Here is a 55,354-nt window from a genome sequence, read left to right as displayed (position 1 = left end):
GCAGGGCGCGTGCATCGCGGGCGGACTGATGCTCGCGTGGTCGTGCGACTTCATCGTGGCTTCCGACGACGCGTTCTTCTCCGACCCGGTCGTGCGGATGGGCATCCCGGGCGTCGAGTACTTCGCGCATCCGTGGGTGATGAACCCGCGCGCGGCGAAGGAGTTCCTCTACACCGGCGACCGGTTCGGCGCGGACCGCGCGCAGGCACTCGGCATGGTCAACCACGTCGTGCCGCGCGCCGAGCTCGAAGAGGCGACGTTCGCGATCGCCGAGCGGATCGCGCAGATGCCGCAGCTGGGCCTGGCGCTCACGAAGAAGGCCGTCAACCAGGCGGAAGACCTGATGGGCATGCGGTCCGGAATGGACTCGGTGTTCGGCCTGCACCACGCCGCGCACGCGCACAACGCCGAGCTGGACACCGATTCGCTCGCCGGGCTCGACGCGCGGTCGATGGCGAAGGCCAACAAGAAGGCCGCGGGAGAGTCATGAGCCCGGAATTCACCGCCGCGGAGGAAGAGTTCCGCGCGGAGGCCCGTGCCTGGCTGAAGGAGAACAGCCCTGGCCCGCTGCCGTCGATGGACACCGAAGACGGCGCCCGCGCGCACCGCGAGTGGGAAGCGAAGCTCGCCGAGGGCCGGTGGTCGGTGGTCACCTGGCCCGCCGAATACGGCGGCCGCGACGCGACGCTGACCGAGTGGGTGCTGTTCGAGGAGGAGTACTACCTCAGCGGCGCGCCGACCCGGATCGCGCAGAACGGCATCTCGCTGCTGGCCCCGATCATCTTCGAGCACGGCACCGACGATCAGCGCCGGCGACACCTGCCGCTGACCGCCAACGGCACCCGGATCTGGGCACAAGCCTGGTCCGAGCCCGAGGCGGGCAGCGACCTCGCCGGGATCCGCAGCACCGCCGTCCGCGACGACGAGCGCGGCGGCTGGGTCCTGGGCGGGCAGAAGATCTGGAGTTCCCGCGCCCCGTTCGCCGACTGGGGTTTCGGCCTGTTCCGCTCCGACCCGGAAGCCGAACGGCACCGCGGCCTCACGTACTTCCTGTTCCCGCTCGACTCCGAGGGCGTCACCGTCCGGCCGATCGCGCAGCTCGACGGAGACAGCGGGTTCGCCGAGATCTTCTTCGACGACGTCTTCGTGCCTGATCAGGACGTCCTCGGCGGCGTCGGCGACGGCTGGCGCGTCGCGATGAGCACGGCAGGCAACGAACGCGGCCTGTCGCTGCGTTCGCCGGGCCGGTTCCTCGCGGCGGCGGACCGGCTGCTCGACCTCTGGGCCGAGCGCGGCTCCGAAGCCCCGCACCTGCGCGACCGCGTGGCCGACGCCTGGATCAAGGCCGAGTCCTACCGGCTCTACACCTGGGACACCGTCGACCACGTCCAGAACGGCGGCGACGTCGGCGCGGCGGGCAGCGTCAACAAGCTCTTCTGGACCGGACTCGACCTCGGCATCCAGGAAACGGCGCTCGACCTGCTCGGCCCGGACCAGGAGCTGCTCGGCCCCGGCGCGACGGCCGGCGGGCGCTGGATGGAGGACTACCTGTTCGCCCTCGGCGGCCCGATCTACGCCGGCACCAACGAAATCCAGCGCAACATCGTCGCGGAACGCCTGCTCGGCCTCCCCCGCGGCGAACGCAGGAAGGCACAAGCATGAAGTTCCGGCTGTCCGCCGAACAGCGCGCGTTCGCCGAAGCGCTGGACGCCCTGCTGGGCGCGGCCGACGTCCCCGGCGTCAACCGGTCCTGGGCGGCCAAGCGGCCGGAACCCGGGCTGAAGCTGTGGAAGCAGCTGGCCGAACTGGGCGTCACCGCGCTCGGCGTGGACGAGGAACACGGCGGCGTCGGCGGGACCGCGGTCGATCTGATCGTGGCCTTCGAGCGTCTCGGGTATCACGGCGTTCCGGGTCCGGTGATCGAGTCCATCGCCGCCGCGCCCGCGCTGCTCACGGACGCTTCGTTGCTGTCCTCGCTGGCTTCCGGGGACGCGATGGTGACCTTCGCGAGCGCGCCGCACACTCCCTACGCGCTGGATGCGGATGTCGCGACGGACGTCTTCGTGGTCGGAGATTCGCTGGCACGGGCGGAAATCGGCCGCCCGCTGCAGTCGGTCGATCCTTCCCGGCATCTGTTCGAGGCCACCGCCGGTGCCGACGCTCAGCCGCTCGCCCCGGAGAAGCGCGCAGAGGCGCTCGACCTCGCCAGCCTCGCCTGCGCGGCGGAGTTGCTGGGCTGCGGCGAGCGGATGCTGGAAGACACCGTCGCGTACCTCGGCCAGCGACGCCAGTTCGGCCGCGTGATCGGCGAGTACCAAGCGCTCAAGCACGCTGCCGCAGACGTCCGAGTGGCGCTCGATTTCGCCCGTCCCCTGCTGCTCGGCGCGGCCCGCGAGCCCAGCGCCCGGGCGATCTCGGCGGCGAAGGTCGCGACGTCGGACGCGGCCCAGCTCGCCGCGCGCACCGGACTGCAGCTGCACGGCGCGATCGGCTACACGCTCGAATGCGACCTGAGCCTGTGGCTGTTGCGCGTCCGGGCGCTCGTGGGCTGCTGGGGCACGCCGTCCGTGCACCGCGCGCGGGTGCTGGAGAGCCTGATGAGGGGCCGCTGATGCACTTCGCGCTGACCGATGAGCAGCGGGAACTCGCCGCCGCCGTCCGCGGGCTGGTCCAGCGACGAGCCGCGAAGACCGATCTGCGAGCGGCGATCGACTCGCCGACCGGATACGACACCGAACTGTGGTCCGCGCTGTGCGAGCAGATCGGCGTCGCCGCGCTGGCCATTCCCGAGGAGTACGGCGGGGCCGGGTTCAGTCTGTTCGAAACGCACGTGGTGCTGGAGGAGCTGGGCGCGAGCCTGACGCCGTCACCGCTGCTGGGGTCTGGAGTGCTTGCCGCGCAAGCATTACTGGCCGCTGACGCACCGGCGCTGCTCCCCGAGATCGCTGCGGGCGAGGTCGTCGCGCTGGCTTGGGCGGATCGTGCCGGACGGCATCGAACCGACGGTTCGGACGTGGTCGCTACGGACGGAACCCTGAACGGCACCGCGACATTGGTGCTGGACGGTGCGCAGGCGGCACACCTGCTGGTGGTCGCGATGGCCGACGGACGCCCCGCGCTGTTCCAGACCTCCGCGACGGCTGAGGCGACACCAGCGGTCGATCAGACCCTCAGGTTCGCCCAGGTCGAATTCCGCGACACGCCAGCGACATTGCTCGCGGACGACTTCACCGAAGCGCTCCCCCGGCTGCACGCCATCGCCGCAATCGCTTGCACCGCCTTGCAAGTCGGCGGCGCACAGTCCTGTTTGGACCGAACCGTCGCGCACCTCAAGGAACGCGAGCAGTTCGGCCGTCCGCTCGGCTCGTTCCAAGCGTTGAAACACCGGGTCGCGGACATGCTGGTGCAGGTCGAAACCGCGCGCTCGATCTCGTGGGCGGCCGGGTTCGCGGCCAGCAACGGCAACGATCTCGTCCAGCACGCGGCGTACGCGAAATCCTGGTGCAGCGAGGCTTTCACCTCGGTCGCGGCCGAAACCGTCCAGCTGCACGGCGGAATCGCGATCACCTGGGAGCACGACGCGCAGCTGTACTTCAAACGAGCGCACGCGCTGGCGCACCTCTTCGGCGACGCCCGCGAACACCGGGCACGGCTTCGGAGCGACGCATGATCCACCACGTCGGAATCACCGTGCACGACCTCGCCGCGTCGACCGAGTTCTACCGCGATCTGCTCGGCGGCAGCGTCGAAGGACCGTTCGAGCGCAGCGGCCCGCGGATCGACGAGGTCACCGGATATCCGGGAGTGATCGTGCGCCAGAGCTTCGTGTCGGCCGGCGACGGCGACACGGTGGTCGAGCTGCTGCAGTACGAAAACGGGTCGCCGACGCGGATCGACCCGGACCACGGGCAAGCGGGCGCGGCGCACGTCGCGATCACCGTCGACGACCTGGACGCGACGCTGGAGCGGCTGCGCGGACGCGGCGTCGCGGCGGTGTCCGAGCCGATCGTCACAAGCCATCCGATGGCGGGCTGCCGCGCGGTGTACGTGCTCGATCCGGACCGGGTCCGCGTCGAACTGGTGCAACTGCCCGCCTGAGCAAGGAAAAACAGCGTTTATCAGAGGCTGGAGGAACGAATGGGCGGCAAGTCCATGACCCTGGACGGCGTCACCGAGTACGTCCGATCCGGGATGACCGTCGGGATCGGCGGCTGGGGGTCGCGGCGCAAGCCGATGGCGATGGTGCGCGAACTGCTGCGCAGCGACGTCGAGGACCTCACGCTGGTCACCTTCGGCGGGCCCGAGGTCGGGCTGCTGTGCGCGGCGGGCAAGGTGCGCCGGGTGATCTACGGGTTCGTCACGCTCGACACGATCCCGCTCGACCCGCATTTCCGCGCCGCGCGCGAGGGCGGCCGGGTCGAGATCACGGAGTACGACGAGGGCATGTTCGTCGCCTCGCTCCGGGCCGGTGCGAACCGGCTGTCGTTCCTGCCGACGCGCTCCGGGCTCGAGAGCGACGTGCTGCTGATGAACCCGGAGCTGAAGACCGTCGCGTCGCCGTATGACGACGACGTCTACATCGCAGTGCCCGCGGTGCGCCCGGACGTCTCGTTGCTGCACCTCAACCGCAGCGACACCCTCGGCAACGGCCAGTTCCTCGGCCCGGACCCGTACTTCGACGACCTGTTCGCGATGGCGTCGGACAAAACGCTGCTGAGCGTCGAGAAGATCGTGGACACCGAGGACCTCACCGCGACCGAGCGGTCGACGTCGCTGCTGATCAGCCGGATGTTCGTGAACGGCGTGATCGAGGCCCCGAACGGTGCGCACTTCACTTCGTGCGACCCGGATTACGGCCGCGACGAGGCGTTCCAGCGGCATTACGCGCAGTCCGCGCAGGACGAGGTCTCTTGGAAGCAGTTCCGCGAGACCTTCCTGACCGGCGACGAGGCCAGCTACCACGAAGCAGTGCGCGCCTTCCACCGCGCGACCGAGAAGGAGTCCGCATGAGTGCCCCCGCAACCCGCGCCGAGGTCTGCATCGCCGCGTGCTCCGACGCGTGGCGCGGCTCCGGCGAGGTGCTGGCCCACGCGGTCGGCACGGTCCCGGCGATCAGCGCGCGGCTGGCGCGGCTCACCCACTCCCCCGAACTGGTGCTGTCCGACGGCGAATGCCACTTCATGGCCGACCCGCCGCCGCTGGGCAAAACCGCCGCGGCCGGCGGCACCGTCGAGGCCTGGGCGCCGTTCGGCCGGATCTTCGACATCCTCAACACCGGACGGCGGCATTCGATGATGGGCGCGAGCCAGATCGACCGGTTCGGCAACCAGAACATCTCGCTGATCGGCGACTGGCGGAAGCCGAAACGCCAGCTCATCGGCATGCGCGGCGCGCCGGGCAACACGGTCAACCACCGCACCGACTACTGGGTCAGCCGGCATTCGAGCCGGGTGTTCGTGGACCGGGTCGACATCGTGTCCGGTGTCGGCAACGACCGTGCCCGCGCGCACGCCTCGACGGCGCTGCGGTTCCACGACCTCGGCGTGGTGGTGACCGACCTGGCGGTGCTCGACTACGACGAGGACGGACGGCTGAAGGTGCGTTCGCTGCACCCGGGCGTCACCGAGGACGAGGTCCGCGAGAACACCGGCTTCGAGCTGGACTTCAGCGGGGCCGGAGTGTCCCGGGAGCCCGACGAGCACGAGCTGGACTTGATCCGCACCGTGCTCGACCCGAAGGGCGCCCGGGACCGGGAGGTCAAGGTGTCCCGGCCCTGAACCGCTCAGCCGGCGAGCAACCCGCCGTACAGCATCGCGAGGTACTGCTCCGCCACGACGTCGTGGCGGAGCTTTCCGCGCGGGTTGTACCAGCGGACCGACGACCACACGGTGTCCCGGATGAACCGGTACACCAGGCTCACCTCGAGGTCGTCGCGGAATTCGCCGGTCTCGCGGCCCGCCTGGAGCACGCTGAGCCACAGTTTTTCGATCTTCAGCGACGTCTTCCCGACGAATTCGAAATCGGCGAGGCTGCCGACGACGGCCGATTCGTTCTGGTAGAGCGCCACCGCGAACGGCCGGTCGTGAATGGTCGCGAAGGCGGTGTACACCAGCGCGTCGAACTGCTCGCGCGGCGTGCCGTCCTTCCCGGCGATCTCGGTGAACGCGGCCAGCAGGTCGTCCATGAACTCCTTGAGGATTTCGCGGAGCATGTCCTCTTTGGACGCGAAATGGTGGTACAGGCTCCCGGAAAGGATGCCCGCCTCGTCGGCGATGTCGCGGACGGTGGTCTGGGAGTAGCCCCGGGTCGCGAACAGCTGCGCGGCGATGCCCAGCAGCTCTCCGCGCCGGGTGCCGCCGTTTTTCGCCGGAGCCCGGCCGGTTCGCGGAGTCATCGCATGGATCCCTTCCTGCCCGCTGCTTTCCCCTATGCTACCGAACAAGCACTTGTTCAGTGAGGAGACCCGCGTGTCGACACCTCGCACGATTCCCGCGCTGCTCGACGAAGCCGCCCGCCGCCACGGCGACGCACCCGCTGTGGTCGACGGTACGACACAGCTGTCCTGGACCGGATTGCGGGAGCGGGTACGCACCGTTTCCCGCGCGCTGGCCGCAGTCGGCGTCCGATCCGGCGACCGGGTCGCGGTGTGGTCGCCGAACCGCGTCGAGTTCGTTCTGACGTTCCTGGGCGCGCAGTGCCTCGGCGCGGCGCTGGTGCCGATCAACACGCGGTACCGCGGCGAGGAGGCGCGGGTGGTGCTGGAGCGGTCCGGCGCTTCGGTGCTGGTGCTGTGCAACGGGTTTCTCGGCAATGACTATCTCGGGATGCTGACCGAGGCCGCTGCCGGTTCGGGTTCCTCGGGTGCGGTACCCGGACTTCCGCGGCTGCACACCGTGATCGATCTCGGATCGGACGGCGTTGCTTTGCCGTGGAACGAATTCCTCGTTGGCGCGGAGTCCGTTTCGGCCGTCGACGAATCGTCGGTGACGCCTTCCACGGTGGCAGACATTCTGTACACCTCGGGCACGACGGGGGTGCCGAAGGGCGTGATGAGCACGCACGCCCAGACGATCGGCGTCGCGGACGTCTGGGCGAAGGGCGCGTCGCTCACCCCGGCGGACAATTACGCGATCGTGAATCCGTTCTTTCACTCCTTCGGCTACAAAGCCGGGGTGGTCGCGGCGATCACCGCGGGCACGACCGTCTACCCGGTGCTGACGTTCGACCCGGTCGCGTTGATGGAACTGGTCCAGCGAGTGGGCATCTCGGTGCTGCCCGGTGCGCCGACCATCTTCACCACGCTGATCAACCACCCGCGGCGTGGCGAATTCGACCTGTCGTCGCTGCGCTTCGCGATCGCCGGCGCGGCTTCGGTGCCGGAGAACCTGTTCTCGGACATGCTGGAAATCCTCGGCTTCGAGCAGGTCGCACAGGCGTACGGGCTCACTGAGTGCGTCGTGGCGACCCAATCGCGGCCGAACGAGGACCCGCTGCACGTCGCGCACACGACCGGTCCCGCGGTGCCCGGGCTGGAGATCCGTGCGGTCGACGGCGACGGCAAGGACGTGCCGGTCGACGCCGACGGCGAAATCCTCATCCGGGGCGAGTTCGTGATGCTCGGCTACTTCGACGACCCGGACGCGACCGCGGCGGCGATCGACGCCGACGGCTGGCTGCACACCGGCGACGTCGGGCAACTGGACGAGCACGGCTGCGTCAAGATCACCGGACGGCTCAAGGACATGTTCACCGTCGGCGGGTTCAACGTGTACCCAGCCGAGGTGGAGAACGTGCTGAGCACGCACCCGGACGTCGTCGAGGCCGCGGTGATCGGCGTGGACGATGACCGGATGGGCTCGGTGGGCCGCGCTTACGTGACGCTGTGGTCGGGGGTCGAGCTGGACTCGGCGGCGCTGCGGGAGTACTGCCGGGAGCGGCTGGCGAACTTCAAGGTGCCGAGGGAGTTCGTGGCGATCAAGGAACTGCCGAGGAATGCCAGCGGGAAGATCGTGAAGCGGGAGCTGTCCTGACGTCGTGAGTGGCTATGCCGGTTAGAACCGGCGTAGCCACTCACCAGCCACTACGCAAGCCGCGCCGGGCTCGCCGATGCGCCCCCGCCCGTAGTAGCGCGGAAAGTCCGGCCAAGCTCAGGCCCCCGGCCCACGTAATGCCGGAAGACGTAGAACAACGGCTCCCACGCCGCGACGCGAATATGCCGGAGATCCGGTTCCGCCAGCGCCGGATGGACGTGCACCCGGAGCACCTCTGCCTCGACAATCCCGACAGCGGGATCCCCGGGATGGCGCACGGCAGTCACCCGGCATTCGACCTGGAGCGGGCATTCCGCGACCCGGTCGACCGCGACGAGTTCAGCCGGGACCGGAGTGAGTCGGGCGGCACCGAATTTGTCCCGTTCGGTCCGGAACTGGCCCGCCTTGTGCTCCGGCACGACGGGAGCGCCGGTCAGCCCGGCCAGGCGTTCGACGGCGGGCCACAGGTCGGCGCTCGGATAGTTCAGCACGCAGTCCGGCCGCTCGCGCAGGTTGGCGAAGGTGTGGCCGGTGCTGCCGAAGCCGAGCACGGCGGTGCGGCCGAGCACCCACGCCGACGACATCGGGGCCAGGTTGGTCGTCCCGTCGGCGTTCGCGCTGGACAGCAGCACGACGGGGGTGCCGGGGTAAAGCACCGGCGGGTCGATCACGACGGAATCCATGACCGCATCCTGGCGGCGGGACGGTTCGGTGCGCGCCGAACCGTCCCGCGTCCGGCGGTCAGGCGAGCCGCTCCAGCACCATCGCCATGCCCTGTCCGCCCGCCGCGCACATCGTCTCCAGGCCGAAGGTCGCGTCCTTCTCCTGGAGGCCGTGCAGCAGCGTCGTCGCCATCCGCGCGCCGGTCGAACCGAACGGGTGGCCCAGCGCGATCGCCCCGCCGTGCACGTTGACGCGGTCGAGGTCCAGGCCCAACTGGTCGACGCACGGCAGCACCTGCGCGGCGAAGGCCTCGTTCATCTCGACCAGGTCGATGTCCTTAACAGACAGTCCGGCCCGGCCTAGTGCCTGCTGGCTCGCCTCGACCGGGCCGAGACCCATGATCTCCGGGCTCAACGCGGACACCCCGGTGGCGACGATCCGCGCCAGCGGCTGGATGCCCAGCTCGCGCGCCCGGACGTCGCTCATCACGACGAGCGCGGCCGCACCGTCGTTGAGCGGACAGCAGTTGGCCGCGGTAACCGTCCCATCCGGACGGAACACCGGCTTGAGCTGAGATACCTTCTCCAGCGTCACGCCCGCCCGCGGACCGTCGTCAGCGGACACCACAGTGCCGTCCGGCAAGGTCACCGGCGTGATGTCCTTCTGCCAGAACTCCCCCGCCGCTTCGGCGAGATTCTGGCTGCGCACGGCGAACGCGTCCTGGTCCTTTCGCGACACTCCACAATAGTCAGCGACGTTCTCCGCGGTCTCGCCCATCGCGATGTAGACGTCCGGCAGCGCGCCGTCTTTTCGAGGATCCGTCCACTGCAGGCCGCCGCCCGCGCGCTTCTCGGTCACCGCCATCGCGTCGGCGTACAACGGGTTCTTCGTGTCCGGCATGCCGTCGGCTTTGCCTTGGGAGAACCGCGAAACGCACTCGACTCCCGCGGACACGAACACGTCGCCCTCGCCGGCGCGGATCGCGTGCATCGCCATCCGCGTGGTCTGCAGCGAAGACGCGCAGTACCGGTGCACAGTCGTGCCGGGCACCGCGTCGAGGCCGAGCCGCAGCGCGACCATCCGGCCCAGGTTGTACGCCTGTTCCCCGGCCGGTTGCGCGCAGCCGAGCATCAGGTCGTCGATCCGGCCGACCTCCGGGACCGCAGTCAGTGCGGCTTCGACCATCTGCGCGGCGAGGTCGTCCGGCCGCAGGTCTTTGAGCGAGCCCTTGTACGCCCGCCCGATCGGCGAGCGGGCAGCGGAGACGATCACGGCTTCGGGCACAGCAAGGTCCTCCTCAGGCGTTCGGGGTGTGCTGGAGGAAAGCGGGCCATTCGCCGCCTCCGTCCACATTGAGCACCGCTCCGCTGACATGGCTCGCGAGCGGTGAAGCAAGCAGCAAACAGGCTTGGCCGACCTCGGCCGGCGACGCGAACTGACCACGCGGGATCGTCCGCGCGACCGCGTCGCGCTGCGCCGGATCGCCGTAGTGGTCCTCGGAACCCGGCGTCTCGACCAATCCGCAGCTGACCGCGTTGACCCGCACTCGCGGCGCCCACTCCACGGCCAAACTGGTCGTAAGACTTTCCAGCGCCGCCTTCGCCGCGCCGTAGATCGCGGTGCCCGGGCTGGGCCGCCGCGCCGAGATCGACGTGACGTTCACCGCCGAAGCGCCGGGCGTCTCGTGCAGGAGCGGATGCGCCGCGTGGAGCACGTACGCCGCGGCGAGGAAGTTGAGATCGTTGATCTTGCGGTGGAATCGCGGCGAGGCCTCGGCGAACTGCGCGAACGGCGCGCCGCCCGCGTTGTTGACGACGACGTCGAGCCGGCCGTGCCGCTCGCCGATCTCCTCCAGCCACTTCTGGACCTGCTCCGGCTCCCGCACGTCGACCTGGCTGAACCGCGGCTGCCGGCCGTCGACCTCGCGCAGCTTCGCGGGTTCGGTGCGCCCGCAGATCTCGACCGCGGCCCCCGCTTCGAGGAACGTCGCCACGATGCCGTCGCCGACTCCGCGCGCTCCGCCGGTGACGAGGACGACGCGATCGGTCAGGTCGAAGCTGACAGGCATGCTGCTCCTTCTCGCCGGGAGCGCTCAGCCTACCAAACAAATGCTAGGTTGAGGACGAGGAGGTTTTCCATGCCACAGGAAGCAATCCGGCGAGTCAGCATCGTCACCGGGGGCGCGCTGGGGATCGGCGGGGCGACCAGCCGCCGCCTCGCCGCACGCGGAGACCTGGTCGTGCTGAACGACCTCGATCCCACTGCCGCCGCCGATACGCGTGCCGCGATCGAGGCGGCCGGCGGGGTGTGCGAGACGGTCATCGGAGACATCGTCGCGGACGAGGTGGTCGAGGCTGTCGCCGCTGCCGCTCTGCGGTTGGGCGACGGCCGGATCGACGCCTTGGTCAACAATGTCGGCGATTTCCGTCCCGCTTCCCGGGATTTCCTGCACAGCACGCCGGAACAGTGGGCGCGGTTGCATGAACTGAACCTGTTGCACGTCTTCAAGCTCACCCACCGGGTGCTGCCGCAGTTGATCTCGCAGGGCTCAGGCGTGATCGTGAACAACTCGACGGTGGAAGCCTTTCGCGGAATTCCCGGACATGCGGTGTATTCCGCTTACAACGCCGGGGTTTCGGCGTTCACGAAGAGCCTGGCCGTCGAGGTCGGGCGATACGGCGTCCGGGTGAACGCGATCGCGCCGGATCTCGCGGACAGCCAGCAGACTCCGGCGGCGGCGATGCTGCGCGACAACGATCCGTCGAAGATCGAGACGTGGGTGCCGTTGGGGCGGTTCGGGCACGTGGACGAATACGCGAAGGTGATCGAATTTCTGACCACGGACGCCGCTTCTTACGTCACCGGCCACACGATTCCGGTGGACGGCGGGACGCTCGCGGCTTCGGGATGGTATCTGCGGAGCAATCGGAAGGGGTTCACGAACTTCCCGAGGGAAACGTGAGAAGGGGGCTCGTGAGTGCTTATTCCGGTTAGAACCGGCAGCGCCACTCACAAGCCCCCCCACTCTCAGCCGGGCGCGATGGCCCGCTCAACACTCTCGCGGAGCAAGGCCCGGCGCTGCTCGTGCAGTTCCGGAGCTTCCTGGTCGCTGGCGGCGTAGACGTTGCTGACCGGCGACCAGGCCATCGACATCGCGATCACCATGGCCATCAGGTCGAACGGGTCTCCCTCCCGGACGATGCCCGCGGCTTGCGCTTCGGCGATGGCGCGCAGTTTGGCGTCGTCGAGGCGGTTGCTTTCGTCGACGAGGTGCCCGGTCGGACGCCGCTCCAGGCGCTCCCAGGTGGCCAGCCGGATGAGGTCGGGGCGACGGAGATACTCATCGTAGAGGCGGACCGCCCAGCCGGCGAGGTCGGTCGCGTCGATCGGCACGACGGTCATGATCCGCTCCAGCGAGGCGGCGAAAATGGCATCGAACAGCCCTTCCTTGTTGCCGAAGTAGCCGTAGAGCTGCGCCTTGTTGGTGCGGGCGGCGGCCACGATGCGTTCGACCCGGGCGCCGGCGATCCCGTGCTCGGCGAACTCCCGGGTCGCCGCGTCCAGGATGCGCTGCCGGGTGGCGGCTCCGCGCGAGGTCAGGGGCTTGTCGGCCATGCCGCGCACGATAACAACAGACCAGTCTGTTTGCTGAATCGGCCTGCTCCCGCTACCGTGGTAATAGACCGAACAGTCTGTTTGTTGAGGGGCGAGCATGCGGAGCACTCTGGGCTGGCAAGCCGACCGCGCCGGGTTGCGGCAGACCGTCCTGCGGCGTCGAGAACTGCGGGCCGACGACGTCGCCGTTCGCGTGGATTACTGCGGCGTCTGCCATACCGATCTCCACGCCGTCCGCACCCACACCGGCGAAGCGCCTTTGGTGCCCGGCCACGAGTTCACCGGCGTGGTCAGCGAGATCGGGCACGCGGTCACCCGGTTCGCGCTGGGCGACCAGGTCGCGGTCGGCAACATCGTCGATTCCTGCGGCGCGTGCGCGATGTGCGAGGCAGGACAGGAAAACTTCTGCCATGAATTCCCCACGCTGACCTACGGCGGCACCGGCCGCCGCGACGGAACCACCACGCTGGGTGCCTTCTCCCGCGAGTACGTCGTCCGCGACGAGTTCGCCTACCCGCTCCCCGCCGGACTCGACCCGGCGGCCGCCGCTCCCCTGCTATGCGCGGGAATCACCGTCTGGGAACCGCTGCGCGCTCTCGGCGTCGGGCCCGGCGCCCGGGTCGCCGTGGCCGGACTCGGCGGACTCGGCCATCTCGCGGTCAAACTCGCCGTCGCGCTCGGGGCTGACACCACGGTCATCAGCCGCTCAGCCGACAAGGCCGACGACGCCCGGCGACTGGGTGCCCGCGACCTGATCGTCTCCGCGGACGAACGCCAGATGGCTGCGGCCCGGGACCGGTTCGACGTCGTCATCGACACCATCGCCGTCCCGCACGACGTCGCCGCCTACCTCAAGCTCGTCGCCCTTGACGGAACCCTGAGCCACGTCGGGCACCTCGGCTCGGTCACCGTGCAAGCCACCGATCTGTTGGTAGGACGCAAGAAAATCAGCTCCGCGGGCAGCGGCGGGCGTCCCGCGACCGCCGCCATGCTGGAGTTCTGCGGCCGGCGCGGCATCACCGCGGACATCGAACTCCTCCCGTCCGCCCGCGTCAACGAAGCCCTCGACCGCTTGGAACGCAACGACGTCCGCTATCGGTTCGTGCTGGACCTGTCGGATCTGGCGCAGAACCATTGGGGGCGCGGTCAGCCCACGTAACCCGCGGGCTGACCCCAATCCGCACCCCGAGTCGTAGTCCGGTCCACCAGCACACACCGCGTCCCGGTGAAGTTCGTCGGCATGCATTTGTTGCAGTGAATGCACAACGACGGCGTCTCCGGCTCGGCCGCGATCCGGTTCACCAAATCCGGCTCGCGCAGCAAAGCCCGGCCCATCGCGACGTACTGGAATCCCTCCCGCATCGCCAAATCCATCGACGCGCGGTCGGTGATCCCGCCGAGCAGCACCATCGGCAGCTTCACCGCGGCCCGGATCTGCCGCGCGTCCTCGAGCAGAAAGGCGTCGCGGTAAGGATATTCGCGGATGAAGTGCTTCCCGACCGCCTGCACGCCGAGCTTCAACGGTTGCGGCATCACGGCGGCGAACTCGCGGACCGGCGCGTCGCCCTTGAAGAGGTACATCGGGTTGAGCAGCGAGGAACCAGCGGTCATTTCGAGAGCGTCGCAGGTGCCGTCGGCTTCGAGCCATTGCGTCACCGGGATCGCCTCGTCGAGCCAAAAGCCGCCGGGCGCGCCGTCGTCCATGTTCATTTTCACGATCACCGCGATCCGGTCGCCGACGGCGTCGCGTACCGCGCGCATCGTGTCGCGCGCGAGCCGGGCGCGGTTTTCCAGCGAGCCACCGTATTCGTCGGTGCGGTGGTTGAGCTTCGGGCTCAGGAAAGAACTGATCAGATAGTTGTGTCCTAAGTGGACTTCAATGGCGTCGAACCCGCATTCGATGGCGCGCCGGGCCGCGTCGGCGTGCGCGCGTTTGACGCGTTCGATGCCGGCGTGGTCGATCTCCTGGGCGAAACTGAGCGTCGTCTTGTGGAAATAGCGGCTCGGCGCGAGCGCGGGAAGCCCGTTGCCCTTCGGATTCGCGACCGGCCCGCCGTGCCCGATCTGCGCCGAGATCGCCGCGCCCTCGGCGTGCACCGCGTCGGTGAGCACGCGCAGTCCCGGCAGGGCTTCGTCGGCCCAGTAGATCTGATGCCGGTCGGTGCGGCCTTCCTTGGCGACCGCGCAATAGGCGACCGTCGTCATCCCGACGCCGCCCTTCGCGTAGCCGACGTGGAAATCGACCAGATCCCGCGTGACCCGGCCGTGGTGGCTGAGGCCCTCGTAGGTAGCCGCCTTGACGACGCGGTTGCGCAACTGCACCGGCCCGAGCCGCGCGGGAGCAAGCGGGTCGGGCGGGGTGGGGGTCGTGGAAGTCACCTTGTCACGGTAGGAAACGGAGGGGCTGGCCCGCTCCGGCGATCTCGGTGACCGGGAGTCCCGGGCCAGGCCTCGCGAGTGTTCAAGCCCTGGGCTGAAACCTTGGCTTGCGAACCAAGCTTCCAGCCGCCTAGCCTGGGATCGGGAAGCCCCGCGCATCAAACTCTGCAATCGCCAACCGATACAACCAGCGGAGTAACTTCCTCCTAGTTGCTGCAAGGATTGTTTGACGCACCCCAAAATTCCCGCCTAGCGATCGACCGCATCTTACCGGATGCGCGGTCCAATGCGTCTTGATCAACCAACATGGGTTGATCGGCGTGGTCGCCGCTTGGCAGGACGATAGCCTTGAGTTGCCGAGCAACCTGAAGCCCTTGCTCACTTCCCCGGGTTTCGACATCGTCAATTTTTGAAATCAGGTCTCTGCGAGTCTGGCGATACTTGTTAACAAGCAACACGTCGACACGGTGCGATCGATCTAGCGTACTCTTCCGCAGATCCTCATTCGCTTCATAAAAATTGTTTACAGAATCCAATAATGCGTTATACGATTCAGCCAGCTTCTCTTTGGATTCTTTAGCACAGCTGACTTCAGCACTTACCAACGACTGGTCGATCGCCGCCTTATAGGTTGTCAATGCCACGGCAACACTTCCCAATAGCGCGAACCCGCCTCCAATAATCGCAGCAAGCAGAGTCACAAAAGCCGTTCCGAGCCCAAGAACACGAACGCGTGACATTTTTTCCTCAGCCACGACGAGCCGCGGCACCGACGAAACCGACTCGGCAGAGACTTCCTTCGCTGACAGTGACCCCAGGCGTTCGTCGTTCATCGAGTCGTCGCTCACAAGCCGGTGACCTTACCGACCGAAAGGATTCAGACGAACAGGGCCCCTGCTTACACCACGCTTCGCAAGGACATAAGATGCCACGGAACGCGACGTGCTCAGTCAGGCAACATTGGAGCCAATCGCGAAAAATTCCATTCGAACGGGTGAACTTCTCGAAGACGACTACGGCTGATGCCTCAACTGAGCCCGCCGCCTACTTGCCCAAGTCATCACTCTGGCCCGTTGGCGGTGCGCTCTCGCTTGGTGCTCAACATCCACAAACAATCACGAATTATTCCCTGACCACGACACCGCTTCCTCCAACTGAGCCGCCAACGACAACAGCAGCCCCTCCTGCCCCAGATCCGCGGCGAACTGCACCCCCAGCGGCAGTCCGTCGTCGTCCTTGCCCAACGGGAGCGAGATCGCGGGCATCCCGGTCACGTTGAAAACACTGGTCCATGCCGAATACGCGCCAGCGTGCTCGTAGATCGACGCGGGATCCGTCGTGTCCAGCAGGCCCAGCGGCGGAGTCGGGAGTGGCAAGGTCGGCGTGAGCAGCACGTCATAGGAGGTGAGGACCTGCCCGACCTCCCACCCGATCTCCTGTGCCCGGCGCAGTGCGCGGTGGAGCTGGTTAGCAGTCAAGCCGCGGTAATGGTCGAGCAGCAGTTCGGTGAACGGCTCGACGTCGCCCGGCTGGAGTTCTCGGCCCAAAGCGGCCAGTTGGTCTTCGACGATCACCACCAGATCCGCGCCCATCAGCAGCCCGCCAGTCGTGCGGACGTCCGGGAAGTCAAACGGCGCAACGGTTTCCTCGACGTGGTGGCCGAGTTCCTCGCAGAGTTTCGCCGTCTGCCGCACGGCGGCCAGGCAGGCGGGATGCGCGTCGACGCCGGTTCGGGCCTGGGTGGCCAGGCCGATGCGGAGGTTGCCGGGGGCACGGCGGGTCGCGTCGAGGAAAGTGCCAGTCGGGGTCGGGGCGGCGAAGGCTTCACCCGGGAGTGGTCCGGCGATCGCGTCCAGCAGGGCCGCGCTGTCACGGACTGTTGTGGTGACCGCGTGGGCGACGGAGACCGGGGCGGCGAGCGTGCCTGCGTCGGGGGCGCCGGTGGTGCGGCCGCGGCTGGGTTTCAGGCCGACCAGACCGCACATGGCCGACGGGATGCGGATCGAGCCGCCGCCGTCGGTGGCGTGGGCGGCGGGGACCAGGCCCGCGGCGACAGCGGCTGCGGAACCGCCGCTCGAGCCGCCTGGCGAGCGCGAAAGGTCGTGCGGGTTGCGGGTGGGGCCGTGCAGCTGCGGCTCGGTGCTCGCGTTGAGGCCGAATTCGGGGGTGTTGGTGGTGCCCAGGATGACCAAACCGGCGCGTTTGTAGCGGCGGATCAGTTCGCTGTCCACTGTGGACACCGTTGAGGCGAATAGCGCGCTGCCCTGGGTGGCGGGGAGACCGGCGACTTCGGTGCCGAGGTCCTTGACCAGGAACGGGACTCCGGTGAGCGGGCCGTCCGGGAGGCCGGCGTCGATTTCCGCGAGCGCGGCCTCGAAGCGGCGGCCGACGACGGCGTTGAGCCGCGGATTCGCCTCCTCGATGCGGGCGATCGCCTGTTCAGCGGCCTCTCGGGCGGACAGGTCGCCCCGGCGGATGGCGGCGGCAGTATCGAGGGCAGAAAGCACAGCGATGTCTCCTCAGAAGGCTCAGCCGAAGAAGGCTTGACCGCCGTCGAGCGGCACGGTGGCTCCGGTCAGATAGCGCAGATCGGAACCGACCAGCGCGACGACAGCGCGGCCGATGTCCTCCTCGCATTCCCCGATCCGGCCCATCGGAATGGTCGCGACGAATTCGGCGGCCTCTTCGGGATTGTGTTCAGTCCACCATTTCAAGCCAGGAGACAACGCGTGCGGCGCGATCGCGTTGACCCGGATTCCGTCACGCGCCCACTCCACGGCGGCGGTGCGCGACAGCGAGCGCAAGGCTTGTTTCGCTGCGGCGTAAGCACCATAGGTGGTGGGATCCCAGCGCACCATCGCCGAGGTGACCAGATTGACGATCGAACCGTCGCCCGTCGCCTTCAAATGCGGGTGGGCGGCTTTCATGAACGCGAACGCGGCAAAAGGTCCAGTCGAGAAACCGCGAGTGAAATCCTCGTCGCTCATCTTCAGCAACGGCCCGAAAGCGCCGGAGTAAGCGTTGTTGACCAGAATGTCAAGGCGGCCGAATCGCGAAACGACCTCCTCGACGACCCCGGGAATCGACGCGGTGTCCGCGACATCGCACTCGAACGCTTCCGCAGCGGCACCCCGCTCCCGCAAGAGACGGCAGGTCTCGTCCAGCTTGCCGCGCGTACGCCCGAGTACCGCGACCGACGCCCCCTCCCCCGCCAGCGCCAGCGCGATTCCTTGCCCGACGCCTTGTCCGGCGCCGGTCACCAGGGCCACCCGGCCCGCGAGCGTGTTCATCGGCCTCCTTCGTCCTGGGCGACTGGTCGCGCGACGTGTTTCGCCACGAAAATCCCGTCCGCGGAAACGCAGACCTGACCGTCGGCGAGAATTTCGCCGGTCGTGTGGATCCGGCGGCCCTCGCTGGATTGCTGCCGCGCGCGAATCGTCAGCTCCTCGAACAGCGGGGTCGTCCGGTGGTAGCGGACGCTGAGCGTGCCGGTCATCCCGTCCGGACCTGGTCCCCAGCTGTTGGCGACGCCGAGTGCGTGATCCAGCAGCAGTGCGGAAATCCCGCCATGCACACAACCGGGCGGGCCCTGGTAAGGCAGGCCGAGCGTCACCGTTCCGGTCACCGAACCGTCCGGCAGGCCGTGCAGGTGCAACGGCGGGGCGAGCGCGTTTTCGGGGCCGGTGACGGGATCGTGCCGCGGTCGCCCGGCCCACATGCCGACGAATCGCTCCTGCCGCTCCGGCGCGTGCTCTTCGAGCTGGGCGGCGATCCGGTTGAGGTCGCGCGCGAGGTCCGTCATCGGCGCGGCGCTGTCCGCGCCAGCGTGCAGGAGTGCGTTGACGACCCGGCGGGCCGCCGCGACGGCAGCGTCGATGCCGTCGTCATTCGGGACGGGCGACAGCGGGACGCTTTCGGCGTAAGTCGTCATCAGTAGTGCGCCGCCGGGCGGAGGGTCGCCTCGGCACCGCCGTCGACGTAGACGACCTGGCCGGTGATGTGCGTCGTCGCGGCGTCGGCGAAGTACGCCAGAACGCGCGCGACATCCTCCGCGGCCGCATAACCGTGCAGCGGCATCGGAACTGCCTTGTCCATCACGGCTTTCATCTGCGGGTTGGCGAAAAGCTCGTCGGTCATCGGCGTCAAGACGACGCCGGGTGCGACCACGTTGACCGCGATTCCCGCGTCGGCCCAGCCTGCCGAGACGGACGTCCGGCGCGCCCATTGCGCGACCGCGGACTTCGACGACGGGTACAGCTGGACCGCCCGGTTGTCCGCGATCGCCTCGCGGGCGGCGGTCAGCGCGGCTTGCTCGTCGCCGCGCAGGCAGGCCTCGACCACTGCGGGGTCGTTCGGCTGGGTCCCGGAGATCGAGCCGACCAGGACGACGCGCGGCGCTTCGGATTTCGCGAGCAACGGCTGGAGGGCTTCGATGAAACTGGTGCAGCCGAAGTAGTTCACCGTGACCATCGCTTCGCCGGGGTTCGACGTCCCGGCGCAGGTGATCACCGCGTCGACGTGCCCGGTGCGCTTGCCGACCTCCTCGGCGGCAGCGGTGCGGCCGTGCGGGGTCGAAAGGTCCGCGTCGATGTCGCTGCCCGACAGGTCCACGCCGACGACTTGGTCGCCGCGCTCGGCGAGGAGGCTGGTGAGCGCCGCACCGATCCCCGAACTCGCTCCGGTGATGACGACGGTGCGCGGCATGACGGCCTCCTGCGGTGGGGTTCCGGGAACGGCCGCGACGCTACGGGGACTCCGCTCCGCGCGGCGGGCTCATCCCGGTCACCGGGAGAAGCCGGTCAGCGGCCCAGTTCGGCCAGCAGCAACCGGCACGCCAGCACCGTGTCCGCCTCTGCTTCCTCCGCCGTGATGTGCCCGTTCAGCTGCGAGGTCAGCACGCCGTACCACGTCTGTTCGATCAACCGGACCAAGCGGCGGTCGTGCTCGTTGGCCTCCGCCACCCCCGCGACGCGCAGGATCAGGTCGGCGAACTCGACCGTCGCGGCCATGTTCGGCGACTCCCCCGAGACCGTCGCGTTGTTCGACTGCAGCATCGCCTGGGCGAGCCGCGGGCGTTCCAGCAGGCGGCGGGCGGCGTCGACCAGCACGCGCGCGACTGCCTCGGCCGGTTCCTGACCGGGTACGACCGGGACGCTGTTGCGGTCCAGCTGCTCGACCTGGCTGTGCAGCAGCGCGGTGAACAGGATCGTCTTCGACGGGAAGTACCGGTAGAGCGTGGCGATGGCGACGCCGGCGTCGCGGGCGACGTCGAGCATCTGGATCCGGTCGAGGCCGTGCTCGGCGCCGTGGTCCGCGGCCGCTCGCAGGATCCGCCGGTAGCGTTCCTGCTGCGCGGGCGAACTCGGCGTGGCCGGCGCCCGGTTTTCGGCGACTCTCGGCACCTCGGCTCCTCCGCTCGTGATCAGGCCATTCTCGCGCACGATCCTCCCACCGGGCGCCTCCGCTACCGGTGAGTGGGATGACCGCGCCCCGGCGCGCCGGCGATGCGGTTGGCTCGCCGGGTCGCGACGACTTGGAGGACTCATGGCTTTCGACGACCAGTTCGACGTGGTAGTAGTCGGGTCCGGCGCGGGCGCGCTGACCGGCGCGTACCTCGCCGCCCGGGCGGGACTGCGCACCGCGGTGGTCGAGGGCGCCGGCCGGCTCGGCGGGACGTCGGCGTACTCCGGCGCGGCCTGCTGGCTGCCGGGCACGCAGGTCCAGGAGCGGTTCGGCGTCGCGGATTCCACCGCCGCCGCGCGCGAGTACCTGCGCGCGTTGCTCGGCGAGGACCGGACCGGGCGGCACGAGGCGTTCCTGGCGAAGGCGCCGGAGCTGGTCGCCACGCTGGAGACGGACCCGGCGCTCGAGTTCGAATGGCGGGCGTTCCCGGACTACTTCGACCGTCCGGGCCGGGTCCCCGGCGGACGCTCGTTCGTGCCGGTCGACCTGCCGCTGTCCGAGCTGGGCGAACGCGCGGAGCTGGTGCGTCCGCCGGTGGACCGCGACCGCGCCGGGCGCGGGCACCGGGACGCGCCGTTGGACGGCGGCCGCGCGCTGATCGGACGGCTGCTGCTGGCCTTCGACGCGACCGGCAACGGCGCTGTGTTCACCGGGACGCCGGTCGACGAGCTGGTGGTCGAGGACGGCCGGGTGGTCGGAGTCGGCGTCGGCTCGCGGCGGATCGGGGCGACTCGCGGCGTGCTTATCGGCGCTGGCGGGTTCGAGCGGAACGCGGACCTGCGGGAACAGTCCGGAGTGCCGGGATCGGCAGCCTGGTCGATGGCCCCCGCGGAAACGAACCGCGGCCAGGTGCTGGAGGCGGCGATCGCACTCGGCGCGGCCGTCGATCTGATGGACGAGGGCTGGTGGTGCCCGGGAATCGCGATGCCGGACGGCGGCGCGTCGTTCACGCTCGGCTTCCGCGGCGGGATCGTCGTGGACCGCGACGGGCGGCGGTATGCGAACGAGTCGCTGCCCTATGACCAGATGGGCCGTGAGATGGCAGCGGACCCGGCACGGCGGGTCCCGTCGCACATCGTGTTCGACAGCCGCGAGGGCGGACGGTTGCCCGCCATCGCGTTGCCGGGCGGTCGGCCGGACGACCACCTCGCAGCTGGCACGTGGGTCGAGGCGGACACGCTCGCGGAACTGGCGAAACTGATCGACGCGCCGGAGCTGCCGGAGACAGTCGCCCGGTTCAACTCGTTCGCCGAAGCCGGGCATGACGCGGATTTCGGCCGCGGCGAGGATGAATACGCGCGGCATTTCGCGAATCCGGTGCTGGTGCCCGTCGATCGGCCGCCGTTCTGCGCCGCTCGGTTGGTGTTGTCGGATCTGGGCACGAAGGGCGGGTTGGTGACCGATCCGGACGCGCGGGTGCTGAGTGAGGACGGTTCGGCGGTGGAAGGTCTTTACGCGGTCGGCAATTCGGCGGCGTCGATGACCGGGGGTTACTACCCGGGCCCGGGAATTCCGTTGGGCACGGCGATGGCTTTTGCCGCCCGGGCGGTCGACGATCTGGTGGCACGGGCCGGAAAATGACCTGCGCTCCGCCCCGGTGCCGGTTACCGTCGCCGGGGTGGAGGACTACTTCGGGGAAAGTGTCGCTGCCAGGTACGACGAATCGTCGGCCGAAATGTTCTTGCCGGAGGCGGTGAACCCGGCAGTCGACGTCCTGGCCGGGCTCGCCGGGGACGGTCGCGCGCTGGAATTCGGCATCGGGACCGGACGGATCGCGTTGCCGCTCGCCGCGCGGGGTGTGCCGGTCTCGGGGATTGACCTGTCGTCGGCGATGGCTGCGCGATTGCGCGCCAAACCGGGCGGTGACGCGATCGAAGTGGCGATCGGCGATTTCGCGTCGACCCGGGCCGACGGAACCTTCTCGGTGGCATACCTGGTGTACAACACCATCGGCAACCTGACCTCGCAGGACGCGCAGGTGGCCTGTTTCCGCAACGCCGCGGCGCATCTCGAGCCAGGCGGGTGCTTCGTGATCGAGGTCGGGGTGCCGGACCTGCGGAAGCTGCCGCCCGGGCAGACCGTCGTTCCGTTCGATCTGAGCGCGACGCATTGGGGATTCGATCTTTACGACGTCTCGACGCAGTCGATGAGTTCGTACCACGCCCGGGTGGCCGACGGCCGCGGCGAGTTCCGGGCGATTCCGTTCCGGTATGTGTGGCCCGCCGAGCTGGACCTGATGGCGCGGCTGGCCGGGCTGCGGCTGCGGTCGCGGTGGGAAAGCTGGGACGGGAAGCCGTTCGCGCACGAGAGCGAGCAGCACATCTCGATCTGGGAAAAAGCCGCGTGAGCTTCCACTCCGGTCGGCAACCCGCGCCAGGGACCTAAGGCACCGCTACGGATCCGTCGGCCCGGGTCGACGGGCTCGGCTCTGGCCGGGGTGTTGTCGTACGTGAGGGGAACCCTGAGGGAATCAGAGTCCCTCAGGGTTCCCCTCACGTACTCGCAGAACGGTCGAGTAGGGCAGCCGCACAGCTCTCGGGGCGGTTCAGGGGTACCGCGGCCCGGGGTCGTGCGTGGCTATGCCGGTTAGAACCGGCATAGCCACTCACGAGCTACCCCTTCGGCGGGGTGAACGCGGCCAACTGCTCCGACCCGGACCAGTCGTGCCCCCAATAGCTGTCCCGGGTGATCTCCTCCGCGGTGTAGAACCGCTCGTCCACCAGCATTCCCTCGGTCCCGTACTCCAGGTCCCAGCCGCCAGGCGCGCGGACGTAGAACGACACCATCTTGTCGTTCGTGTGCCGGCCCAGGGTCGACGACACCGAGAACCCGCGCTTGCCGACCTCGTCCAGGGCGCGGCCGACGGCGTCCAGGGAATCGACCTCGACCATCAGGTGCACCAGGCCCGGCGGTTCGCCGTGCGGGGCCGGGCAGATCGCCAGGCTGTGGTGGCGCTCGTTGACGCCCATGAACCGCACCCGGCGCGGTTTCTGGTCCGGGGCCGCGCCGCTCATCGAGACCGCGCCGCGCGGGAGGAAGCCCAGCACCTCGGTGTAGAACGTCTCGACCTCGGCGAAGTTCGTCGTCGGCAGCACGACGTGGCCCATGCCCTGCGCGCCGGTCACGAACTGCTGCGTCCACTTCGTCCGCACCGGGTCGTGGTCGAGGACCGGGCCGAAGAAGACCTCGACCGGGGTGCCGGACGGATCGTCGAAGGTGATCGCCGAATCGACGCGGCGTTCCCGGCATTGCTGCTCAGACAACACTTTCACCGCGGTTCCGGACGCTTCAACCGCACGCCCGACCGCGGCCAGCGCGAACTGGTCGCGCACCTCCCAGCCGACCGCCAGCACCCGGTCGTCGTCACCGGGCAGCACGATCAGCCGCGCCTCGCGTTCGTCCATCCGCAGGTACAGGCCGTCGGGAACCGGGCCGGACGTTTCGGCGAAGCCGAGCGCCTCCACGGTCAGCTCCCGCCAGCGCGGCAGGTCCCGGCTCTGGACCCGGAGGTATCCGAGCCCTCGGATGTCGGTCATAGCGAAACTCCTTGCGGGATAAGAGAGTTCAGATCATCGAGAGCATCGGGCCGGGTGGCGGCTCGACGTCGAGGTCGGTCAGCGCGGACGCGTGGAACACCGAGCCCGGCACGTGGATCGCGTGCGCGAGGCCCATGTGGCCGTCGCGCCAGAAGCGCTGGATCGGGTTGTCCATCCGCAGCCCGTTGCCGCCGCTGCGGGCGACCACCTCGTCCATCGCGCGCACCGCCCGCCACGCCGCAGCGACCTGGGTGCGGCGCGACGCGGCTCGGTCGGCGAGCGTTACCGCCTCCCCGGCAGCCGCCTTGTCGTAGAAGCGGGAAACGTTGTCCAGCATGGCGATTCGCGACGCTTTGATCTCCTCGGCGGCGGCGCTGATCGCGAACAGCACATACGGGTCGTCTTTCACCCGCGTGCCAGTGATTTGCACGCGCGTGCGTTGATAGGCCAGATGCGCGGCCAGCGCACCCTCGGCGATGCCGATCACCGCAGAGGTGATGCCGAGCGGGAAAATCGTCGTGAACGGGACGCCGTACGTCGGGTTGGTGCGGCCGGATTCGCGCAGCGCGCTGCCGTCGGTCATCCGGCTGAACGGGACCGCTCGGTATTCCGGAATGAACGCGTCCTTGACGACGATGTCCTTGCTGCCGGTGCCGCGCAGGCCGACGACGTCCCAGGTGTCCTCCACGATTTCGTAGTCCGCACGAGGCAGGATCACGTGGTAATTCCGGGGCGGCTGCACGACATTGCCGTCCGCGTCGCCGAGGAAGCCGCCGAGGAAAATCCAGTCGCAGTGGTCGGTTCCGGACGAGAACTGCCACCGTCCATTGAAGACATACCCGCCGTCGACCGGCTTCAGCACACCCATCGGCGCGTACGGCGAAGCGATCCAGGTGTCGTCGTCAGCGCCCCAGATCTCTTCCTGCACACGACGGTCGCAGAGCGCCATTTCCCACGGGTGCACGCCGACGATCCCGGCCACCCAGCCGGTCGATCCGTCGAGCGACGCCAGCCGCATCACCGTTTCCGCGAATTCGCGCGGATGGGCTTCCGCGCCGCCGTAATCGGCGGGCTGGAGCATTTTGATCGCGCCGGTTTCCCGGAGTACTTTGGCCGCTTCGTCGGCGAGCCGGCCGAGCCGCTCGTTTTCCGGTCCGAGCGCGGCGATCTCGTCCGCGCGGTGTTCGATCGCGGCAAGAGCGGGATGGGTCATGGCGCTTCCCTTTCTCCGGTCCGATTGCGATGCGGCCCCGGCTGCCCCGAGCCTCCCAGCGGAGCACCCGAGCGCGCGGACTCGCTCCCGGTCAACGGGATCAGGGCCGCGGCACCCGGCTTCGCACCACCTTGCCGGTCACGTTGCGCGGCAACGGTTCCGTCCCGATCCGCCACCGCGACGGGACCTTGAAATACGCCAGCCGCTCCGCCGCGAACGCCCGCAGCTCCTCCTCGCCGACCGACGCCGACACAACCACCACCGCGGCCACTTCCTGGCCCAGGTCGACGTGCGGCACGCCCAACACGATGCATTCCCGCACCGCCGGGTGTTCGGCCAGCACGTTCTCGACCTCGGCCGGATAAACGTTCTCCCCGCCGTGCAAGATCAAATCCGACCGGCGCGCGGTGAGTCGCAGCCTGCCGTCGGAAAGAACCCCGATGTCCCCCGTGTGCAGCCATCGCTCGTCGTCGATGGCGGCGGCCGTGGCTTCGGGATCTTCCCAATAACCGAGCATCGTGAACGGGCTGCGCACGCAGATCTCCCCTGCGCTGCCGTCGGGCACTAACTCGCCGAAAGCGTCCCGGATCTCGAGCTCCACTGTCGCGATCGGATGTCCGACAGTGCCCGGCGAGGCGGCGAGATCAGCCGATGTGGCAACGGAAATCGCTGTGGACGATTCCGTCAGGCCGTAGCTGTCCACCAATCCGTGTTCCGCCACCGGAAGCTCCGCGCGTAACCGTTGCTGGAAAGCCGGAGAAGAAGGCGCAGCACCGAGCGTAAAAGCGGTCAGCGAGGAAAGGTCGTACCGGTCAAGATTGCCGTGTTCCAGCAGACGGTGCGCCATGGTCGGCACGACGCCCCAGTTCGTCACCCGCTCGGCCTCGACCAGCCGCAACACTCGCTCCGCGTCGAAACCGCCCTGGTGCAACACCACCGCGCTGCCGTCGGCCAGCCGAGGCACGACCAGGTTGTGCAGTCCGGCGATGTGGAACAACGGCACGCCGAGCAGGTACCGCCGCGCAGACGGATCCGTCGGGTCGCCGAGCACGCGGGCGACTTCGCTGTTCAGACGGTGAAACTCGACCACCGACGTCAGGTTCCGGTGCGTGTGCACCGCGCCTTTCGGCCGTCCGGTGGTGCCGCTGGTGTAGAGGATGACCGCCGGATCGTCCTCGGCCACCGCACAGGAAGGCAGCAGCGCATCCGAGCGGCGCGCTAGCCGGGGAATGTCCTCCTCGACGGTCAGCACCGGAACGCCGTCCAGCAACGCGGCCCGCTTCGCGTCGGCGACCACCAGAGACGGTCGCGTGTGGCCGAGCGCGTACTCCAGTTCCGGCCGCGACCACCACGCGTTGTAGCCGACCGCGATCGCGCCCAGCGACACCGTCGCCCAGAACGCGACCACCCACTCCGGACTGTTCGCCGCCGCGATCGCGACCCGGTCGCCCTTGCCGATCCCGTACTCGTCGCGGAGCGCACAAGCCACCGACGCCACCTGCCGGACATGGTCGGCGAAGGTGATCCGGCGGTCGGCTGTCACCAGATACTCGTGTTCGCCGTGCCGCGCCGAGCCGGCCAGCACCTCCCCCAGCGACCGTGCGCGATGCGTGAACACCGTCATCGGCACGCCCAGCACAGTCTCCGTGCGCAGCTCACAAGGCCCGCCGGGCGCGGTCAGCGTCTGCCGAGGATCAGCGGAGAGGCTCATCAAGGGTCTCCCTCCTCGCGCACCGGTGCGGCGTGATTGTGCCTGCTCACCGCCGTAAGCGCCGCGCCGATTCCAGTGACCGGGACCGGCTCACAGGAACGCTGGCTCGCCGTACGCGCCTTGGCGCAGCAGCCCGGGCGACTCGGCCCGGCCGTCGAGAACCCGGTTGGTGCGCCGGGTGACCTTCCAGCCCTCCTCGGTGCGGGCGAGCGCCCAATGGTTCGCCGTGGCGCGCCGGACGACAAAGCGGTCCTCCTGATGCACCACCATCAGCGAGTGACAGACGGCGATCGCCGTGTCGCCGTCGACGGTCACGTGCGGCGGGCCGACGAAATGCGCGCAACCACCGGAAATCCAGCCTTGATGGGCGCTCGACCGGACCATCCGGGCCAGTTGCTCGCGGCCTTCGAGGTAGATCTCGTCGACGTCGTACACGCCGTCCTCGGTCCACAGCGCGGCGACGTCCTCGGCCGCGCCGGCGTCCGCCAGCGGGCCGTACGCGGCGATCAGCCTGCTGATCTCGCGTTCGTCCTCCAGCCGCGCGAGCCGCGCCTCCAACTGGGCGATCCGGTCCACTTCAGACCTCGCTTCCTAGCTCGGCGAGCGCTTCGAGCTGCTCGCGGTAATGGTCGGCCGATTTGGCGGCGATCCGCGCGCTGACCGTCGTCGCCCCGGCTTCGAGCACCCGGGCCAGCCGATCCCGGCAGGAGGCCGCGCCCGGGTCCAGCGGCCTTCCGGGCGACAGCACGACCTGGAAGCCGTCCGGCAGCTCAACGGTGTCGAGCATCCGGCGCAGCTCCTCCAGCGACAACCCGAACGGGACCCAGCCGTCGGCCAGTTCCACCGCCCGCCGGAGCGAGCGCTTGGTTCGGCCGCCGATCCACAGCGGGACTTTCGCCTGCACCGCATGCGGCTCGACGATCATCCCGGCGAAGTCGTAGTGCCGTCCGTGATATTCCGGCAGCCGCTGCGACAACGCCGCCCGCAGCGCCCGCAGCGCGTCGTCGGCCCGCTCGCCGCGGTGCTCGAACGGTGCGCCCAGCAGGTCGAACTCCTCCCGCAGCGACCCGACGCCCAGGCCGAGCACGAGCCGTCCGCCGCTGACCGTGTCGAGCGTTCCGTAGCGCTTCGCGATCTCCAGCGGGTGGTGATACCCCAGCACGAGCACCTGCGTGACCAACCGGATCCGGCTGGTGCGAGCGGCGAGGAAACCGAAGGTCGCGAGCGGATCCCAGTACGTCGAGCCGCGCTGCTCCGCGACCGCGACCGGCACCGCGACGTGCTCGCTGCAGGTCAGGTGATGGAATCCGAGCCGGTCCGCGGTCTCCGCGATCCGCGCCAGGTCTTCGATGCCCGCGGTGTCCTCCCAGGCGTTCGGGTCCCCCGGCAGCCGGGTCACCACGGGGCTCACGAGGCCGATGTCCATGCCGCCATGCCTACCGGCCGCCGGGCCGGCGCGAGCGGGTTCTCCCGCTGATCGGGAGCCGTGCCGCAGTCGTGACCCGCCGCGTGTTGACGCTCCGGGAGGCCGCCGTGTTACCTTCAAAACTAGAAATGATTTCAATTCGTCCGCGAGGAGCACAGCATGACGGTTGTCGCGATCGAAACGGACTCCCTCGGCACGGATGTCGCACAGAACCGCGCCTTGCCGCCGTCGATGGTCGAGCGGATGACGCTGATCCTCGACGCCTTCGACGCGCCGAGCACCCGGCTCACCCTCGAGCAGGTCGCGCGCACGACCCACCTCCCCCGTTCGACCGCGCACCGCATCCTCGACCAGCTCGTGCGGCTGCAGTGGCTGTCGCATTCGTCGTTCGGGTACGCGCTCGGCGCGCGGGCGCTGAACCTCGGCGGCACCGGCGGCAACCACCTCGAACTGCGCGAGGCGACCGCGGCCGTGCTGCACGAACTGCAGTTGCGCACCGGGATGGTCGCGCACCTGGCGATCCTCGACGGCGCGGACGTCCGGTATCTCGACAAGGTCGGCGGCCGGTTCGCCGCGGTCGTCCCGTCGCGCGTCGGCGGCCGCGCGCCCGCGCAGTGCACCGCGCTCGGCAAGGCGATGCTCGCGTGGCTGCCCGCCGAACAGGTCGAGGACCGGGTCATGCCCGTGCTCGGCCGCCAGACCAGCCGGACGATCTGCGACATGGTGACGCTGCACCGCGAACTCGGCCGGATCCGCGACCGCAACGGTCTCGCTTTTGAACGCGGCGAGTGCTTCTCCGATATCTCCTGTGTCGCCGCCGCCATCCGCGGCCCGGAAGGGCCGGAAGCCGCGATCTCCCTGGTCGGCGACGCGCAGACCGCGCTGGAGCGCGTCGCGCCGCTGGTCGTGGTCGCCGCACGGCAGGTCACTCAGGAGCTGTACCCGATGGTCCGGCTGCGCACGGCCGAGCCCGCTTGGAACTGATCGTCCACAAAGGACTCTCAGTCACCGAGACAGCACCAGCTTGCGCACCGCCCGCCGTTCTACGTTCAGCCTCGCAGAATCGGGGCACTGGAAGGAGATCCGACGATGACCACAGTGGAGCCGGCACCGGACGAGGTCCGCGTGATCGAGGCCGGCGCGGCGCCCACGCGGTTCGCCCGCGGGTGGCACTGTCTCGGGCTCGCCGAGAGCTTCGCCGACGGCAAGCCGCATCCGATCACCGCGTTCGGGCAGAAGCTCGTAGTGTTCGCCGGCGAGGACGGCAAGCTCAACGTGCTCGACGCATACTGCCGCCACATGGGCGGCGATCTGTCGCAGGGCACGGTCAAGGGCAACGAGGTCGCCTGCCCGTTCCACGACTGGCGCTGGGGCGGCGACGGCCGGTGCAAGCAGATTCCTTACAGCCGCCGGGTTCCGCTGCGGGCGCGCACCGCGGCGTGGACGACGCTGGTGCAGGACAAGATGTTGTTCGTCTGGAACGACCCGGAGGGCAATCCACCGCCGCCCGAGGTTGTCATCCCGCGCATCGAGGGTGCCACGCGCGACGACTGGACCGACTGGACCTGGTACGAAACGCACGTCGACACAAACTGCCGCGAGGTCGTCGACAATGTTGTGGACATGGCGCACTTCTTCTACGTGCACTTCGCTTTTCCCACGTACTTCAAGAACATCTTCGAGGGACACGTCGCCACGCAACTGCAGCGCGGGTCTTCGCGGGAGGACGTGCGCCCGCCCGCCAAGGACGGTCAGCCGAAGGCACTGGGCAACACCTCCGTCGCCGCTTACTACGGGCCGTCTTTCATGATCGACGAGCTGACCTATCACTACGAGGGCATGGACATCGACGCCGTGCTCATCAACTGCCACTACCCGGTCAGCGCCAACTCTTTCAAGCTGCAGTACGGGATCATCGTCAAGCGCACGGACAAGCTCTCCGGGCCTGAGGCCGAGGCGACCGCGCGCAAGATGGGCGACTTCATCCGGATCGGCTTCGAACAGGACGTGCAGATCTGGAAGAACAAGACCCGGATCGAGAACCCGCTGCTGTGCGAGGAAGACGGTCCGGTTTATCAGCTGCGACGCTGGTACGAACAGTTCTATGTGGACGTCGCGGACGTCACGCCGGAGATGACCGAGCGGTTCGAGTTCGAATTGGACACCGCGAAGCCGAATGCCGCGTGGCGCGCGGAGGTCGAGGAGAACCTCAGCCGCCGGACCAGCGAGCACGTCTGATGGCGATCCGCGCCGACAACCGGCTGCTGGACGAGCCGATGCGCCCGGTCCAATGCGGAACGTGCGAGGCTTGGCTGAAGGTGCGCAAGAGCAGTTGGCATCAAACGAGCATTCAGTGGGATGCCAACGCTTCCGCACGGTGTGCCGAACGGTCGGCTTGTGCGGAGGACTTGTTCCGCGGGTGTGGTGCGCTGCGGGATTCGATTGACCGGGCGGTCGCGGACGGGGGAATTCCGGTGGCTGGAGAATGAGCATGGCCGAAAAGTACGGGCCGTGGGCCGTGATCGCGGGTGGTTCGGAAGGCGTTGGCGCGTCGTTCGCGCATCAGCTCGCCGAGGCCGGGATCAATCTGGTGCTGATCGCGCGCAAGCCTGAACCGTTGGCGGAAACCGCGGCGGCGGTGCGGGCACGCGGCGTGGAAGTGCTTACCGCGCAGGTGGATCTGCTCGATCCGGAGGCGCTCTCGGCGATCCGGGAAGTGACTGACGGGCTCGAGGTCGGGCTGCTGATCTTCAACGCGGGCGCGAACAGCTACGGACACGAGTTCGTCACTGGGGATCTGTCCCGCGTGCGCGGAGTGATTGACCTGAACATCACCGCGCAGCTCGCGTTGACCCATCACTTCGGCGCGTTGATGGCATCGCGCGGGCGCGGCGGGATCATGCTGGTGGGCTCGCTGGCCGGGTATCTCGGGCAGGCGGAGATCAGCGTGTATTCCGCGGTTAAGGCGTTCAGCCGGGTGTTCGCCGAGGGGCTGTGGCTGGAGATGCGCGAGCGCGGCGTGGACGTGCTGGAGCTGGTGCTGGGCGTCACCCGGACTCCGGCGATGGAACGGGCCGGGCTGGCGTTCGACCTGCCGGGACTGAATGTGGCCGAGCCGGACGACGTCGCGCGCGAAGGGCTGGCGCATCTCGCGGACGGGCCGGTGTGGGTGGCCAGCGGGAACCTCGCCGCGGCGGAGAAACGAAGCGGGTTCCCGCGCGCCGAACTGGCACTGGCCGCCCACGAGGCGACGCGAAAGCTGCTCCCGACGCGATAGCTAGCGTTCCGTGAAGGGCTCCTTGAGGGAATCTGATTCCTTCAAGGAGCCCTTCACGTACCTGCCAAGAACTCGCTCACCGCGGTGTGGAAGCCGGTCGGATCCTCCACCCACGGCAGATGACCTGCTGGCAGCTGCACGCGCGAGACCACCGGCAAAGCCCGCTCCAGCGAGTCCGCTGCCGAGCGCGGGCGGATGTCCGCTGTTCCGTCCACGATCAGCGTCGGCACCTTCAGCGTTTCGCACTGTCCACTCAGGTCTGGCGAACGCTCGCGATTCAGCGCAGCGTTGCACTCGAAATTCACGCCGAACCACGGGTCAGCCATGGCTTCGGCGTGCTCCAGCGCGCGCTCCCGGTCGGCGAAATCGGCCGACCACTGCAGCACGCAGTACTCCCGGTCTTCCTCCGCGGTACGCTCCCGATCCCGCAGCGACTCCCAGCGCGCCAGGTGCTCGCCGAGTGCGTCCCGGAGGTTTCGCTGGTAGGCCGCGTGCCAGGTCGAGTCGGCGTCGATTCCGGTGCCGGAGACGTAGACCAGCTTCGTCACGCGGTCCGGATGCGCCAGCGTGTAGCGCAACGCCAGCTGCGCGCCCCAAGAATGGCCGAGCAGTGCGACGCGGTCCCAGCCGAAATGGGTTCGAACCGCGTCGAGATCGGCCACTGTCTTCTCGACTGAGTACGGTCCCTGCCGCTGCGACCGGCCGCATCCGCGCTGGTCCCAACGACAGACCGTCGCGGCTCCCGAGAAGGAAGCCGCGACGTCCGCCATCATGTCCCACAACCCCGGGCCACCGTGGCAGAAGACGACTGGTTCGCCGTCGCCCGTCCGCGCCGCCCAAAGCCGGAGACCGTCGTCAGTCCGCACCGCGTGATCCACGCGACGCAGTATGACCGCTTTCAGGCCTGCGCGACCGTCACCCGAGCGCTCGTGTCGTTCTCCTCGACCATCCCGCCCTGCGCGGGTTTGCGGCCGTGCTTCATCAGCAGGATGATCGCCACGCCGACGACGCCGACGACGCCCGCCCACAGGTAGGACTGGGTGAACGCGGCGTCGCCGTAGATCACCGCGTGCGATTGGGGCAGGGTCATCCGGACGTGCTCGGCCATGATCGCGCCGGTCACCGTCACCGCGGCCGACGACGCCAGCATCGCGATCACGCCGGCGATGCAGTTGCCCGCGCCGCCGAGCCGCTCGGGCAGCGCGTCCTGCAGGAGGTTCGCGTTGGAGGAATGCAGGAAGCCGACCGCGAACCCGGCGACGAAGCTGGTGATCGCGACCTGCCACTGCACGGTGAACATCCGCGAGCCGAGGAACATCACCACCAGGAAGCACAGGCTGGAGGCGAGCAGCACCTGGCGCGCGCCGATCCGCTTCGACAGGTAGCCGCCGAGCGGGCCGACGACCATGCCCACCACGCCGAGCGGGAACGTCCACAGTGCCAGTTGCAACGCGGAAAGTCCGACGCCATAAGTGTTTCCGGGGATGTGCGGCGTCTCGAACATGGTCGGGCTGAGGATGCCGTGGGCGTTCATCATGTACGACACCAGCCCGACCGCGACCACCGTCGGCAGGAATTTGCGGCCGACCAGCACCCGCAGGTCGATCAGCGGTTCCTTGGCTTTCAGTTCGCGCAGCACGAACGCGGCCAGCAGCAGCACTCCGATGCCGAACGCGCCGACCGTGGTCGTCGAACCCCAGCCCCACTTGCCGCCCTTGCCGACCGCGACGAGCAGAACGCCCAGGCTCGCCCCGAGCAGAATGGCGCCGAGAATGTCGAACGACGATTTGACCCGCACCTTGCTTTCCGGCACCAGCCACGCGTGCAGCGGGAGCAGGACGCCGACGTAAACGACCATGAACCAGAACACGCTGCGGAAGCCGAAATTGTCGATCAGCCATCCGGCGAGAAACGGGCCGGCGACCGCGCCCATGCCGATTCCGGTGACCACCGAGCCGAGCGCGACCGGCACGTAGGACCGCGGGATGACGTCGCGGACGAGTGCGTAGGAAATGTTCACGATGCCGACCAGGCTGCCCTGCAGCAGGCGGCCGATCAGGAGCAGCGCGAACACGTCGGTGGTCGCGCACACGACGCTGCCGAGCAGGAAGATCGCGCCCATCACCAGGATGATCCGCTTCTTGCCGTAGCGGTCGGCCGCCTTGCCCGCGAGCGGGAGCACGACCGCGCCGGCGAGCGTGACCACCGAGGCCGCCTGCGCCACGTCGAGGGTCCGGAAATGCGCGGCCATCCCGGGCAGCGCCGGATACACCATGAGGATTTCGAACGTGGCTATTTCGGAGAGCAGAATGATCAACGCGCAGACCGCGATGATCCGCCCGCGGGAAACAGGTCCGTTCGCCGGATTCAGGTCGAGTGCCATGCCGGTCCCTTTCCAGAAGTGATCAGGGGAATCCCCGCCGGAATACGAGGTCCCGCGCTGATGAGGCCGGAATCGACGCGAGCGTAATCACGGCCTCCCGGCGGCCTCGGCGCGATCCCGCTCACCGGGAGTCTTCTCAGATGTGCGAACCGCCGTCCACGCGGATTTCCGCGCCGGTCAGGTATCCGGCGTCGGCGGACGCGGCGAAGGCGATCGTCGCGGCGATCTGGTCCGGTTCCGCCACGCCCATCGGCGAGCGGATCCGGCGGTAGTAAGAGGTGTCGAGACCGACCAGGACGTCCTCGCCGACCAGCGGTGTCGCGACGGTGCCGGGCGACACGACGACCACCCGGACGCCGCGGCCGATCACCTCCGCCGCCAGGCTCAGCGAGAACCCGAGCACGGCGGCTTTACTGGCGGAATACGCCGTCATGTAAGGATTCCCGTGCGTAGCGGAACTGGAGGACACGTTCACGATGGCACCACCGTCGGGCAGGTGCGGCAACGCTTCCCGGCAGCACAGCGCGGTGCCGATCAGGTTCACGTCGTAGAGCCGTCGGAGGTCCGCGACCGTCAGCTCCGCGATCGGGGTGGTGCGGTGGATTCCGGCGACATTGACGACCACGTCGAGACCGTCGAGTTCGGCCGCCGCGGCACGGACCGCGGCCGAAATCTCGGTCTCGTCGGAAACATCGGCCTGACGCAGGCGGATCCGTTCGGTTTCCGACAGCCCGGAATGGTCGACGTCGACGGAGAAGACCGTGGCGCCTTCGGCCGCGAGCCGGAGTGCGGTGGCTCGGCCGATCCCCGAGCCACCACCGGTGAGCAGGACTTTCGCGTTCTCGAATCGGTGCACCTGTCGCAGGCTGCCACCGGCGCCGCGCCCGGCTCGGCGGCGATCCCGCTCACCGGACTCGATCAAGCCTCGTACGTCACCTTGACCTCGTCCGTCCGCGGCCTGGCCTGACAAGCGAGAATCAACCCGTCCGCGAGGTCCTGCGGGTCGAGGACTTCGTTGCGTGCCAGGTCCACTTCGCCGCTCACCAGCACACAGGCGCAGGCGCTGCAGGCACCTTCCCGGCACGAGAACGGGGCGTCCAACCCTGCCGCCAGGAGGACGTCGAGCAACGCGTTCTCTCGTGGCCAGCGCAACGTCCGGGTCTCGCCGTCGAGTTCGACTTCCACCGTGCTCGCCGGACCGGACTCGTCCACCGCCACCGAGGCGAACGGGTCGCCGGTGAGCGAGGTGAACCGTTCCACGGTAACGCTTTCCACATCAAGTCCATTAAGGACCATCGAAGCCAGATCCATGAACGGGCCAGGTCCACAGAGGAACGCAGCTCGCTCACGATACGGCGTGGTCAATGCCCGAAGCCCGGCCTCGGTCGGCAACCCCTGCACCGATTCCAGCCAGTGCAGCACGGTCAGCCGGTCCGGTTGTTCCTTCGCCAGCCGCAACAGCTCGTCCCGGAAAATCACCGACTGCTCGTCACGGTTCGCGTAGACCAACGTCACCCGGCCGGAACCGGCCCGCAGACAGGACTTCAGGATCGACATCACCGGTGTGATCCCGCTGCCCGCGGCGAGCAGCAGCACGTCAGCGTCGAGCGACCGTGGAGTGAAGGTGCCGGACGGCCGCAGCACGTCCAGCACAGTCCCCTCGACCGCGTTGTCCACCAACCAATTCGATCCGTACCCGCCTGCTGTGCGCTTCACCGTGATTCTCGGCGGCTCCTCGCAGTGCGGGGAACTGCACAGCGAATAGCAGCGCGCGACACTGTCCTCAGTGGACGGAATACGGACAGTGAGGAATTGTCCGGGCAGATAGTCGAAACTGCCGTCGACCGGTTCCAGTACCAGCGAATGCGCGTCGGCGGTCTCGCGGACCACCTCGGTCACTCGCACGCGCATCGCGCTCATGCCGAGCGCGCGGCGTGCTGCGCCGCGAGATAGCCGAAGACGATCGACGGCCCGATCGTCGCGCCCGGACCAGCGTATTCGTTGCCCATCACCGCGGCGGTCGTGTTGCCGGTGGCGTACAGCCCGTCGATCGCGGAGCCGTCGTCGCGCAGGACGCGACTGTTCTCGTCGCACACCAGGCCGCCCTTGGTGCCGAGATCGCCGACCTCGATCCGGAACGCGTAATACGGTCCCTTCTCGATCGCATCGAGACACGGATTCGGCAGTGTGGGGTCGCCGTAGTACCGGTCGTAGGCGGACTCGCCGCGACCGAAATCGCCGTCCACTCCGGCGCGGGCAAAACCGTTGAACCGCTGCACGGTTTCCGCCAAGGTGTCAGCCGGAACACCGATCTTCTCGGCAAGACCAGCCAACGTCTCGGCCCGGTGCGCGATTCCCGCCGCGTAATACGGCTCCGGAATCGGCGCACCCGGCAGGATCTGCGCGAACGGATACCGCGCGCGAGCCTTGGCGTCCATCACGAACCAAGCGGGCACGTGTCCGCCTTCGAGTTGCGCGTGCACGAAGGTGACATACGGCGCGGACTCGTTGGTGAACCGCGTGCCCTCGGCCGACACGATGACCGAACGCGGGATCGACCGTTCGGACACCAGCGGCACGACCGCGCCGGACGGGTGTCGCACCGACGGCATCCACCACGCATCGTCCATCAGATCCGTCGCCGCGCCGACGCCCAGCCCGGCCTCGATGCCGTCGCCGACGTTCTCCCGCGCGCCACCGCTGTAGTCATCCCAGGCGGCTTCCGGCAAATAGCGTTTCCGCAGGTCAACACTGTGCTCGAAGCCGCCGGTCGCCAGCAGCACGCCACGGCGGGCGCGGATCCGCTTTTGCCCGCCGTCGTGCTCGGCGACGATCCCGGTCACCCGGCCGTCCTCGACCACCAGCTCAGTCATCGGCGACCGCAGCCACAGCGGGACCCCGGCGTCCTTCAACGCCATCCGCAACCGCGCGACCAGCGCACGGCCGCCGGTGGCCATGTGCCGGCGCCGCACCACGTTGGACGACACCCGCCACGCCGCGATCACCGAAGCCCACCGGCCGCGCCAGGTGCGCTTGACCATCGCCAGATCGTGGTAATCCTTCGCGGTGACCCACAAGCCGAGCGGGCCCTTCATCGTGTTCGGCCGCTGGTGCCGCTCGTCCTCGCCGAGGTGCCGGGTGTCGAACGGCTTCGCCTCGACAGACCGGCCCAGCGGGCGGCCGCCGTCGAGCTCCGGGTGGTAGTCGGCGTAACCCTTCACCCAGAAGAACCGCAGCCATTTGCTGCGCTCCAGCAGCTCCATCGCCGCCGGGCCATGGTCGACATACGCGTCGAGCCGTTTCGAATCCACGCGGCCTTCGGTGAGCAGGTCGAGGTAACGGCGGATCGACGCCCGGCTGTCGTCGTGCCCGGCCGCCCGCAGCGCCGGATTGTTCGGGATCCAGATGCCGCCGCCGGAAATCCCGGTGGAGCCGCCGTACATCGAGCCCTTCTCGACGACCAGCACGTCCAGCCCGGCCGCCGCGGCGGTCAGTGCGGCGGTCATCCCGCCCCCGCCCGATCCCACTACGACGAAGTCGTACTCCGCGTCCCAGGCCGTCATTCGCCGTCCTTCCGGAGCAGGAACGCGAGAACGGCGCTTTCCCACGCGTCTTTCTGCTCGATCATCGTCCAATGGCCGCAATTCGGAAGAATGTGCAGTTCCGCGTGCGGAATCGTGCGCATCGGGATCAACGCCATGTCGAGCGGGCTGACCCGGTCGTCCCGGCCCCAGGTGATCAGGGTGCGGGCGCGGATCTTGCGCAATTCAGCCCACAGCGGGGTGACGTCGAAGGCCGCGGCCGCCTGCGCCCGCAGCACGCCCTTGCCGTACATTTTCCTGGCACTGGCCAAGGAATCCGCGGCAGTCGCGAGCCGCCACCGCTCCTCGATCAGTTCGTCGGTGATCAGGCCGCGATCGAAAACCATCGAATTCAGCCACTGCACGAGCCGTTCGCGCGTCGGGTCCTCGACGAATTCGGTCAGCAGGTTGATCCCCTCGCCCGGAGCCGGGCTGAAGATGTTCGTGCCCATCCCGCCGACGGTCACCAGCCGACGGACCCGCTCCGGATGCGCGATCGCGGTACGGGTGGCGACGAACCCGCCCATCGAGTTGCCGACGAGGTCGGCGGCGGCGATGCCGAGCCCGTCGAGCAGGTCGAGCACCGCGCGTTCGGCGGCGGGCATCGGCGGTTCCGCGACCGGGTCGCTGACGCCGAATCCGGGGAATTCCAGGATCAGGCACCGGAAATGCGCGGCGAACGACGGCAGATTCGCCCGGAAGTTCTGCCATCCGGTGACGCCGGGCCCGGATCCGTGCAGCAGCACGACCGGCGGGCCGTCGCCTGCTTCGTGGTAGCGCAGCACGCCCCGGTCGGTGCGGAGTTCGCGCAGCGTCGCGTCGTGGCTCAGTTCCGGCATGGCTGACCTCTTGCTCGTGGGTGCGGGATGCCGCCGAAGCTAGCCAGCCGCCGCACGCGCGCGGGTCTCCAGTCCCGGTCACCGAGAGAGTTCGTCTCCGGGGGCACCGGCAGCTCTTACCGTCGAACCCATGCAAGCCACCGAAGCACCGACCCCGCTGGAAATGCGCCGCGCGCTGAGCCGGTTCGCCAGCGGAGTCACCGTGGTGACCGGCGTCGACGACGGCGAGGCGGTGGGATTCACCTGCCAGTCCTTCACGTCGGTATCGCTGGAACCGCCGCTGGTGCTGTTCTGCGCCGACCGCGACGGCCGGGCGTGGCCGCGAATCCGAGCCGCCGGGCGGTTTTGCGTGAACGTGCTGTCCGAACCGCAAGCCGACCTCTGCGGTCGCTTCGGATCCCGTCGAGGCCTTCGCTTCGAAGGGCTGAATTGGGAGCTTTCCCGGTGGGGCACGCCGGAATTGCCTGGTGTTCTGCTGCGCGTGCACGCCGACATCGAGACCGTGCACCGCGCGGGCGACCACGACGTCGTCCTCGGCCGAGTGCTCGCACTCGACCCGGGCACCGACGAGCGGCCGATGATTTTCTACCGCGGCGATTTCGGCGTCGAAGGCCGTCCGGACGAGGTGCCAGGCTATCTCTGGGGCTGGAGCGACCGCTGAACCTCTTCTTCCAGCGCACGCACCATCGCCACCGCCGCCGGCCCCGGCTGCTCTCCCGTCACCGCCCACAGGCAGCGCCGCAGCCCGCCGCACTCGTCGCGCACCGGGATCCACCGGACGTCGGCGGGCAGCGAATCCGCCGCGAATCCGGGTACCAGCGATATTCCCAGCCCCGCCGCGACCAGGCCTAACCGCGTCGGCCACGCGCGCACCGCGAACGCGATCATCGGCCCGGCGATTCCCGGCCACGTCCCGAATTCCGGCGAGCTGCCCGCGCCGACGATCCACTGCTGCTCGGCCAATTCGTCCGGTTCGACCCAGCTGCGCCCGGCGAACGGATGCGCTTCCGCGACCGCCACCCCGTACCCGATTCCGCTGCGCAATTCGGTGCGGCGCAAGCTGTCGAAGTCGTATTCCGGCACGCCGTCGCCGGTCACGAGCACCGCGACCTCGAGCCGTCCGCGCCGCAGCGACTGCAGCTGCGCCGGGGTCGAGGACTCGGCGAGCTGCACCTCCACGCCCGGATGCGCGCGCAGCAGCCGGGAAACCGCGCGCGGCAGCAAAACCGCCGACGCGGCGGGAAATCCGCCCACCGAGATCCGCCCGGCGAGCCGGTCGCGCAGCCCGGCCAGTTCTTTTCCGGCCGCGCTCACGCTGTCCAAAACCCGCCCGGCGTGCCGGATCAGCACTTCTCCCGCTGTCGTAGGACGAATTCCGCGGGCGTGCCGTTCGAACAATGCGGTTCCAGTGGCGCGTTCGCTCGCCGCGATCTGCCGTGACACCGCCGATTGCGTGTAGCCGAGCCGGTGCGCGGCAGCACTGAACGACCCGGTGCGGGCCACCTCCACCACGACCCGGAGTCCGGTGAGCGTCAGATCAGCCATTCCGCCAACCATATCCGAAACGCGCCGCCCCGGACGTCCACAGTAGACGCCACCGCGGTTCCCTCCCCTTGGCCACGGCGCACAATCCCGGCTCGACCCGAGCGGGCCGGGATTTTCGCGCCCCGAAGGACACCGAGCGTGCCCCAATTACCCAGCCGCAGGTGCCGCCGAACGCCCGAATCGCGGTTGCGGCGAACAGTCGAACTCGCCGCGAACCGCTCCGGGCGCGAAACGCCGGCGCGGGAAGGGGCGATGTCATTGCCAGGAGTGGCGAAAAGAATCTCGAGCGTGACCGTCGGCCGACGGTCTACTGTGGAATGCCCGCACACACCCGCTGTTCACCGGGTGGCCGTCGCCGCTTAACCGCTGACGGTAACTTTCCGGCGGCGCGCCCGCGATGTCCATTCTGACTGCGACGGCTTGTCACCGGACGGCCGTCCGAGCCGGACTGAGGTTGCGACACATGAAAAGCGCTCGAAGTCCACGTCGGACTCCCCGGTTCCAGCTGATCGGCGGCCCGGGAAATGCGACGAGATGGCGGCTCCTCGGCACGAACAACGCGTCGCTGGGGCTGGGCACCGTCGACTACCGCAACGGGGAAGAATGCGTCGCGGCCATCCAATGGCTGTGCGCGAACATCCCGCGCACGCGCATGGAACTGACCCACGACCACGGAATCGACTGGCGATGGCTGCTGCGCGCGGGCAACGGCACGATCGCCTCGGCGAGCCACGCCTACGGCCGCCGGATCGAAGCACAGCACGGATACGAACGGTTCGTCGCCGCGATCGGCGAAGCGGCGGAATTCGCGGCGGAGGGCCGGATCACCGACTGGCGCACGAAGTACCGGCTGCCGGGCTGAACGCGTTCGTCGGGCATTAACTCCCGCGCCGTCGGGTGGGAACGCGACCAACCGGGCACTGTTTGCCGAACCCCGCGAGGTTTGGTCTCGACCACGGAATCCCGTGGTCGAGACCAGACAGAAAGAGTACAAACTGATGCGTGCTCGTACTGCCCGGTTCGTGGGCGTCTCCGCCGCGCTCGCCGCGGGTGCGGCCCTTCTTCTCCCGGGTACCGCCAGCGCAATCCCCGGTCCCAACCAGCTCCCCGAGGTCGTGGCGGCGGTGGGCTCCGACACGATCGCGGACGTCACCACCGCGGTCTTCGCCGCGGCCAACGGTTCGGCGGCGAACACCGACCCCGACAATTACGTGAACGTCCCGCCGGTTCTCTCGGGCAACCAGTCGTTCGCCGTGCCCGGCGACATCTACGACGGCGGCACCACCTACAACGTCTCCAACCCGCCGCCCAACGGCTCCTCCGCGGGCAAGACCGCCCTGGCCAACGCCGCCGCGGCGGGCAGCGGCTCGATCGACCTCGCCCGCTCCTCGTCCCCGCGGTCGGCTTCCGACCCGTCGACCTTCCAGTACTACGCCTTCGCGAAGGACGGCGTTTCCTGGGCCGCGTCGTCGACCGGCGCCGGCGCGGGCGTCACCCTGACGCTGGACCAGCTGCGCGGCATCTACAGCGGCGCCATCACCAACTGGAACCAGGTCGGCGGCACCGACGCCGCCATCGCCGTCTACCTGCCCCAGGCCGGTTCCGGCACCCTGTCGTTCTTCACGAACACGGTGCTCGGCTTCGACCCGACCACGAAGCCGGTCACCGTCAAGCGGTTCCAGGAGAACGAAGGCAACACCATCCAGGCCGGCGACCAGTCGACGGCGATCGCGCCCTACTCCGTGGCCCAGTGGGTCGCGCAGGGCAACGGCGTCGTGAGCGACAAGCGCGCCGGCTTCTTCGAGGGCACCCTGACCGGTGCTGGTTCGGATGGCGCCCCGGTTTCGGGCTCCGCACCGAACTACGCCCCGGCCTTCGCCGACGGCTTCCTCGGCGCCCGTTTCGTGTACTACGTGCTGGACACCCGTTCGCCGTCCCACGACGCGGCGCTCAACGCGGTCGGCTTCGACTCGGCCGGCCCGAGCCCGCTGTGCAACGGCAGCCTCGCCGCCACGCTGAGCCAGTACGGCTTCAAGCCGCTCGCCCCGGTGAACGGCGTCACCTGCACGCTTTCCTGACCCGCTGAACGACAGGACCGGCCCGTCCGGGGACTTCCTCCCCGGACGGGCCGGTTTCGTCGTCCGCCGAACGACCACCGAAGGAGCGCATGTGAGACGACGCACTCGCACTGCCCCGATCTCCGCGACGGCCGCCATGGTCGCGGCCAGCAGCCTTCTCTTCCCCGGTCTCGCCGACGCAGTGACCGGCCCGGACGGCGTCCAGGAGATCGTCGCCGCCGTCGGAGCCAACACCACCTACGAGGTCACCGACGCGTTCTTCGCCGCAGCCAACTCTTCCCCGGCGAACACCGATCCAGACACATATGTCAACGTCCCGTCGGGCCTTACGCCCGGTCAGGTCTTCACCGTGCCTGGCGACATCTACGATCCCGGCACCATTTACCGATCGGCCAACCCTCCGCCCAACGGCGCGATCGCGGGCGGCTACGCGCTGGCCGACGCTGCCGCGGCCCATAGCGGGTTGATCGATCTCGTCCGCTCCGACTCGCTGCGGTCTTTTTCGGATCCGCCGACCTTCCATTACTACGCCTTCGCTAAGGACGCAGTCTCGTGGGCTGCCTCGTCGACCGGCGCCGGCGCGGGCGTCACCTTGACCCTGGGCCAACTGCGCGACATCTACAGCGGCGCCATCACCAACTGGAACCAGGTCGGCGGCGCCAACGCCCCCATCGCCGTCTACCTGCCCCAGATCGGCTCCGGCACGCTGATCTTCTTCACCGGCACTGTGCTCGGCTTCGACCCGACGACGAAACCCGTTGCGGTCAAAAGGTTCCAAGAAAACTATGCGGATACCATTCCCGCCAGCGACCGGGCGACCGCGATCATCCCCCACTCCGTGGCACAGTGGGCGGCTCAAGGCAATGGCGTTGCCGACGACAAACGCGCTGGCTTCTTCGAAGGCACTCTCCTCGGCGGCGGTTCAGACGCTTCCCCGGTCTCGGGCACTCCGCACAACTACGTGCCGACCTACTCCGACGGCTTCATCGGCGCTCACTCTGTCTCCTACGTGCTGGACACCCGCTCGCGGTCCTACGACGCCGCGCTCAACGCGGTCGGCTTCGACTCGGCCGGCCCAAGCCCGCTTTGCAACGGCAGCTACGCCAGCCTGCTGGCCCAGTACAGCTTCAAGCCGCTGCCGGCCAGGTCCGACGGAGTCGCTTGCGATCTCTCTTGACTATCCGCATCGAGCCGGGGGCTGGCACCAGCTCCGTGCCAGCCCCCGGTTTCGTCAGCTCAAGCCCAGGCAGGCAGCAACCGCCAGACCGCCGAAGCCGCCAGCACCGCCAACGCCAGCAGAGCCGGTGTCGTCAGCACATATGTCGACACCGAGCGCCAGCGCCGGTACAGCAGCGTCGCCCCCACCGCCACCACCGCGAAGCCGCCGAACGCGAGCACCAACCGGGCCCAGCCGCTCGGATCGCCAGTGCGACCGTCCTGGGCATCTGCCCGGCCGTTCTGCGGCGTCGGGCGGAAAGGCTTTCCGTCGAGAACGGCGGTCACCACTGTCGCGCTCGAAGCCGAACCTGGCCACCACGAATCGGACGTGACAAGCGTCAGCCGGTCGTTCTCCGTGCGGCCGTAATCGCGATCTTCGTCCAGGTCACGAGCCGCCGTGTCGGTCACGGTGTAGACCGATTTCCCTTGCGTCGTAGCGACCACCAGCTTGTCTCCCCGAGACAGCTCGCTGAGCCGCGAGAAGGGAGCGCCGTATCCGGAATACCGGCCGACCACCGCGGAGTTCCCCGGCTGGCCGGGGCCCGAAGTGCCCGGCACATGCCCCGGCCCCGACATCGTGTCGCCCGGTTCCACGCCCTCGAGCACCACCTGCTGTACCTCCAGCTTCGGGATCTCCAGCACCGCCACCGGCGCGCCGAACTCCGGCGGTTTCGTCACCGGCGCGGCGCCGAGCAACGTGCGGGCGGCACCCTGCGCCTGCGCCATCCGACCCTGCAGCACCGACAGCGCCGCCCGCTGGTCGTTGTTGGCCAACATCGGCCCGAGTGCGTAGGCGACGATGCCGAAGCACAGCACCGTGGTGACCAGCCAGCAGACCACCGCGATCACCGTCCGCTGAGGATTCAAGTGCACCGGGGCACGCAGCGTCGCGGTCATGCCCGGCGTCGCAATGCGACGAGCCGCTCAGCAAGCCGATTCACCCACGAGGGCAACGGCTTCCCCGCGGTCAGGTAACCGGTCGTCGGCGGCAGGAACACCAGTGCGACCAAGGCGAGCAACGGAATCAGTGCCCCCAGTACGCCTGCTCCCGGGAACAGCGGGATCTTCACCGCCGCGGCCAGGCTGCGAGCCTCTTGGACACTCGCCTGCGTCGGCGCCTTCATCGCCAGCGCAGCCGCTTCCGCCGCGCCAGTGCCATTCGAACCGGAACGGGGAAGCGGACCGCTCAAGCCGCTGCTCGAAGGTGTCCCGCCCGCGGCGGCACCAGGACCGCCGGTTGCTGCCAAGCCGGGATTCTGCGCTTCTTTCTGCTCGTGGCAGGACGCCGCGGCTGTGCCAGTGCCGACCTTCGCCGCGGCGGCCTGGGCCGCGGAAAGCAGGTCCGGCGTCAGCGGAACGAGTCCCGGCCCGAGGCTGCCCTGACCGCCGTTGGTCGCGGCCTTCAGGAAGGTCGTGAGCTGGGCTTGCTTGGCGGCTTGCGGCGCACACGAAGCGTCCACCAGCGGGTTCAGCGGTGCGGCAAGAGACTCGAGGTACGTCAACGGGTACGCCTCGGGGTCGTCGCTGGGGACAATCCGCACCGAGCCGTCCTTGGCCTCCTGAGTGTGCGCGGCCGCGGCCTGCAACGACCTCCGCGTCGGAGCGACGTAGCCGCCTTTGCCGTCAGGCAAAGCGACCGGGGTCCAGCCGTTCTCGGTCGCGGTGGCCAAGTCGGTGACGACCCAGTTCAGGCATCCGTTCTTGCACTCGTCCCCGGTCCCCAGCGTCACGTTGCTGACCTGCTTGCGGACGTTGACCTGACCGGTCTTCGCGTCGACGTTGTGCACTCCGCCATCGCCGAGATTGAGCGTGTTCAGATCGGTCACGACGCCGACCGGCCCGTCGCTTCCCTTCAACTTCTGCTTGTCGAGGTCCACGAAAGTCCCGTATTTCCACGCGGGCACTCCGTTCAGCCTGTCGCTGAGCACCAGCGGCACGGTGCTCGTCCCGATTTCGCCGGTTACTCCGAAGAAATCGGTGTTGAACTGCCCGGCACGCGTGTTGGGCGACAGGAGCGCGTTGGCGGGCCCGCTGATCGCGGCCAGCGCCGAATTGCGCCGCACCAGCGCGGACCCGTCCTTGAAGATGCCGCCCCGGCCAGTGCTGTCGGGCGACAAACCGCCCTTGCTCAGCAGATTGGCGACGTCGTCCCAGCCGAACTTCAGGTTGTCGGCCAGGCGAGAGTTCAGCGAACCGCCGTCGTCTCCGCGGTCTGTCGGCGCCCACCCGACCGCGGCGAGCACTGTCGCGTTGAGCGCCGTCGGCACGTAGCTGCGCGCGCGTACCTGCTGCGCTGCCAGTGTTCCGCCAGAGCCGGTGACCTGCACATCCGAGTCGCCCTTGTCGAACGACGTCAGCCCGACGTCCTCGCTCTCGTTCACGATGTTGACCGGCTGCACCGCCTTCGTCGGCGCGCAGAGCATCTGGTTCCAGCCGACCGCGGTGCGTCCGAACCGCTCAGGCATGCTCCCGGTCAGGGTGCTGGCCCCGACCCCGCCGCATCCCTTGATCCTGAGTCCGGGAGCGGAAGCGCGGAACGTGATCGAACTGTCGAAGACCGTCTGCGAGGGAGCGGTCGCCGTCGCCGGGACGACGATCCGCAGCATCATGGTGCACGGATGGTTCTCGTCGCAGGGGAACGAATACTTCTTGTGGTCCGGGTTGTTCGACCACTTCATCTTGTCCTTCGGGAAAGCCGTGAAGTCCGGGTCGAAAGCGATGGTTTGAGGTGCGCTCGCCCCCCGTGGCACATACGTGTCGAACACGATGTCGTGCGTGGTCGCGCTCCTCCCGACATCCCTGGGCGGGGTCTTGAATTCCGTGCCCGACAGCTCGTCGTTGAAGTTCTTGCAGTAGGCCGTGACGCGGGCCGGGACGGACGGATCGTGCCCCCAGGTCCCAGGCTTCACGAGCGAGTCCCGCAACGGAAGCGGGCACACCGAGTAGTTCGCCGTGGCTCCCGCGGGCAGCCCCGAGATCGTGATGCGCAGCGGGTCCCCGTCCTGCGCGTTCATCGGGTCGGCACCGGTCACCTGCACCTGATAGTTCAACGGACTCGGCTGCGTCTGCGCGGACGCGGCCGGCACGACGGCGACGCCCAGCACCGCGAGCACTCCGGCGGCGAGCACGTGCGCCACGCGTCTGAAGCGGTTCATGGGTTCAACTTCTCCAGCGTCGCGCGCGGCGTCAACAAACGGGAACGAAACGCGGGCACCGGTTCACGTACGCGCCGTCGGGCCTTCGCTGTCCAGCCAACTTTCTCCGCTTCCGGCTCGTAATACTCGCTGCCGTGACCGTCTCGTCCTCCTCGTCCGGCCCCGCGCCGCCGGAGCGTCTCGTCCTCGCCGATCTGCCGTCTCGGGCCGATCGGCTCTTCCGCCGCGTCACGAGCGGGGCCGGGCTTTCGGTGCTCGCGCTCTTGATCGTGATCGGGTTCTTCCTCGTCTACCGGTCCGCGCCCACGTTCGAGGCCAGCGGTTTCGGCTTCTTCACCACGATCCAGTTCGACCCGGCTTCCGGGCATTTCGGCGTTCTCGGACTGCTGTACGGCACCGTCGTCGTCGCGCTGATCGCGGTCGCCGTCGCGGTGCCGTTTTCGGTGCTGGCCGCGCTGTTCATCAGCGATTACGCCAGTCCGCGAATGCGCGGGTTCCTCACCGGGCTGGTCGATCTCCTCGCCGCGATTCCCAGTTTGCTCTACGGCCTCTGGGGATTCAGCTTCCTGCGTCCGTACATCACTCCATTGTCGCAATGGATGACCGACAATCTCGGCTGGTTCCCGCTTTTCGAGACGAAACCGGGCGCGGTGCTGTTCAATTCGATGTTCGTCGCGGGGCTCGTGGTTTCGCTGATGGTCATTCCGATCACGACGTCGGTCATCCGCGAGGTTTTCACCCAGACTCCGCCCGGGGAAAAGGAAGCGGCGCTCGCTCTGGGCAGCACTCGCTGGGGCATGGTGCGCACCGTTGTGCTGCCGTTCGGCCGCGGCGGGATCGTCGGTGGCTCGATGCTCGGGCTCGGCCGTGCGCTCGGCGAGACGATCGCGGTTTCCCTTCTGCTGCCTCAGGTTCCGGAATTGACGACGCATCTGCTCGAGTTCGGCGGTGCGACTATTTCGGGCTTCATCGCTAATAACGCGGGACAATCCGGGCCTGCGTTGAGCGGGTTGATGGCGGCCGGGCTGGTGTTGTTCGCCTTTACGTTGGCGACGAACTTCACCGCGTCGGTGATCATTTCCCGAAGCCGTTCCGGAGTGGGGGTCGACGCGTGACCGCCACCGACATCCGGCCCGAACAAGTGCGTCCGGTCCCGGTTCGCCGGAAAACGTCCGCGACGACGCCGCAGGACCGGCTCGTGGCGCTCGGCTGCGCAGCGTCGGCGACATTGCTGACCTGGTTTGTGATGCACCAGCTGCTGGTGTCGCCGGGCTGGCTCGCCGACCTGGTCGTGGCGTATCTGCTGTATCTGGGGATGCTGTATCTCGTCACCCGCGATCGGCTCGGGCGGCTCGCGGCGATTGACAAACTGGTGTCCGCGGTCGTGGTGAGCGGCGCGGTCGGCCTGCTGATCCCGTTGCTGTTCCTGCTCAGCTACATCGTCCTCAAGGGCGTGCCGAGTCTCCGGTTGGCATTCTTCGGGCATGACATGTCGGCCGTCGCGCCGACCGATCCAGCGACGGCGACCGGTGGTCTGCACGCGATCGTCGGGACCTTGGAACAAACAGCGCTCGCGCTCGTGTTCGTCGTTCCGCTCGGCGTGCTCACCGCGGTGTTCCTCAACGAAACCAGGTCCCGTTTCCGCCGTCCGGTGCGGATTTTCGTGGACGCTATGAGCGGTTTGCCGTCAGTGGTCGCCGGTCTTTTCGTGTACGCGGCGCTGATCCTGCCGCCCGCTCAACTCGGCTTCTCCGGGTTCATGGCGACACTCGCGCTGACAATGATCATGCTGCCGACTGTCACCCGCACCGTCGACGTCGTGCTTCGGCTGGTGCCGGACGGTCTGCGCGAGGCATCACTCGCTCTCGGCGCGAGCCGCGCACGGACGGTCTGGTCGGTGGTGCTGCCGACCGCGCGCACCGGTGTGAGCACCGCGATCATTCTCGGCATCGCGCGCGTGGTCGGCGAAACCGCACCGTTGCTGTTCACGTCCTTCGGCACGCTTTCGATGAATTTCAATCCGTTCAGCGACCCGCAGGAAAGCTTGCCCCGCTTCGTTTACCGCTACATCAAAGAACCGCTCGCCTCGGCGCAGGAACGCGGGTACATCGGCGCGCTGGTGCTGATCCTGCTGATCTTCGCGCTGTTCGCCCTGACCCGGCTGATCGGCCGCAAACGCTGGTCGGCCCGCCGCACGAAACCCAGGAGTGCCCGGTGACCGAAACCCTCGAAGTCCGCGAACCCGTCCGGGTGCTCGGCGGTCCGCCGCCGGGCGCGGCGACGCTGGAGGCGCGCGGCGTGCACGCCTGGTTCGGCGACCGGCTCGTGTTGGAGGACGTCACGCTCGCGATGCCCGCCAACGAGGTGACCGCGCTGATCGGCCCGTCCGGCTGCGGGAAATCGACGTTTCTGCGCATTCTCAACCGGATGCACGAACTCGTCGGCACCGCGAGCCTTGCCGGGGAAGTCTTGCTGGACGGCGACGACATCTACGCCGAGGGCACCCGCGCCCAGCACGCCCGGCTGCGGATCGGCATGGTGTTCCAGAAACCCAACCCGTTCCCGGCGATGTCCATTCGGGACAACGTCCTCGCCGGGCTCAAGCTCGCCGGCGTCAAATGCGCGGACAAGGACGGGCTGGTCGAACAGAGCCTCGAGCGAGCAGGGCTGTGGCGCGAGGTCCGCGACCGGCTGAACTCCCCCGGCGGCGCATTGTCCGGCGGGCAGCAGCAGCGGCTGTGCATCGCGCGGTCGCTCGCGGTGCAGCCGAATGTGCTGCTGATGGACGAGCCCTGCTCAGCGCTGGACCCGACTTCGACGCGACGGATCGAGCAGACGATCGTGGAGATTTCCGACGAGGTCACCGTCGTGATCGTCACGCACAATATGCAGCAGGCGCAACGGGTTTCGCATCATTGCGCGTTCTTTCTCGCCGGGGAGAACGAGCCAGGGCGGGTGGTCGAGCACGGGTCCACTGAGCAGATTTTCGAGAGTCCGGAAGACAGCCGTACGCACGACTATGTCCATGGCCGTTTCGGCTGAACTGGGGAGTTTGTGATGCATCGCACGAGGTGGGCCGGGCTGGGGTGCGCGGGGGCGTTGCTGGCCGGTCAGGTTTTGCTCGCTCCGGCGGCGGAGGCGTTCAGCCAGGTCAACGGATCCGGATCCACGTACGTCGGGCTCGCGATGAGCGACTGGCAGAACGGCGCTAATTCGCGCGGTATCCCGGTCAATTACAGCGCGCTCGGCTCTCCGGCCGGGGTTAATCAATATGGCGATCACACTGTCGATTTCGCTGGCACTGAAGCCGAGGTCAGCTCCCTGGAAGCAGCCGGGGGCGGCGGGGCCACGGCGAAACAGCGCGGATACCAGTATGTTCCGGACGTCGCCGGTGCGGTCGCGGTGATGTACAACGTCACCGATGCCGGTGGCCGCCGCGTCGATTCGCTGCATCTGACCCGGGACGTGGTCGCACGGATCTTCGCGCGGCAGATCACCCGCTGGAGCGACCCGGCGATCAGTGCCACCAACGGCGGGTTCGCCCTGCCGGATCAGCCGATCACGCTGGTCGGCCGCAGTGGCCAGTCCGGTACGACGGCACTGTTCTACGACTTCGTGGCGCACGTCGCGCCCGGGCCGTACGGGGATTTCGTCTCCCGCAATGTCGATAAGGGGATCGGGCCGCTGCCGTCCGGGGTGCGGCCGATCCAGCTGCCGACCCGGGGGCCGGACGCGGACTTCTACCGGCTCTTCGCCGACTCCGACCAGATCGCCCAGACACTGGCCAACGGCAGCGTCCCGTTTTCCATCGGGTACGACGAATTCGGTTACGCCAAGAAGTACAACGCGCCGACCGCGTGGGTGGAGAATCAAGCCGGGAAGTACACGCTGCCGTACGCGGCCAATATCGCGGCAGCGTTGACCAAGGCCAACCTGCGGCCAGACCTCAGCCAAGAACTATCCGGGGTCTACGCCAATCCGGATCCTTCTACCTATCCCATTTCGGCCTATTCGTATCTGATGACGCCGTGCGGATCAGGGCGGGACACCTGCAAGGGCGGATATCCGGACGGGGCCAAGGCAGACACGATGACCGCCTTTATCGAACATGTCGCCTGCGACGGACAGATCAACATGGCGCGAATCGGATATTCACCGCTGCCGCCCAACCTGTCGCAGGAGATGATGAACGCCAACGCTCGGCTCACCGGACGTCCGCCCAAGCAGCTCAATGCGGACAATTGTGCCAACCCGACATTCCACGGAGGGCTTGGTGCCGGGGCCACCGCGCCGCAGGACCCGTTTGTCGGAATGGGCGGCGTGGACGCGTTGACACACGGCGGTAATGGCGGCGGACCGAAGGCCGCGGCGAAGGATGGACCGAAGTCGTCGGCCAGCGCCCAGGCCTCGGCTGGGCCGGGGGCGTCCTCGGCTTCCGGGCCGGATGCTTCGGAGGCCAATGGCGGATCGAAGGATTGGCGCAATGCCGAGCCCGCCGCTTATCAAGGCGGCGGATTCGGCGGATTCGGAGCATGGGCGGCGCTGGTGTTGTTCGCCGCGATTTGTGTGCCGTTAGTGGTGCGCGGAATCATTCGACGCTTGCGGCGGACGAGCTAGCACGGAGTCAGCTTCCGGTCCACGGAGGAGCCGAGCCCCAGCCCCAGCGGGGCACCGGCTGGGCACCCGCGGGCCCGGCGTCCGGCGCGGAAAACACCACCGCGAGCCTGCTGCCCCATTCCAAGTACCCCGCGAGCGCCGCGCGGAACTCCGGGTCAGCAGGCAGCCCGACCTCGTCCGCGGTGGCCAGCAGCAGCGAAACCCACCGGCGCCGCTGCGGCTCGGTGATCGCCCGGCCGGAATGCCGGGCGATCATGTGTTCGTGCCCACCGTGGTGGGCGGTGTACGTGGCCGGGCCGCCGAACACCTCGCCGAGCCACACCGCCACGTGCGCGGGGTGCTCCGGGCTCATCCCGGCGAACACCTCGGCGAGCAGGTCGTCCTCGGGCACCTTCGCGTAGAACGCCTCGGTCAGCCTGGTCAGCGCGGCTGCTCCGCCCGCCCATTCGTAGAGCGTCGGCACCGCGCCGCCCGGACCGGCCACCTCGGTGCGTTCGTAATGCCGCATCTCCTCGATGTTCTCGACATACGGCCGGATCTCGGCGAAGAACGCGGCGAAATGCGGCCCGCCCCGGAAACCCTGGAGGTGCGCGTCGGCCGACGTCCAGAGGATGCGCAGGACGTAACTGCCCGGCTCGTCGACGGCTTGCGTCAGTTCGTATTCGTGACACTGTTCCGCCGCGGCGAGCGACTTAGCCGCGCGCCGGTAGGCGGCCTCGAACTCCGCGTGCCCGCCGTCGGGAATGCGGTACCGGATGTACTCGATGATCACCGTGCCAGCCAAGCACGCGCCGGGCCGGTCGCCTAGTACGCACTTGCCGGTGCGTACCCGCGGCAGGCGATGATGGAGGGATGAAAGCGCGCTACTCGTGTGCGGTCGAGCTGGCTGTCGACGTCATGGGCGGGAAGTGGAAGCCGGTGATCCTGGCGCGGCTCAAGGAAGGCCCGCACCGGTACGGCCAGCTGCGCCGGGCCATCCCGTCGATCACCGAGAAGGTCCTGACCGCTCAACTGCGCGAGCTGGTCGCGGCCGGGCTGGTGGACCGGACCGAGGTGGCCGGCCGGGTGGCGACAGTCGAGTACCGGCTCACCCCGGAAGGCGACGAACTGCGCCCCGCGCTGACCGCGTTGTACGAATGGGGCAGCCAGTACGCCGAGCGCAACGGCATCCCCATCGGCACTTCCTGAACTAGGAGCTGAGCAGGTCCGCCAGCACCGCAGCTTCGCTGATGTCACTGCGCTTCGTCGCGGTCAGCAGCGTCAGCGAGCCCTTTTTGGCCAGGGCGCGCAAGTGATCCAGCGCTTCCGCGCGTTCCGGTTCTTCCAATTCCGCGCGATAGCGTTTCGCGAATTCGTCGTAGCGGTCCGGATCGTGCGCGTACCACTTGCGCAGTTCCGTCGACGGGGAGATCTGCTTGAGCCAGTCGTCCAGGTGCGCGCGGTCCTTGCTCAGCCCGCGCGGCCACAGCCGATCGACCAGGACCCGCGCGCCGTCGGCGGACTCCGGCTCGTCGTAAACCCGGCGAACCTGGACTTGGCGTTTGCTCATCGGGGCAGCGGCTCCTTCCGGCGGCTGGGGCTCCCGTCGCCGCCCAGCGTCCGCCGGTGGACGCCGCGGCGCAAACGAAGGGGGTATAACCCCAGGGTATGGAACTGCGTCAGCTGCGGTACTTCGTCGCCGTCTTCACCGAGGGGTCGATCAGCCGGGCGGCCGGGTCGCTGCTGATCTCGCAACCCGCGCTGACCAGGCAGATCCGCGTCCTGGAGCGCGAGCTCGGGACGCCGTTGTTCGAACGGGTCCCGACGGGCGTTCAGGCGACGGTGGCCGGGCGCGCGTTGCACGAGCATGCCCGGCAGCTGCTGCGGCTCGCCGACGCGACCCGGGAGGTCACGCGGTCCGCGGCGCCGGTCAAGGAGCAGGTCGAGATCGCGTTGCCGCCGGGGATTCCGCAGGACTGGGTGCTCGTCGCACTGGCCGAGATCCGCCGCCAGGTGCCGGACGCGGCACTGTCGTTTTTGGACGCCAGCAGCACCGAGCAGCTCCGGATGCTCAGCGAGGGCCGGATCGACATCGGGCTGATCCACCAGAACCCGCCGTCCACCCTGCACGGGCGGTTGTTGTTCGAGCATCCGTTCGGGGTCGCGATCCGGCCTGGGCACGCGCTTTTCGGCCGCGCGCACTGCCGGTTGCGGGATCTCGACGACGTCCGGGTGCTCGCGCACTCGCGGGCGCAGGTCCCGGCCGGGCACGACCAGATGCGCGCGGCGGCGCACGGACTCGGGGTGTCGCCGAACTGGCGGCTCGCGCGGTTCAACGAGAACGCGCTGGCCTGCGCGGAAGCCGTCGAGGCGGACGCGGTGCTGCTGAGCAGGCCCAGTGCGAATCGGATGCTGCCCGGCTGGGCGTGGAGCGAGCTGGTCGAGCCGAGCGTCCCGCTGACGACGTGGGCGGCGTGCCAGCCGCAGACCCGGCGGATCGTCAGCGCGGTCATGGAGGTGCTGGCGGGGTCCTGAAAAGCCCGTCCGGGAGCGCTCGCGGCTCCCGGACGGGACGCGGATCAGCCGGTCGCCAGCACCTTCAACCGGTCAAGGCCGGCACTGAAGTAGTCCTGGTCGAGCGGCGTCGAGGTGTACTGCCAGAAGGTGTAGAACCCCCAGGCGTAAGGGAGCGTGCCCGGCGACGACGAGTACGCCGCCACCCACAGCGGGTTGGTCGAGCTGAAGTCGCCCTTGTTGCCGGTGCACTGGGTCCACCAGCTGTTGGCCGTGTAGATGACCGGCCAGCGCGACGTCTTCGCGTGGTACTCGTCGCTGAACGCCTTGATCCACGACACCATCGCGGACTGGCTCAGCCCGTAGCAGGCCGAACTGGGCCCCCATTCGATGTCGAGGGTGCCCGGCAGGGTCTTGCCGTCCTTCGACCAGCCGCCGCCGTGCGCGACGAAGTAGTCCGCCTGCGCCGCGCCGCCGGAGAGATCAGGACGCCCGTAGTGGTATGCCCCGCGGATCATGCCGACGTTGTACGAGCCGTTGTACTGCTGACTGAAGTCCGGATTCTGGTACCCCGTGCCCTCGGTCGCCTTGACGTAGGCGAACCGCTTGCCCTGGTTCCAATAGGACTGCCAATCGACCGCACCCTGGTAACTGCTCACGTCGATGCCGGACGTAGTGGTCTCGACCGACGCCGGCGCGACCGCCGTGCCGCCCGGTTCGTGCGCCCGGATCGAAGCGCCCATCTGGTGGTTGTCCGGAGTCTCCGTCGAAGTGCTCGCGGCTGCGGCAGGTGCAGCCGAGGCGTTCGGCGCGGCCGCCACGAGCAGGGCGGCAGCCGCGGCGAACACCGCCGCGGTCAGGCGGCGGCGCGCCCTCCCGGCGGGTCCCCAGTGGTGAGTGGTCATGACAGGTCCTTTCGGATGCCCTCGCGACGTGCCACCCGATCAGGTGGCACGAGGACCTGATTCTGTTACTCAATGCGAGACACTGTCACTGCTCCAAGTGAACTAATTTCCACTTGACCGGACAACGAGAAAGACATTATCAGTAGGCCGTTGCGGTCAAGTTGGCCGAAAACCCCACCAACCGGCCGCGTCCGGCTTACTCTCCTCCGCCATGTCGACACAGCGAAGAACCCGGACGATCCTGCAGTTCCTGGCCGTACTCCTCGCCCTGGCCGCGACCGGCACCGGCACCGCGACCGCGGCCGAACAGCCGCTTCTGCACGTCAACCACTCCTACGGCGTCCTGGACCGCGAAACGGCCGACGCCATCGAGCATTCGGCGTACCTCAAGGATTTCGCGAACTTCCAGGTCCGCACCACGACCGGCGCGGGCGGCGAAAAATGGACCGGCCGCTACCTGATGGGCCGCGAAACCTACCTGGAACTGTTCGGTGTCGGCGACGTCCCCGGCAAGGACGGCGACCTCGGTTCGGCGGGCCTGGGAGTCTCGGTCGAACACACCGGGCAGTTGTCCACAGTGGTCCAGCGCCTCCACGACGCAGGCATCACGAACCCGTTGGAATTCCTGCAAACCCGGGACTTCGGCGACGGCAAGCCAGTCCCGTGGTTCAACGGAGTCTTCACCACCGACCAGTACGACACCTTCGGCGCGTGGGGCATGGAATACCGCGCGGAGTACTTCGCCGACCCGCGCAGCAACACCGGCCCAGCGCAGTACCCCGGCGACATCAGCCGCAACCGCTACCTGCCTGACGACTACCGCAACCACCAAATGCGCGACGTCACCGGCATCCGCCTCGGCATCACGGCCCGCGACCTCAACAACACCCTGCCCCTGCTGCGAGCCGGAGGAATGGCGGTACAAGAGCTGCCCACCGGCGCGACCGCGACCGACGGCATGACCACCATCCGCTTCGAAACGGTACCCGCGGACCAGGTCGGCCTGCGCCAAATCGACCTGGCCCTGAACTGCCCCACCGGAACAAGGCACGTCGAGCAACTAGGCCACTCCACGCTCGTAGTCGGCCCCGGCGCACACGCCCGCTGGACCTTCAACATCCGCGGCTGACCCCCGTCGTTCCGTGAAGGGCTCCTTGAGGGAATCAGATTCCCTCAAGGAGCCCGTCACGACCCCCCAGCCACCCGGAGGGCCACCGACACGGCAGT

The 55,354-nt window shown here is 68.5% G+C and carries 55 protein-coding genes (1 of these 55 cut by a window edge); 26 read left to right on the top strand and 29 right to left on the bottom strand.

Annotated elements, in window-relative coordinates; translation table 11 throughout:
* The 7 genes in view from ACFXI3_RS33695 to ACFXI3_RS33665 are tightly spaced (at most 39 nt apart) and all read left to right on the top strand, a layout consistent with a single transcriptional unit that may run on beyond the window.
* A protein-coding gene (locus ACFXI3_RS33695) for an enoyl-CoA hydratase (RefSeq protein ID WP_037812239.1) crosses the window boundary here: on the top strand, window positions 1-490 show its 3' portion. Its footprint begins 389 nt before the window's first position; 490 of the gene's 879 nt are visible here — the last part of the coding sequence; the start codon falls outside the window, past its left edge; the stop codon is at window positions 488-490.
* Entirely contained in the window at window positions 487-1,662 is a 1,176-nt protein-coding gene (locus tag ACFXI3_RS33690; RefSeq protein ID WP_378405063.1) for an acyl-CoA dehydrogenase family protein, read from the top strand. Before ACFXI3_RS33695 ends, ACFXI3_RS33690 begins: the two co-directional genes overlap by 4 nt.
* Window positions 1,659-2,612: an acyl-CoA dehydrogenase family protein gene (locus tag ACFXI3_RS33685; RefSeq protein ID WP_378405061.1), complete on the top strand. Its 954-nt coding sequence runs from the start codon at window positions 1,659-1,661 to the stop codon at window positions 2,610-2,612. The genes ACFXI3_RS33690 and ACFXI3_RS33685 overlap by 4 nt, the downstream gene beginning before the upstream one ends.
* Window positions 2,612-3,670, top strand: a complete 1,059-nt coding sequence (locus tag ACFXI3_RS33680) for an acyl-CoA dehydrogenase family protein (protein ID WP_378405059.1) — start codon at window positions 2,612-2,614, stop codon at window positions 3,668-3,670. The genes ACFXI3_RS33685 and ACFXI3_RS33680 overlap by 1 nt, the downstream gene beginning before the upstream one ends.
* A complete protein-coding gene (locus ACFXI3_RS33675) occupies window positions 3,667-4,098 on the top strand; it encodes a VOC family protein (protein WP_354746332.1) in 432 nt (143 codons plus the stop codon). The genes ACFXI3_RS33680 and ACFXI3_RS33675 overlap by 4 nt, the downstream gene beginning before the upstream one ends.
* Window positions 4,099-4,137: 39 nt before the next feature.
* Window positions 4,138-5,010, top strand: a complete 873-nt coding sequence (locus ACFXI3_RS33670; protein ID WP_344285234.1) for a CoA-transferase — start codon at window positions 4,138-4,140, stop codon at window positions 5,008-5,010.
* The gene (locus ACFXI3_RS33665; protein ID WP_344285231.1) at window positions 5,007-5,777 is read left to right on the top strand and encodes a CoA-transferase; all 771 of its coding nucleotides are present in this window, start codon (window positions 5,007-5,009) and stop codon (window positions 5,775-5,777) included. Before ACFXI3_RS33670 ends, ACFXI3_RS33665 begins: the two co-directional genes overlap by 4 nt.
* Before the next feature lie 5 nt (window positions 5,778-5,782).
* Here ACFXI3_RS33665 and ACFXI3_RS33660 read toward each other — a convergent pair whose 3' ends face one another.
* Complete coding sequence (locus ACFXI3_RS33660; RefSeq protein ID WP_378405056.1) at window positions 5,783-6,394, bottom strand: TetR/AcrR family transcriptional regulator; 612 nt, start codon at window positions 6,392-6,394, stop codon at window positions 5,783-5,785.
* 73 nt (window positions 6,395-6,467) lie between these two features.
* Between ACFXI3_RS33660 and ACFXI3_RS33655 the strand changes: the two genes are divergently transcribed.
* Window positions 6,468-8,030 carry an AMP-binding protein gene (locus ACFXI3_RS33655; protein WP_378405054.1) on the top strand — a complete coding sequence of 521 codons (1,563 nt, stop codon included), beginning with the start codon at window positions 6,468-6,470 and terminating at the stop codon, window positions 8,028-8,030.
* Between the two features lie 50 nt (window positions 8,031-8,080).
* Here the strand turns inward: ACFXI3_RS33655 and ACFXI3_RS33650 are convergent, their stop codons facing one another.
* From ACFXI3_RS33650 to ACFXI3_RS33640, 3 genes are read right to left on the bottom strand one after another with little or no spacing between them, the layout of a single operon-like run.
* On the bottom strand, window positions 8,081-8,713 hold the full coding sequence (locus ACFXI3_RS33650) for a flavin reductase family protein (protein ID WP_378405052.1): 633 nt from the start codon (window positions 8,711-8,713) through the stop codon (window positions 8,081-8,083).
* A 58-nt stretch (window positions 8,714-8,771) separates the two neighbouring features.
* A complete protein-coding gene (locus ACFXI3_RS33645; protein ID WP_378405050.1) occupies window positions 8,772-9,977 on the bottom strand; it encodes an acetyl-CoA C-acetyltransferase in 1,206 nt (401 codons plus the stop codon).
* A gap of 13 nt (window positions 9,978-9,990) precedes the next feature.
* Window positions 9,991-10,761 (bottom strand): SDR family oxidoreductase, encoded by a 771-nt coding sequence (locus ACFXI3_RS33640; protein ID WP_378405048.1) that lies wholly within the window; start codon window positions 10,759-10,761, stop codon window positions 9,991-9,993.
* Window positions 10,762-10,830: 69 nt separating this feature from the next.
* On the opposite strand from ACFXI3_RS33640, the gene ACFXI3_RS33635 reads away from it, so the two are divergent.
* The gene (locus ACFXI3_RS33635) at window positions 10,831-11,655 is read left to right on the top strand and encodes an SDR family NAD(P)-dependent oxidoreductase (protein ID WP_378405043.1); all 825 of its coding nucleotides are present in this window, start codon (window positions 10,831-10,833) and stop codon (window positions 11,653-11,655) included.
* A 65-nt stretch (window positions 11,656-11,720) separates the two neighbouring features.
* On the opposite strand, the gene ACFXI3_RS33630 is transcribed toward ACFXI3_RS33635, so the two are convergent.
* A complete protein-coding gene (locus ACFXI3_RS33630) occupies window positions 11,721-12,308 on the bottom strand; it encodes a TetR family transcriptional regulator (RefSeq protein ID WP_378405041.1) in 588 nt (195 codons plus the stop codon).
* 97 nt (window positions 12,309-12,405) lie between these two features.
* Between ACFXI3_RS33630 and ACFXI3_RS33625 the strand changes: the two genes are divergently transcribed.
* Window positions 12,406-13,467 carry an NAD(P)-dependent alcohol dehydrogenase gene (locus ACFXI3_RS33625; RefSeq protein WP_378405039.1) on the top strand — a complete coding sequence of 354 codons (1,062 nt, stop codon included), beginning with the start codon at window positions 12,406-12,408 and terminating at the stop codon, window positions 13,465-13,467.
* On the opposite strand, the gene ACFXI3_RS33620 is transcribed toward ACFXI3_RS33625, so the two are convergent.
* From ACFXI3_RS33620 to ACFXI3_RS33590, 7 genes are all read right to left on the bottom strand, one after another.
* Window positions 13,455-14,687, bottom strand: coding sequence for an NADH:flavin oxidoreductase (locus ACFXI3_RS33620; RefSeq protein ID WP_370936048.1), 1,233 nt, complete (start codon window positions 14,685-14,687; stop codon window positions 13,455-13,457). The genes ACFXI3_RS33625 and ACFXI3_RS33620 overlap by 13 nt on opposite strands.
* A gap of 206 nt (window positions 14,688-14,893) precedes the next feature.
* Window positions 14,894-15,535, bottom strand: a complete 642-nt coding sequence (locus ACFXI3_RS33615) for a hypothetical protein (protein ID WP_378405037.1) — start codon at window positions 15,533-15,535, stop codon at window positions 14,894-14,896.
* Between the two features lie 267 nt (window positions 15,536-15,802).
* Window positions 15,803-17,194 (bottom strand): amidase, encoded by a 1,392-nt coding sequence (locus ACFXI3_RS33610; RefSeq protein ID WP_378405035.1) that lies wholly within the window; start codon window positions 17,192-17,194, stop codon window positions 15,803-15,805.
* Window positions 17,195-17,215: 21 nt separating this feature from the next.
* Window positions 17,216-17,977: an SDR family NAD(P)-dependent oxidoreductase gene (locus ACFXI3_RS33605; protein WP_378405033.1), complete on the bottom strand. Its 762-nt coding sequence runs from the start codon at window positions 17,975-17,977 to the stop codon at window positions 17,216-17,218.
* Complete coding sequence (locus tag ACFXI3_RS33600) at window positions 17,974-18,618, bottom strand: PaaI family thioesterase (protein WP_344285194.1); 645 nt, start codon at window positions 18,616-18,618, stop codon at window positions 17,974-17,976. The genes ACFXI3_RS33605 and ACFXI3_RS33600 overlap by 4 nt, the downstream gene beginning before the upstream one ends.
* Window positions 18,618-19,391 (bottom strand): SDR family oxidoreductase, encoded by a 774-nt coding sequence (locus ACFXI3_RS33595; protein WP_378405031.1) that lies wholly within the window; start codon window positions 19,389-19,391, stop codon window positions 18,618-18,620. Before ACFXI3_RS33595 ends, ACFXI3_RS33600 begins: the two co-directional genes overlap by 1 nt.
* Before the next feature lie 95 nt (window positions 19,392-19,486).
* Window positions 19,487-20,089, bottom strand: coding sequence for a TetR family transcriptional regulator (locus ACFXI3_RS33590; protein ID WP_344285188.1), 603 nt, complete (start codon window positions 20,087-20,089; stop codon window positions 19,487-19,489).
* 142 nt (window positions 20,090-20,231) lie between these two features.
* On the opposite strand from ACFXI3_RS33590, the gene ACFXI3_RS33585 reads away from it, so the two are divergent.
* Complete coding sequence (locus ACFXI3_RS33585; protein WP_378405029.1) at window positions 20,232-21,731, top strand: FAD-binding protein; 1,500 nt, start codon at window positions 20,232-20,234, stop codon at window positions 21,729-21,731.
* A 94-nt stretch (window positions 21,732-21,825) separates the two neighbouring features.
* Window positions 21,826-22,497 (top strand): class I SAM-dependent DNA methyltransferase, encoded by a 672-nt coding sequence (locus tag ACFXI3_RS33580; RefSeq protein WP_378405071.1) that lies wholly within the window; start codon window positions 21,826-21,828, stop codon window positions 22,495-22,497.
* A 265-nt stretch (window positions 22,498-22,762) separates the two neighbouring features.
* Here the strand turns inward: ACFXI3_RS33580 and ACFXI3_RS33575 are convergent, their stop codons facing one another.
* From ACFXI3_RS33575 to ACFXI3_RS33555, 5 genes are all read right to left on the bottom strand, one after another.
* On the bottom strand, window positions 22,763-23,686 hold the full coding sequence (locus ACFXI3_RS33575) for a VOC family protein (protein WP_344285179.1): 924 nt from the start codon (window positions 23,684-23,686) through the stop codon (window positions 22,763-22,765).
* 28 nt (window positions 23,687-23,714) lie between these two features.
* Entirely contained in the window at window positions 23,715-24,899 is a 1,185-nt protein-coding gene (locus ACFXI3_RS33570; RefSeq protein ID WP_378405026.1) for an acyl-CoA dehydrogenase family protein, read from the bottom strand.
* Window positions 24,900-24,999: 100 nt separating this feature from the next.
* Window positions 25,000-26,610, bottom strand: a complete 1,611-nt coding sequence (locus ACFXI3_RS33565) for a class I adenylate-forming enzyme family protein (RefSeq protein ID WP_378405024.1) — start codon at window positions 26,608-26,610, stop codon at window positions 25,000-25,002.
* 90 nt (window positions 26,611-26,700) lie between these two features.
* Window positions 26,701-27,186: a nuclear transport factor 2 family protein gene (locus ACFXI3_RS33560; protein ID WP_378405022.1), complete on the bottom strand. Its 486-nt coding sequence runs from the start codon at window positions 27,184-27,186 to the stop codon at window positions 26,701-26,703.
* A gap of 1 nt (window position 27,187) precedes the next feature.
* A complete protein-coding gene (locus tag ACFXI3_RS33555) occupies window positions 27,188-28,036 on the bottom strand; it encodes an LLM class F420-dependent oxidoreductase (RefSeq protein WP_378405020.1) in 849 nt (282 codons plus the stop codon).
* 159 nt (window positions 28,037-28,195) lie between these two features.
* Here ACFXI3_RS33555 and ACFXI3_RS33550 point away from each other — a divergent pair, with 159 nt between their 5' ends.
* From ACFXI3_RS33550 to ACFXI3_RS33540, 3 genes are all read left to right on the top strand, one after another.
* Window positions 28,196-29,020, top strand: coding sequence for an IclR family transcriptional regulator (locus tag ACFXI3_RS33550; RefSeq protein ID WP_378405018.1), 825 nt, complete (start codon window positions 28,196-28,198; stop codon window positions 29,018-29,020).
* A 105-nt stretch (window positions 29,021-29,125) separates the two neighbouring features.
* Window positions 29,126-30,274, top strand: coding sequence for a Rieske 2Fe-2S domain-containing protein (locus ACFXI3_RS33545; protein WP_378405016.1), 1,149 nt, complete (start codon window positions 29,126-29,128; stop codon window positions 30,272-30,274).
* 247 nt (window positions 30,275-30,521) lie between these two features.
* Window positions 30,522-31,313, top strand: coding sequence for an SDR family NAD(P)-dependent oxidoreductase (locus ACFXI3_RS33540; protein WP_378405014.1), 792 nt, complete (start codon window positions 30,522-30,524; stop codon window positions 31,311-31,313).
* Window positions 31,314-31,366: 53 nt separating this feature from the next.
* Here the strand turns inward: ACFXI3_RS33540 and ACFXI3_RS33535 are convergent, their stop codons facing one another.
* The 6 genes from ACFXI3_RS33535 to ACFXI3_RS33510 form a co-directional block, all read right to left on the bottom strand.
* Complete coding sequence (locus ACFXI3_RS33535; protein WP_378405012.1) at window positions 31,367-32,191, bottom strand: alpha/beta fold hydrolase; 825 nt, start codon at window positions 32,189-32,191, stop codon at window positions 31,367-31,369.
* A 20-nt stretch (window positions 32,192-32,211) separates the two neighbouring features.
* The gene (locus tag ACFXI3_RS33530) at window positions 32,212-33,696 is read right to left on the bottom strand and encodes an MFS transporter (protein WP_378405011.1); all 1,485 of its coding nucleotides are present in this window, start codon (window positions 33,694-33,696) and stop codon (window positions 32,212-32,214) included.
* 136 nt (window positions 33,697-33,832) lie between these two features.
* Window positions 33,833-34,552 carry an SDR family NAD(P)-dependent oxidoreductase gene (locus ACFXI3_RS33525; RefSeq protein ID WP_378405009.1) on the bottom strand — a complete coding sequence of 240 codons (720 nt, stop codon included), beginning with the start codon at window positions 34,550-34,552 and terminating at the stop codon, window positions 33,833-33,835.
* Between the two features lie 62 nt (window positions 34,553-34,614).
* Entirely contained in the window at window positions 34,615-35,616 is a 1,002-nt protein-coding gene (locus tag ACFXI3_RS33520; protein ID WP_378405007.1) for a 2Fe-2S iron-sulfur cluster-binding protein, read from the bottom strand.
* Window positions 35,613-37,259, bottom strand: a complete 1,647-nt coding sequence (locus tag ACFXI3_RS33515) for an FAD-binding protein (RefSeq protein ID WP_378405005.1) — start codon at window positions 37,257-37,259, stop codon at window positions 35,613-35,615. Before ACFXI3_RS33515 ends, ACFXI3_RS33520 begins: the two co-directional genes overlap by 4 nt.
* On the bottom strand, window positions 37,256-38,116 hold the full coding sequence (locus ACFXI3_RS33510; RefSeq protein WP_378405003.1) for an alpha/beta fold hydrolase: 861 nt from the start codon (window positions 38,114-38,116) through the stop codon (window positions 37,256-37,258). The genes ACFXI3_RS33515 and ACFXI3_RS33510 overlap by 4 nt, the downstream gene beginning before the upstream one ends.
* A gap of 130 nt (window positions 38,117-38,246) precedes the next feature.
* Here ACFXI3_RS33510 and ACFXI3_RS33505 point away from each other — a divergent pair, with 130 nt between their 5' ends.
* Window positions 38,247-38,777, top strand: a complete 531-nt coding sequence (locus tag ACFXI3_RS33505; RefSeq protein ID WP_378405001.1) for a flavin reductase family protein — start codon at window positions 38,247-38,249, stop codon at window positions 38,775-38,777.
* Here the strand turns inward: ACFXI3_RS33505 and ACFXI3_RS33500 are convergent.
* Entirely contained in the window at window positions 38,750-39,661 is a 912-nt protein-coding gene (locus tag ACFXI3_RS33500; protein ID WP_344285135.1) for a LysR family transcriptional regulator, read from the bottom strand. The genes ACFXI3_RS33505 and ACFXI3_RS33500 overlap by 28 nt on opposite strands.
* A gap of 463 nt (window positions 39,662-40,124) precedes the next feature.
* Here ACFXI3_RS33500 and ACFXI3_RS33495 point away from each other — a divergent pair, with 463 nt between their 5' ends.
* The 3 genes from ACFXI3_RS33495 (at window position 40,125) to ACFXI3_RS33485 (ending at window position 42,916) form a co-directional block, all read left to right on the top strand.
* Window positions 40,125-40,523 (top strand): DUF1508 domain-containing protein, encoded by a 399-nt coding sequence (locus ACFXI3_RS33495; RefSeq protein WP_344285132.1) that lies wholly within the window; start codon window positions 40,125-40,127, stop codon window positions 40,521-40,523.
* A gap of 136 nt (window positions 40,524-40,659) precedes the next feature.
* Complete coding sequence (locus tag ACFXI3_RS33490; protein ID WP_378404998.1) at window positions 40,660-41,739, top strand: substrate-binding domain-containing protein; 1,080 nt, start codon at window positions 40,660-40,662, stop codon at window positions 41,737-41,739.
* Between the two features lie 136 nt (window positions 41,740-41,875).
* Window positions 41,876-42,916, top strand: a complete 1,041-nt coding sequence (locus ACFXI3_RS33485) for a substrate-binding domain-containing protein (RefSeq protein WP_378404996.1) — start codon at window positions 41,876-41,878, stop codon at window positions 42,914-42,916.
* 59 nt (window positions 42,917-42,975) lie between these two features.
* On the opposite strand, the gene ACFXI3_RS33480 is transcribed toward ACFXI3_RS33485, so the two are convergent.
* A complete protein-coding gene (locus tag ACFXI3_RS33480; RefSeq protein ID WP_378404994.1) occupies window positions 42,976-43,854 on the bottom strand; it encodes a sortase in 879 nt (292 codons plus the stop codon).
* Window positions 43,851-46,112, bottom strand: a complete 2,262-nt coding sequence (locus ACFXI3_RS33475; RefSeq protein WP_378404993.1) for a hypothetical protein — start codon at window positions 46,110-46,112, stop codon at window positions 43,851-43,853. The genes ACFXI3_RS33480 and ACFXI3_RS33475 overlap by 4 nt, the downstream gene beginning before the upstream one ends.
* Before the next feature lie 134 nt (window positions 46,113-46,246).
* Between ACFXI3_RS33475 and pstC the strand changes: the two genes are divergently transcribed.
* The 4 genes from pstC to ACFXI3_RS33455 are packed head-to-tail and all read left to right on the top strand — an operon-like array spanning window position 46,247 to window position 50,729.
* A complete protein-coding gene (gene pstC, locus ACFXI3_RS33470) occupies window positions 46,247-47,227 on the top strand; it encodes a phosphate ABC transporter permease subunit PstC (protein WP_378404991.1) in 981 nt (326 codons plus the stop codon).
* A complete protein-coding gene (pstA, locus tag ACFXI3_RS33465) occupies window positions 47,224-48,330 on the top strand; it encodes a phosphate ABC transporter permease PstA (RefSeq protein WP_344285115.1) in 1,107 nt (368 codons plus the stop codon). Before pstC ends, pstA begins: the two co-directional genes overlap by 4 nt.
* A gap of 32 nt (window positions 48,331-48,362) precedes the next feature.
* Entirely contained in the window at window positions 48,363-49,154 is a 792-nt protein-coding gene (locus ACFXI3_RS33460; protein ID WP_370940722.1) for a phosphate ABC transporter ATP-binding protein, read from the top strand.
* Window positions 49,155-49,169: 15 nt separating this feature from the next.
* On the top strand, window positions 49,170-50,729 hold the full coding sequence (locus ACFXI3_RS33455) for a substrate-binding domain-containing protein (protein WP_344285113.1): 1,560 nt from the start codon (window positions 49,170-49,172) through the stop codon (window positions 50,727-50,729).
* Window positions 50,730-50,736: 7 nt separating this feature from the next.
* Here ACFXI3_RS33455 and ACFXI3_RS33450 read toward each other — a convergent pair whose 3' ends face one another.
* Window positions 50,737-51,501, bottom strand: a complete 765-nt coding sequence (locus ACFXI3_RS33450) for a group II truncated hemoglobin (RefSeq protein ID WP_378404988.1) — start codon at window positions 51,499-51,501, stop codon at window positions 50,737-50,739.
* An 80-nt stretch (window positions 51,502-51,581) separates the two neighbouring features.
* Here ACFXI3_RS33450 and ACFXI3_RS33445 point away from each other — a divergent pair, with 80 nt between their 5' ends.
* A complete protein-coding gene (locus ACFXI3_RS33445) occupies window positions 51,582-51,917 on the top strand; it encodes a winged helix-turn-helix transcriptional regulator (protein ID WP_378404986.1) in 336 nt (111 codons plus the stop codon).
* Between the two features lies 1 nt (window position 51,918).
* Here the strand turns inward: ACFXI3_RS33445 and ACFXI3_RS33440 are convergent, their stop codons facing one another.
* A complete protein-coding gene (locus ACFXI3_RS33440) occupies window positions 51,919-52,278 on the bottom strand; it encodes a DUF488 family protein (protein WP_344285105.1) in 360 nt (119 codons plus the stop codon).
* Between the two features lie 98 nt (window positions 52,279-52,376).
* Here ACFXI3_RS33440 and ACFXI3_RS33435 point away from each other — a divergent pair, with 98 nt between their 5' ends.
* Window positions 52,377-53,243, top strand: a complete 867-nt coding sequence (locus tag ACFXI3_RS33435) for a LysR family transcriptional regulator (protein WP_378404984.1) — start codon at window positions 52,377-52,379, stop codon at window positions 53,241-53,243.
* 44 nt (window positions 53,244-53,287) lie between these two features.
* Here the strand turns inward: ACFXI3_RS33435 and ACFXI3_RS33430 are convergent, their stop codons facing one another.
* Window positions 53,288-54,127: a GH25 family lysozyme gene (locus ACFXI3_RS33430; protein ID WP_378404982.1), complete on the bottom strand. Its 840-nt coding sequence runs from the start codon at window positions 54,125-54,127 to the stop codon at window positions 53,288-53,290.
* Between the two features lie 211 nt (window positions 54,128-54,338).
* On the opposite strand from ACFXI3_RS33430, the gene ACFXI3_RS33425 reads away from it, so the two are divergent.
* A complete protein-coding gene (locus ACFXI3_RS33425) occupies window positions 54,339-55,256 on the top strand; it encodes a DUF5829 family protein (RefSeq protein ID WP_378404980.1) in 918 nt (305 codons plus the stop codon).
* Window positions 55,257-55,354: the final 98 nt, after the last annotated feature.

The organism is Amycolatopsis sp. NPDC059235 (assembly GCF_042754125.1).
Classification (GTDB): domain Bacteria; phylum Actinomycetota; class Actinomycetes; order Mycobacteriales; family Pseudonocardiaceae; genus Amycolatopsis; species Amycolatopsis albidoflava.
The sequence above is the reverse complement of the archived record's forward strand: the minus strand, read 5'-3'. Positions and strand labels throughout refer to the sequence as shown.

What these genes read in the sequence shown, in the direction of transcription:
- ACFXI3_RS33690 (WP_378405063.1), top strand. Translation starts at nt 487, where the DNA reads ATGAGCCCGGAATTCACCGCCGCGGAGGAAGAGTTCCGCGCGGAGGCC.
- ACFXI3_RS33685 (WP_378405061.1), top strand. Translation starts at nt 1,659, where the DNA reads ATGAAGTTCCGGCTGTCCGCCGAACAGCGCGCGTTCGCCGAAGCGCTG.
- ACFXI3_RS33680 (WP_378405059.1), top strand. Translation starts at nt 2,612, where the DNA reads ATGCACTTCGCGCTGACCGATGAGCAGCGGGAACTCGCCGCCGCCGTC.
- ACFXI3_RS33675 (WP_354746332.1), top strand. Translation starts at nt 3,667, where the DNA reads ATGATCCACCACGTCGGAATCACCGTGCACGACCTCGCCGCGTCGACC.
- ACFXI3_RS33670 (WP_344285234.1), top strand. Translation starts at nt 4,138, where the DNA reads ATGGGCGGCAAGTCCATGACCCTGGACGGCGTCACCGAGTACGTCCGA.
- ACFXI3_RS33665 (WP_344285231.1), top strand. Translation starts at nt 5,007, where the DNA reads ATGAGTGCCCCCGCAACCCGCGCCGAGGTCTGCATCGCCGCGTGCTCC.
- ACFXI3_RS33660 (WP_378405056.1), bottom strand. Translation starts at nt 6,394, where the DNA reads ATGACTCCGCGAACCGGCCGGGCTCCGGCGAAAAACGGCGGCACCCGG.
- ACFXI3_RS33650 (WP_378405052.1), bottom strand. Translation starts at nt 8,713, where the DNA reads ATGGATTCCGTCGTGATCGACCCGCCGGTGCTTTACCCCGGCACCCCC.
- ACFXI3_RS33640 (WP_378405048.1), bottom strand. Translation starts at nt 10,761, where the DNA reads ATGCCTGTCAGCTTCGACCTGACCGATCGCGTCGTCCTCGTCACCGGC.
- ACFXI3_RS33635 (WP_378405043.1), top strand. Translation starts at nt 10,831, where the DNA reads ATGCCACAGGAAGCAATCCGGCGAGTCAGCATCGTCACCGGGGGCGCG.
- ACFXI3_RS33630 (WP_378405041.1), bottom strand. Translation starts at nt 12,308, where the DNA reads ATGGCCGACAAGCCCCTGACCTCGCGCGGAGCCGCCACCCGGCAGCGC.
- ACFXI3_RS33625 (WP_378405039.1), top strand. Translation starts at nt 12,406, where the DNA reads ATGCGGAGCACTCTGGGCTGGCAAGCCGACCGCGCCGGGTTGCGGCAG.
- ACFXI3_RS33605 (WP_378405033.1), bottom strand. Translation starts at nt 17,977, where the DNA reads ATGAACACGCTCGCGGGCCGGGTGGCCCTGGTGACCGGCGCCGGACAA.
- ACFXI3_RS33600 (WP_344285194.1), bottom strand. Translation starts at nt 18,618, where the DNA reads ATGACGACTTACGCCGAAAGCGTCCCGCTGTCGCCCGTCCCGAATGAC.
- ACFXI3_RS33595 (WP_378405031.1), bottom strand. Translation starts at nt 19,391, where the DNA reads ATGCCGCGCACCGTCGTCATCACCGGAGCGAGTTCGGGGATCGGTGCG.
- ACFXI3_RS33585 (WP_378405029.1), top strand. Translation starts at nt 20,232, where the DNA reads ATGGCTTTCGACGACCAGTTCGACGTGGTAGTAGTCGGGTCCGGCGCG.
- ACFXI3_RS33580 (WP_378405071.1), top strand. Translation starts at nt 21,826, where the DNA reads ATGTTCTTGCCGGAGGCGGTGAACCCGGCAGTCGACGTCCTGGCCGGG.
- ACFXI3_RS33575 (WP_344285179.1), bottom strand. Translation starts at nt 23,686, where the DNA reads ATGACCGACATCCGAGGGCTCGGATACCTCCGGGTCCAGAGCCGGGAC.
- ACFXI3_RS33570 (WP_378405026.1), bottom strand. Translation starts at nt 24,899, where the DNA reads ATGACCCATCCCGCTCTTGCCGCGATCGAACACCGCGCGGACGAGATC.
- ACFXI3_RS33565 (WP_378405024.1), bottom strand. Translation starts at nt 26,610, where the DNA reads ATGAGCCTCTCCGCTGATCCTCGGCAGACGCTGACCGCGCCCGGCGGG.
- ACFXI3_RS33555 (WP_378405020.1), bottom strand. Translation starts at nt 28,036, where the DNA reads ATGGACATCGGCCTCGTGAGCCCCGTGGTGACCCGGCTGCCGGGGGAC.
- ACFXI3_RS33550 (WP_378405018.1), top strand. Translation starts at nt 28,196, where the DNA reads ATGACGGTTGTCGCGATCGAAACGGACTCCCTCGGCACGGATGTCGCA.
- ACFXI3_RS33545 (WP_378405016.1), top strand. Translation starts at nt 29,126, where the DNA reads ATGACCACAGTGGAGCCGGCACCGGACGAGGTCCGCGTGATCGAGGCC.
- ACFXI3_RS33540 (WP_378405014.1), top strand. Translation starts at nt 30,522, where the DNA reads ATGAGCATGGCCGAAAAGTACGGGCCGTGGGCCGTGATCGCGGGTGGT.
- ACFXI3_RS33530 (WP_378405011.1), bottom strand. Translation starts at nt 33,696, where the DNA reads ATGGCACTCGACCTGAATCCGGCGAACGGACCTGTTTCCCGCGGGCGG.
- ACFXI3_RS33520 (WP_378405007.1), bottom strand. Translation starts at nt 35,616, where the DNA reads ATGAGCGCGATGCGCGTGCGAGTGACCGAGGTGGTCCGCGAGACCGCC.
- ACFXI3_RS33515 (WP_378405005.1), bottom strand. Translation starts at nt 37,259, where the DNA reads ATGACGGCCTGGGACGCGGAGTACGACTTCGTCGTAGTGGGATCGGGC.
- ACFXI3_RS33510 (WP_378405003.1), bottom strand. Translation starts at nt 38,116, where the DNA reads ATGCCGGAACTGAGCCACGACGCGACGCTGCGCGAACTCCGCACCGAC.
- ACFXI3_RS33505 (WP_378405001.1), top strand. Translation starts at nt 38,247, where the DNA reads ATGCAAGCCACCGAAGCACCGACCCCGCTGGAAATGCGCCGCGCGCTG.
- ACFXI3_RS33500 (WP_344285135.1), bottom strand. Translation starts at nt 39,661, where the DNA reads ATGGCTGATCTGACGCTCACCGGACTCCGGGTCGTGGTGGAGGTGGCC.
- ACFXI3_RS33495 (WP_344285132.1), top strand. Translation starts at nt 40,125, where the DNA reads ATGAAAAGCGCTCGAAGTCCACGTCGGACTCCCCGGTTCCAGCTGATC.
- ACFXI3_RS33490 (WP_378404998.1), top strand. Translation starts at nt 40,660, where the DNA reads ATGCGTGCTCGTACTGCCCGGTTCGTGGGCGTCTCCGCCGCGCTCGCC.
- ACFXI3_RS33485 (WP_378404996.1), top strand. Translation starts at nt 41,876, where the DNA reads ATGGTCGCGGCCAGCAGCCTTCTCTTCCCCGGTCTCGCCGACGCAGTG.
- ACFXI3_RS33480 (WP_378404994.1), bottom strand. Translation starts at nt 43,854, where the DNA reads ATGACCGCGACGCTGCGTGCCCCGGTGCACTTGAATCCTCAGCGGACG.
- ACFXI3_RS33475 (WP_378404993.1), bottom strand. Translation starts at nt 46,112, where the DNA reads ATGAACCGCTTCAGACGCGTGGCGCACGTGCTCGCCGCCGGAGTGCTC.
- ACFXI3_RS33455 (WP_344285113.1), top strand. Translation starts at nt 49,170, where the DNA reads ATGCATCGCACGAGGTGGGCCGGGCTGGGGTGCGCGGGGGCGTTGCTG.
- ACFXI3_RS33445 (WP_378404986.1), top strand. Translation starts at nt 51,582, where the DNA reads ATGAAAGCGCGCTACTCGTGTGCGGTCGAGCTGGCTGTCGACGTCATG.
- ACFXI3_RS33440 (WP_344285105.1), bottom strand. Translation starts at nt 52,278, where the DNA reads ATGAGCAAACGCCAAGTCCAGGTTCGCCGGGTTTACGACGAGCCGGAG.
- ACFXI3_RS33435 (WP_378404984.1), top strand. Translation starts at nt 52,377, where the DNA reads ATGGAACTGCGTCAGCTGCGGTACTTCGTCGCCGTCTTCACCGAGGGG.
- ACFXI3_RS33430 (WP_378404982.1), bottom strand. Translation starts at nt 54,127, where the DNA reads ATGACCACTCACCACTGGGGACCCGCCGGGAGGGCGCGCCGCCGCCTG.
- ACFXI3_RS33425 (WP_378404980.1), top strand. Translation starts at nt 54,339, where the DNA reads ATGTCGACACAGCGAAGAACCCGGACGATCCTGCAGTTCCTGGCCGTA.